This window comes from Rhizobium sp. AP16 (assembly GCF_000281735.1).
Lineage (GTDB): Bacteria > Pseudomonadota > Alphaproteobacteria > Rhizobiales > Rhizobiaceae > Rhizobium > Rhizobium rhizogenes.
On record NZ_AJVM01000067.1, the window covers coordinates 1 to 56,422 of the forward strand.

A 56,422-nucleotide genomic window follows, 5' to 3' on the forward strand; every position below is an offset into this window, starting at 1 on the left:
GCTGCGCCTGCCGGCGCGGATCTACACCGATATTTTCCGGGGCCTCCCGGCCATCGTGACGATCCTGATCATCGGTCAGGGCTTTGCCCGTATCGGCCGCGAACTGTTCGGGCCCTCGCCATTTCCGCTCGGCATCATCGCGCTCAGCCTGATCGCCGGCGCCTATATCGGAGAAATCTTCCGTTCCGGCATCCAAAGCGTCGAACGCGGTCAGATGGAGGCCTGTCGTGCACTCAGCATGAGCTACGGGCAGGGGATGCGGCTAATCGTTATCCCGCAAGGCGTACGGCGCGTTCTGCCGGCACTCGTCAATCAGTTCATCGGCAACGTGAAGGATTCGAGTCTCGTCTATTTCCTGGGACTGCTCGCGTCCGAGCGCGAGATCTTCCGCGTCGGCCAGGATCAGGCCGTGGTGACAGGCAACCTGTCGCCATTGCTGCTGGCCGGTGTGTTCTATCTCCTCATTACCGTGCCGCTCACCCATTTCGTCAACTACATCGATGCGCGGCTGCGGCTTGGAAGACAGGGGCGGGGTTCCGGCGCTGCCAGCGGTCTCGTCGAGGTCGGAGAATTACGAGCTGCTTCCAGCACGGCCGTTGGCAGCGAACCACGCTTCAAGGCCGGTGCGCTCAAGGTCCGCGATCTCAGCATGGCCTATGGTGATCTCGATGTGCTGAAGGGTGTCGATCTCGATATCGCGCCAGGCACGGTGACCTGTATCATCGGCCCATCGGGTTCCGGCAAGTCGACGCTTTTACGGTGCTTGAACCGGCTGGTGGAGCCGAAGCGCGGCGATATTCTGCTCGATGGCGAGAGCATTCTGGCGATGAAGCCGGAGAGCCTGCGTCGGCGCGTCGGCATGGTGTTCCAACACTTCAATCTGTTTCCGGACCATACCGCGCTCGAAAACGTCATGCTGTCGTTGACGAAGATCAAGAAGATGCCGAGGAGCGAGGCGCGTGGGATTGCTGAAGCACGCCTTACCGAGGTCGGTCTCGCCGAACGCAAGGATCATCGCCCGGCTGGCCTGTCGGGTGGACAACAGCAGCGCGTTGCGGTTGCCCGCGCTCTGGCAATGGATCCAGAGGTCATCCTGTTCGACGAGGTGACGAGCGCGCTCGATCCTGAGTTGGTCAAGGGCGTTCTCGACCTGATGGCAAACCTTGGCCGCCAGGGCATGACGATGGCTGTCGTGACCCACGAGATGGGGTTTGCCCGCAGGGTTGCCGATCAGGTCGTGTTCATGGACGAAGGCCGCATCATTGAAGCGGGTTCGCCGCAGCAAATTTTCGACAGTCCGCAAAGTGAGCGGTTGAAGCGTTTCCTCGCGGAAGTTCTTTGATGCCGCTCGACCATTACGGATTTTCACAACCAGACAACGTCAATAGATAAGGTTATCCAACATGCATGCTTCCACTCAGCCTTCGAAGGTCATCGTCGTTGGCGGCGGGATTTTCGGAGTTTCGACCGCACTTCATCTCGCGCGGCTCGGCGTTCGCACGGTGATCATCAATGACGGTCCGCTGGCGAACGGCGCCTCTGGCCGGTCGCTCGCCTGGCTCAATTCAGCGCGAAAGCGCTCAAACGCCTATCATCGGCTGCGCATGGCCGGCATCGACCGCTATCGGACACTCGCCGCCAAATATCCGGATGCGCGGTGGCTGCGTTTCGACGGCGGGCTGACTTGGGATGCGGATGGCCGGGGCAATGAGATCGGGGAAGTTTTCGAATACGAACGCAACCTCGGCTATCACGCTCTGCTGCTCGCCCCGTCGAAGGTTGCGGAGACGACGCCGGGCGTCGATGCCAGCATGGTGACGCCGCAGGGTGCCAAGTTCAATCCGGGTGAAGGCTGGGTCGATCTGCCGTCGCTGATCGGTGTTCTCGCGGAGGAGTTCAAGGCTATGCGTGGTGAGATCGTCACCGACGCCGGACGCGCGACCGTCAATGTCGAGGGGGGCCGGGTTCGTGGCGTGACGACATCGAATGGTGTCCGTTGGGACGCTGACGCCGTATTGCTCGCAGCTGGTGGTGCCGTTCCTAAAATCGTCGCCGAGGCTGGCCAGCACATTGGCGACGGAACGCCGATTGCGCTTCTCGTCAGGACAAAGCCGATTAAGCATCCATTGAAAGCGGTCCTGAACACACCACGCGTCGCCATTCGGCCGACGCCTGATGGTGGCTTTGCACTTGATTCCGCTTGGTCCGAGGAGGAAGTGGGCGTGAATGCGGACGGAACCTACGAGATCAAGTCCTCGACGCTCGAAGGGCTTCTTCGCGAGGCGTCGAAGGTGCTCGAGGGCAATCCGACGCTCGAACTAGCGGACTATGGCGTCGGACCGAAGCCCATTCCCGGCGACGGCGACCCGGTGTTCGGAGAATTGCAGTCCATCCCCGGCTACTTCGTCGCCTTCAGCCACAGCGGCGCCACGCTCGGCTTGATCGCCGGTGAACTGCTTGCCGATGAGATCGCCACAGGAAAGCGCCATCCGCTGCTGGCCAATTTCCGGCCAGAGCGTTTTTCCAAGTAGCTCGCACAGGGCGTTCAGGCCCCCTGCTGTTTCGGCGGGGGGCTTTGCTCAGTGGATCGAGCCGAGTAGCACGGGGCTTGAGGCGAGGTTGTCGACGAGCACCGTCATTGCATAGCAGGCGACAAGCAATTGAGCCGAAAAGGTCAGCACCGGCCTCCAGTCCTTGGCGGTCGGTGATCGATTGTAAGGCAAGGCGGAGCCGTTCCCGGTTTCAAGGGGGATGATCTCGAAGGTCTTTGCTCCGAACGCCAGCAAGCAGAGAATGTTGAAAATGATGAATTGGCGTGCCCCCGCGCCGATGGTGCAAAACATCGCGTTGCAGCCAAGACAGCTGGCCCAAAGATAGATGCGCCCCTGCTTGCCGAGATAGCGTCTTACGCCCAACAGCCCATTCAGCAATTGTTCCGGATCGCCTGATCCTGCATTGCGGGTTTGTTTCACATCCGGTCTCCTTGCCCGAATCCGGGCGGATACAAGGAAACCAGTTTTCGCCTGCCACATGTGTTGCATTGTATTGCGGCGTGTTTTTTTAGTTTGCTGCGGGTGCACTGCGGCGGCGGATAGTCAAGCGATCCGAGCGCATCTACAACCCTCGCCACATGAGCGATCCCGTCGCAACAAATTGTAACAACATATAACACTGCATTACATCGGAATCGCTATGGTAAGTCCGTATTCGAATATGAGGTCGCAAATGCTAGCTGAGTCCCTGCCATCCGATCGTCCGACGGACGTGCTGATCTGTCTCGACAATCCGCAGGCCGCCACGAGTATCGGGTCGGTCCTGTCGGCGCGCGGCCTCTCGGTTGCGGCAATCTCGATGTCGGGAATGCAGAGCGAGTTCGAGCCGAATGGCTGCCGGGTGGTGATAACGCATACGGCGATGATCGGACGAGTGCGGAACCGATTGAAGCTGCCGATCGTCAATGTCGAGGCTTTCATCTTCGAGCGTCAGGACGGTTCTGATGCCAGCTCGCCAAAGCAGTTTGACGGCGCCGCCTTCGTGAAGCGTGTTCTGACGGTGATGAGCGACGCCGAAAGACGCGCACCACGCTAATGCGTACCGGGCGTGAGAATCTGGGGGCATCCGAAGGCATTTCCGGTCAACCTCTTACGGAACTGCGAAACGCCCTGGTCTGGTTTCTGGAAGCCTCCATCGCCGTGGTCTTCGGCCTGTCGGGGTTTTTGAAGATATCGAAACCGATCGAATATCTCGGCAGTCTGGGTATGGATTCCGTGACGGTTCTTCCCGAATGGGCCGTTCGTATCGTGGGCACCGTCGAATTGCTGTCGGCAAGCGCCTTGTTGGTGCCGGCCATGCTTGGCGTGCTTGTCAGCCTCGCACCATCTGCCATCATCGTCCTTCTGGCCGTTGAAGGTTTTGCCATCATCCTTGAACTTGCGGTTGTTCACGGCGATTACGCGCTGACCATGAATATCGCCCTGCTCGGCTGTCTGGCGGTTGTCGCCTGGCACCGTCTCCAAGCCATCCGATAATGGCTTGGGTTTTTACAAGCGCTGCTGGGTGACCTTGTCGAAGAAGTGAACATTCGACGATTTGAAGGAAAGCTGCACCTTCTGGTTTGGCGCCAGCTCGGCGCGCTCCCGCATGACCCATGTCAGTTCCTTGCCCTCGACATCCAGCGCCACATGCGTCTCGGACCCCGTGGGCTCGATGAGAGTAACGGTTGCCGGCACGCCGCAGTCGGCCGCAAAGGAGATGTCTTCGGGTCGAATGCCGATGAGGACATCCTTGCCCTCCGCCTGAGCCGGCGCATCGAGGAGTTCGACCGGCGTGCCGCTCGGCAACAACAGGGTCGGCTTTGGGCCGCCGGTTAGCCTGCCTTCGAGGAAATTCATCGCGGGGGAACCGAGGAAGCCGGCGACGAAGACATTTCGAGGCCGGTCGTAAAGCTCGAGCGGTGTTCCGATCTGCTCGACTTTGCCGCCCTGCAACACCACGATCTTGTCGGCCATCGTCATCGCCTCGATCTGGTCGTGGGTGACGTAGACGATAGTCGTTTTCAGCCGCTGATGCAGCGCCTTGATCTCGGCCCGCATCTTGACGCGCAATTTGGCGTCGAGATTGGACAGCGGTTCATCGAAAAGGAAGACCTTCGGATCGCGCACGATAGCGCGGCCCATGGCGACGCGCTGGCGCTGGCCGCCGGAAAGCTGTGCGGGCTTGCGGCCGAGCAATGGCTGAAGCCCGAGGATCTGCGCGGCCTCGCCGACCTTCCGCTCGATTTCGGGACGCTTCGCGCCGGCAAGTTCCAGCGCGAAGCCCATGTTCTGGGCGACGGTCATCTGCGGATAGAGCGCATAGTTCTGGAAGACCATCGCGATGTCGCGATCCTTCGGCTGCAGATTGTTGACGACGCGCCCGCCGATGGAGATCTCGCCGTCGGTGATTTCCTCCAGTCCCGCGATCATTCGAAGAAGCGTTGACTTGCCGCAGCCCGATGGCCCGACGAGAATGACGAATTCTCCGTCCGATATGTCGACATCGACGCCATGGATGATATCCACCGCTCCATAGGACTTCTTGACGTTCTTGATGGTCAATCCAGACATGAAATTCCTCCCTGTGAGGCCCGATCAGTTCTTTTTACGGATGCGAAGGGCCTGGTATGGCTTGCCCGGCAATTCGACGCCAAAGGCGGCGTCCGGCTGGCCGCCGCGCACGATCGCACCGTGCCGTGTGGGGTGCGGGATCGGAGCGTCCACCTTCCTTGCGGGGGTAATGGTCATCTCCCAGGTATCGATGATGTCGACGTCGTAGTCGGTGCCATCCTTGGGCAGACCCGTCGACCAGATGACGGGCTGGTGTTCGCCGAGATAGATGTAGCTGAGATCACCGTCGCGGGCGCCGGAAACGCGCGTCCAGGGCCACTCGCCGGCTCCTGCCATCGGCTCTAAGCCGTTGACGACGTCCTGCTCCAGCAGCTCGCGCAGAAAGCCGATGCGCTTCCATGCCTCGCCGCGCAGTTCGCCACCCTTGGCCCACCAGATGAGGTCTTCCGGATGCGAATAGGTCTCCCCATGCCCGGCATAGCCGCCGCGAACCATGGTGATCCAGAAGCGATGCACTAGTTCCTGCGCGGTCAGATTGCCCCAGGACTGGATGATATTGCCTTCATATTCCGGCTCGTCGTTGACGACAGGCTTGCCATAGGCATCGCGCCATTCCTGCGTCCGCTTGACGTCCCAGTTCTGGATGCAGGTATGCGTGACCCAGGGCTTGCGATGATCGAAGTTCATCGTCTGCTCGCCATTGTGGATCGATTTCAGATGGCCGTAGGGATCGTTCTCCTCGAGGATATGGAAATAGCGGTCCCATTGCGCCATCGGCTTGGTGTCGAGGAGGAAGTCATATTCGTTGGCGAGCGCCCACCAGACGTTCCGATAGGCGGCAAGCCGTGCCGCGAGATATTCGACATAGCGGAAGTCCTGCTCGGCCGACATGTCGGCATAGCCCCAACGGTCATAGGGATGGAACATGATGATATCGGCTTCGATGCCAAGCGCGCAAAGGGCCGCAACCTGCTTTTCGAAATGCTGGAAGAGGACCGGGTTCGGACGGTCGACGTCCTCCTTGCCGTCTGCTCCCTTCTCGAAGCAGGGATAAAGCGGTTCGTTGACATTATAAGGGTAGTCCTTCGGAAACACCCCCATGCGGATCTTGTTGAAGCGTGCGTTCTTTAGCGTCTCGAGCGTTTGCGCCTGCATCTCCAGCGGCTGATGCGTCCAGGCATAGCAAGTCGTCCCGAAGGAGAGGAATGGCCTGCCGTCGGCATAGGCGAAATGGAATTTGTTGCGCACGCGCACCGGCCCGTGATTGCCCTCGGACGGCTTGGTGGCGACGAGCGAGCCGGACTTGCCGTCGAGTTCCGCAGTCTTGGAACGCGTCCTGAAGGACCATTCGCCTTCGTTGTCGGGCATGAAGCGAACGCGATAGATGCCGTCGCCATCGTAAAAGCCAGGCACGCGGACCTCGCGGCTGTTCTGGCTGAAAACGGCATCGAATGCCACGTCGAGATAGGGATTGCCGCCCGAAGGGCCGTTGAAGGCTGCCTCGAAGACGCCCCATTTTTCGACGGTTGCATTGGACATGATATTCTCCTCGAAAGACTTTGGAATTAGGGGCTCAGCCTTTGACGGCGCCAGAAGTGAGGCCGGAGACGAAGTATCGCTGGAAGATGAGGTAGACGAGCGTTGCCGGCAGCACGGTCATGACGATCGCGGCATTGAGCTGACCGTAATCGTTGGAAAACTGCCCCTGGAAGGACATCAGCCCCAGCGGCAGCGTCCACATATGCTGATCCTGGAGCAACACGAGCGCCATGGCGAACTCGTTCCAGGTGGAGACGAAATCCAGGATCAGGAGTGCGGCGAGCACCGGCAGGCAGACCGGCAGAAAGATCCGGCGGAAGATGGTGAAGTGGCTCGCACCGTCGATCAGGGCTGCTTCGGAGAGTTCCTTCGGAATGCCCTTGAAGAAGCCGTGCAGGATGAAGACCTGGTACGGCACGCCGAAGGCGATATAGGGCAGGATGACGCCGGAATAGGTGTCGATCAGCCCCAGCGAATTGACGAGCGTAAACAGCGGCGCCAGCATGACCTGAAACGGGATCATCGTGCCGAAGACGACGAGAAGCAGCAATGCCTTGCCAGTCTTCAACGGTATCTTGGCGAGCGCATAGGCCGCCATCGCCGAAAGCGCCAGCCCCAACGGAACCTTGATGACGGTGATGATGGCGCTGTTGAAGAATGCGTTGGCGAAGTTTCCGCGGCTCCAGGCGTTGCTATAATTCTCGAGGGCCAGATGGACGGGCGGCATGAAGGCGCCAGTGCTGGTAACATCGGCCTTCGTCTTCAGTGATGTGAAGACGATGAACACGAAGGGCGCGACCCAGATCAGTGCGACGACGATAAGTGCGATCCAGAGCCCGATCAGGATCGGATCCCGCCTTGGTTTTCCGACGGTGGCCGTATCGAAGGTGGCGGCCATGGATTCGGGTGACGTCGCGGTCATTGCTCGGCCTCCTCATGCTTCTGCGTCCACCGCAGGTAGGGGACGACAATGGCGATGGTGATCAGCAGCAGGACGACCGAGATTGCCGCGCCACGACCGAAATCGAATATCTGCATCGCCTGGGTGAAGGCCCAGAGCGCCAGCATCTGCGTGGATTGCGCCGGTCCGCCGCCGGTGAGGCCATAGACGATGTCGAAGGCCTTGAGCGACGAAATGATCGACAGCACGAGTACGATCGTGATGGTCGTGCGAAGGGCGGGGAAGGTGACGTGTTTGAAGACGGCCCAGCGTCCCGCGCCGTCGATGCGAGCGGCTTCGACCAGAGACTGCGAAACATTCTGCAGACCGGCCAGGAAGAGAACCATGGAAAAGCCGACAGACTGCCAGAGATAGGCGACGAAGACCGAATAAAGCGCGATGTTTCTATCGCCGAGCCAGTCCTTTATCCAGGTCTGGAGGCCCATGGATGTCAGTATTTCGCTGAAAAGGCCGAAGAACGGATCGTACATCCATTTCCACATCGTTGCGACGGCGATGGGGGCGATGATGACCGGAAGGTAAAAGATGGCGCGGAACGTGTTGCGGCCGAAGAGCTTCTGATTGAGGCTCAATGCCAGGAGCAGCCCCACCATTGGCGGGAACACCAAACACATGATGGTCCAGATGACCGTATTCTTGAAGGCGACCCAGAAGACGGGATCGCGCGTAAAGATGTATTGATAGTTCGCAAGGCCGACAAAGGGGCGCTGAGGATCGAGCCCGTTCCACTTCTGGAAGCTCAATATCGCGACATTGACCATCGGATACAGCGCGAAGATCGCGTAGATCGCCAGCGCCGGGGCGAGCAACAGGAACGCCTGCACGCGGGGATCATGTGTTCGGTTTCGCAATGACATTCTCATCTGCTCCGGGCGACAGGCGGCTGGCGCGTGGGCTTTTGGGACTCGGGCAATAGCCGGCCCCGATGGATGATCGGGACCGGTCAGCGTCCTGGGAGGACTTAGGTCCGGCCTGCGATGAAGGTCTGCAGCTGCTTGGCGGCATCCGCCGGTTCAATGTTTCCGGACGCAACGTCATTGATCACGCGGAAATATTCGGTCGTAACATCAAGCGGAAACGCCTGGTCGCCGTTCATGTAGACCTTGCCGTAGGTCTTGAAGATTTCCAGCCATTTGGCTTCAAGCGGCTTCTGGTCGGTGTATTGGACGTTCTTGTTGACCGAGATCGAGCTGATCTGCCCGACCAGATCCTGCTGGACCTTGGTCGACAGGAAATAATCCAGGAATTTCGCAGCAAGATCAGGATCTTTGCTCTTGGTGCTCACGTAGTTGTATTCGGCAAAGCCGTAGAGGCGGTTGGTGTTCGTCGGGAACGGGAAGATCCCGTAGTCGTCGAGGTTTGCGTCGCTGCCGCTCAGCTGGCCGACAAGCCAATCCCCTTCCAGCATCATTGCCGCGCGGCCCGCAACGAACAGGCTGTAGGATTGCTGATTGCTGATCCCCATGAAGGGCTGAAGCGTGTAGTTCTTGGTCCACTTTGCGAACTCGGTGAAGGCATCCGTCGCGCAAGGCTCTTTCGTCCAGTCAAGCTTCATCGCCATCAGCGCATCGTGCTTGTCGGCACCGCACTTCGTTTCAAGAATCACGTCCATCAGCCGCATGACGTGCCAATTGACCGAGCCGCCAAAGGTGAAGGCCGGAATTCCGGCAGTTTTCAGCTTCTCGGCATCCGCAAGCAGATCCTCGTAGGTTTTCGGCTCCTCGGTGATCCCGGCCTGCTGGAACAGTTTCTTGTTGTAGTAGACGGCCTCACCCTTGAAGGTGAAGGGGACGCCATGCTTGCCGCCCGGATAAAGGTCGGCGAAGGCGGCCGCCGAGGGGAGGAGCTCATCGCTCCACTTGTACTGGGTGTAATATTTGTCCAGCGGCAGCGACAGGCCGGCTTTAACATATTCGCCACCGAGACCAAGCCCGGCCCAGCTGAAATAGATATCGGGACCCTTGCTGGAACCCGCCGCCACGCGAAGAGCGGTCTTGTGTTCATCAACACCACGCTGAACGATTTCGATATGCGTTCCCGGGTTTGCCGCCTCGAAATCGGTCGCCACCTTCTTCAGCGCGGTATTGGCGCCGCCATTATCGAAATTGAGCGTCCACAGCGTCAGGTCCTGCGCTTTCGCACCGGTTGCCGCCAGGGCAGCCGCAGCAATCGCGACCGCGCCAAAACCTCTCGCATATTTGGAGTTGATCCGCATTTTTCCGTCCTCCTCTGAAGAATGCTGAGGGCGGTTTTGTCAAATCACCAGATACATGTCAACTGGTATGATGAGCTCATCATCATTGGGCCGAGAAGAAGGCGTGGAAGCATGCGACGACGACGGTTGTCGAGGCGGCACCAGGATCGATGTGACCCAGAGCGCGCTCGCCAAGCCTGGAGGAGCGCCCCTTCGTGGCTATCATATCCTTCGTTGCGTCCATGCCGGTTTGCGCCGCGACGAGCGCTGCGGAAAAGCATTCTCCGAGCGGCATTCCCTGGTCCCGCGCAGCCTGGCAGGCGGCGGCAGCCGGTGCCCAGGCGTCGATCATGGTCTTCTCACCGACTTCGGCCTTGCCGCGATCTTGGATCCCCTTGGCAATCGCCGCGAATGCACCGACCATGTCGTCGGCGGTGAGCGACGGCTTGCCCTTGACTGCGGCGCCTGCGCGCATCAGGCCGGTCGCGTAGAGCGGGCCTGAGGAGGCGCCGACCGCATTCAGGAAAGCCTTGGCTGCCGTGTTGAAGACAAGAGTGGGGTCGGCCGTTGCCGGATCGAGTTCGGCCGTCGCCTTGGCGGCTGCCGAAAAGCCCAACTCCATGGCGATCCCGTGATCGGCATCGCCGATCACGCCGTCAAGCTCGCAAAGCCGGTCCCTTTCGCGCGTCATCGCCTCGGCAATGAGGGCGATAAGAGATTTCAGATCGTCGGCTGTGATCGTCGTCATCAGAGCGCCTCGCCGGAACGGAACATCGCGCAATCGCAGGGGTGGTCGATCAGCCGCTGCAATTCATCGTCCAGATGCATCAGCGTGATCGAGGCGCCAGCCATTTCCAGCGACGTGCAGTAGTTGCCCACCAGCGACAGGTGGATCTCCACGCCCAGCGCATCGAGCGTCATCTTGACCTTGCGCATGATGATGTAGAGTTCCATCAGCGGCGTCGAGCCGAGCGAATTGATGAGCACCGCCACGCGGTCACCCCGCTTCGGCTTCATCTCGCCGAGGATCCTGTCGAGCAGTTCTGTGGTCACGTCATCGGCTGGCTTGAGCGGACCGCGGGCAACGCCGGGCTCACCGTGAATGCCCATGCCGATCTCCATCTCGTCGTCGCCGAGCTGGAAGTTCGGCTTCAGCGTCTGCGGCAGAGAGCAGGGTGAGAGCGCGACGCCCATCGTGTAGGCGCGGTCATTCGCCCATCGCGCGACCCGCTCTACCTCATCCAGACTGTACATCAGATCGCAGGCGGCACCAGCCGCCTTGAAGACGAAGACATTGCCAGCGACGCCGCGCCGGCGGTCCCGTTGGTCGATGGGGGCAGAGGCGACGTCGTCGGTCGTCAGCACGGTGCGGACCTCGATGTCATCCATGGTGAGCATCTCGGCCGCCATGTCGAAATTCATGACATCGCCGGCATAATTGCCATAGGCGAACAGGACGCCTGCACCATTGTTGACGGCCTTGGCACACTCGATGATCGGGTCCGGCGGCGGCGAGGCAAAGACATTTCCGACTGCTGCCGCATCGGCGAGCCCCTTGCCGACGAAACCCAGGAAGCTCGGTTCGTGTCCGGAACCGCCGCCAATGACGAGGCCGACCTTGCCCGGACGCGGGCCATGCTTTGCCACGATCGACCGCGGCGATCCGTCAATGGTGCGAAGGTGGTTGGGGTGGGCTGCCAGCACGCCGGCCAGCATTTCGTCCACGGCCGCCGCGCCGTCATTGATAAGCTTCTTTGTCTTCACGCCAGTCCTCCCGATCATTGCGATTCTGAAGACTAAGATGCGCGTCTCGCGGGCTAGGTCAATCCGCCAAAACGATCGAACCGACGGCGTAGGGTCCAATAGTGAGGCCATCGCCCGGAAGCTGGACAGCGGGGCGCAAGCGGCCAAGCTCGATCAACTGCGCCACGGGCGTCACGTTCACGAGCAGTAATTGTGGCGCGCCATGCGCTGGCTTGGCAATGAAGGCGAGGACTGCGGTCGGGTCGGAAGATATGCATTCCCGCCATGGACTGCCGGCGAGGCGGGCCAGCAGGGCAACCGTGTTAAAGATCGGGCGTCTGCCGCCGGCTGGAGACGGCTCATCCCTGCCGGCGATCAACCCGAAGGGGCCTGTCAGCGCTGAAAGCGTCAGGCATTCCAGACCGGCATCGAGCACCTTGGCTGCATAGCCAAGGGCGAAAGCTTCGGCGAAACGGCCATTGTGTCGGGGATCCGTATTCGCCATCGCAATACGGCGACCGTCGCGATTGTCCATGGTCCGGCTACCATAGGGGTTTTGCCGCATGGGAATGGTGGAGGGGCCGATGCGGTAGGGCTTGTCGCCGTAGATGGCGCGAACCGAGCGTGTGATGAATGGCAAGGCCTCCAGCGTCTGCATGATGCTCAGATCGTCGGCGGCATGCACGATCGGGTTCGTGCAATGGGAAATGAAGTCGAGCTGTTCGGAGGGAACGCGCTTGCGATTGAGTTCGGTGAAGTAGCTGAGCATACCGCCGCCGAGGCGAGTGCCCGGAAAGGCGGCGCGGGCTGCCGTATAGACCTCCTCAAGCGGGGGGCACGCCGGCCATTGGCTGCCCGGAGGTGTCGATTGCCTGTCCACGGAAGGGGAAATGACAATCGCGTCCGGCTTGAAACCCGCCGCGCTCATCCAGGTCGCGATTTCCGTCACCTCCGCGAGCGGTGATTGCTTGCACGGCAGAGCTATTTCCAGCGTCGAGGTGCCGCCATTGAGCCGAGCGATGGTGCTGAACGCCCTGAACGTATCCCCGCCATGACCAGCGTTCGGATCGAAATGAAAAAGCAGTTCCTGCGGCCCGATCTCCGCCAGGACATCGCGGGCCGCAAGCGTCGCTTGCGCCTCCTCAGGCGTGATCACGAGACCGATCGCCGGCATTGCCCCGCTCTTCGCTCCCTCCGTGATCGTGACGGCTCGGCTGCCCGGAGAGGCGGATTTTGGAGCGTTCAGTGTCTCTCGTTTATCCTCGATGCCGAGAACGACGCGTTGCCTAACGGATTGGCCCGCCGGGATTTGATAGGGCCAGGGCAAAGCGAGAGGACGCACATAAGTCTTGTAGGAGGCATCCGACCAGTTGCGCTGGTCTTCCATCTCGAAGGTGTCGCCTTCCATCCGGCACTCCGCTGCGACGTGCGGCATGACACTGTGCGTGATCGCGCGCATATCCTTGAAGGGCTGCCATGGCTCAATGAGATCGGGAAAATGGGTATCTTCGCGATGGCCGTCGACATGTTCCACCGAGACCATTGTGCCGGCAACGCCGACAATCGGATGGAGGATGCAGAAGCCGCAGCGATTGGTCTCGAAGCCGGTTTCGGATACCGCTTCCGCATCGAAGATCACAGCGCCTCCGGCGTCAGCAGAGATCTGCACGCGGATTTCAAGCGTTGTGCCGTCTGGTCCGGCGCAATGCGCGACGTAGCCCACGGAAAACGCACCATTGCGCTGATTGATCTTCAGGTCCAATATTTGGGGAGCATAAGTGCCCCAATCGCGGTCGCGCACCAGATAGGAGACGCCGCGCAGCACTTCGGTTCCGTCATAGGTGATCGTGCGGAGATTACCGTCCTTGAAATCAACTGCGAGCTGGCCAGCCGTAAGTCGCACCGGCGGGGCCTCGGTTTCATGCGTGCCATAAAGCTCAAAAGGGTCGATCTCAGTCGTCATGACAGCATCGCTCCGATGTCGACAGTCCTCCCATTGGCGGCGCTCTCATAAGCGGCTTCGACGAGAGCGAAGGTCTTCAGATTATCCGCGCCGGATGTCGAGGTATCGCCGCTCGACGAGAGACGGTCCGTCCAGTGCTGCTGGATGGCCAGCACGCTTTCCTGGATGTTGTGCCATGGGCGGGAAGCCCAGGGGAGTAACTGCGGCGAGGCATCGGAGATCGTCGTGCCGTTCGGGCCGGTCACCTCGAGACGATAGCCTTGCGAGAGCCGGATGGTTCCTTGCGTGCCGTCGATCTCGATCATTGTCTCTGGAAAGGGCTCCGTTCCGAGCTTGGTCGCATAGCTGACGTCGACGATCGATGTCGCGCCGTTCTGGTGGTCGAGCAGGATGGTCGCGACATCCTCGCCCTTGATCTTCGGATTGACCTGTTTGGTGCGCGCGGTGAGCGTCACAACGTCGCCGAGAATGAAGCGGGCGATGTCGAGTGTGTGGATGCCGAGATCCTCGATGATGAAGCGCTCGCCTTCGGCAAGATAGGGCTGGCCGGAGAAGACATCGAAGCCGGAGCGGAAGGAGAATCGGCCCCAGAAGGGTTCACCGATGGCGCCCGATTCCAAAACGGCCTTTACGGCCTGTATCGGTGTCTGCCAGCGGAAATTCTCATGCACCATCAGGGGGATGTCGGCGTTTTCGCAAGTGCGGACCATGGCCTTGGCATCGCTCAAGGTCTTCGCAAACGGCTTCTGGCAGATGGCAGGGACTTTGTGGGCCGCTGCCATTTCCACCAATGCACGGTGGCTCTGGACGGTTGTTGCGATATCGACGAAATCGAAGCCGCCGTCGGCAAAGAGAGCCGCCGCATCGCCGTAACGGCGCTCAATGCCGAACTGATCGCCGACCAGCTTCAGGCGCTCCGGGTCACGATCGCAGATTGCGACAATCCCAGCGCCTTTGACGTCTTTCCACGCATGCATCTGGTTGACCGCAAAGAAACCGCAGCCGATGAGCGCGCCCTTGAGTTCCGTCATGTTCAGCCTGCCTTTGCCATTTGCATGAGCGTCACGCGCTGTTGCAGACGGCGCTGCGCCTGGTCGACGACCACGGCGATGATGATGACCAGCCCCTTGATGACCATCTGCCAGAAGGACGAGACGCCCATCATCACCAGGCCATCGGAGAGGATACCGATGACGAAGGCGCCGATGATCGTACCGCCGATCGTTCCGCGTCCGCCCGACATCGAGGTGCCGCCGAGGACGGCCGCTGCGATGGCGTTGAGCTCGAAGCTCTCGCCGGTCGCCGGGTGTGCGGCCATCAACTCCGACGAAATGATGATGCCGACGATAGCCGCGCAGAGGCCCGAGAACATATAGACGAAGATCTTCACAACATCGACGCGGATACCCGACATGCGTGCCGCGCGCTCATTACCGCCGACGGCGAAGATGTGGCGGCCGATCGGCGTCGAGCGGGAGACATAGGCGGCGATCAGCGCGAGAAAGATGAGGATCCAGATGGAAACGGGAAGGCCGAGCAGCCTGCCGGCGCCGAAGACGTCGAAGCCGGTCGTGTCGAATTCCGGCCTGCCGACCAGGTTCGGAAAGGTCTGGCCGTCCGAGGACAACAGCGCGAGGCCGCGAGCAACGTAGAGCGTTCCGAGCGTTGCGATGAAGGGCGCGACGTTGAGCTTGGTGATGAGCAGTCCGTTGATGAGCCCGATCAGCAGCCCGACGGCGAGGGTGATCAGGATGATCTCGTATATGTTGAAATAGACGGTGTATCCGATCGGCAATGCGACACCGTTGAGAATGAGGGCACCTGCCACCATACCGCATAGGCCGACGATGGAGCCGACCGAGAGGTCGATGCCGCCGGTGATGATGACGAAGGTCATGCCCATCGCCAGGAAGGCGTTGAGCGCGACGTGCTTCGACATCAGGATCATGTTTGCCGTCGATGTGAAGTTCGGCGCGAAGATGGCGAAGAAGATGATGACGGCAAAGAGCGCGATGAAGGTTCTAAGCTTCATCAGCGTCAGCAGTGCAGAGCCGTTCGAGCGTTTGGCCGCAAAAGAAGTGGAAGTATCTGCCGTCATGACGCGAGTTCCCTTGTATGTCCGTGTCCCTTGGCCGAAGCGGCGATGATGGCTTCTTCCGTGGCTTCGTTCCTGTCGAAGACTGCGACCAGCTTGCCGTTGCTCAAGACGGCGATGCGGTCGGAAAGCGCCATGACCTCTTCAAGGTCCGAGGTTGAAAACAGGATTGCCAGACCCTTGCCGGCAAGCCTGCGCATGGTGCGGAAGACATCGGCCTTGGCGCCGACGTCGATGCCCCGGCTCGGTTCGTCCATCAGAAGAACCTTGGGGTCGGTCATCAGCGCCTTGCCGATGACGACTTTCTGCTGGTTGCCGCCGGACATCGATGTCACCTCGAAATCCGGGTTGGGCGCCTTGATGGAGAGATCACGGATCATGTCGTGCGTGGCCTGTTTTTCGGCGCCGGCATCGATGTGAAAGAAGCGGGCAAAACGCCCAAGGCTTGCGAGCGTCAGGTTGCTGGCGATGGACAGCACCTGCACCAGCCCCTCTCGCTGCCGGTCCTCCGGTATCAGCGCCAGGCCGCGCCGGATCCGCCGGGTGGTGTCGCGTTCGCGAACCTCCACGCCATCGATGAAGATCTTGCCGGTCGAATGCATATGCCGGCCCATCACGCATTCGAAGAATTCGCTGCGGCCGGCCCCCATCAAGCCGTAAATGCCGAGAATCTCGCCGGCGCGAACGGAGAGCGAGACATGGTCGACGGCAAGGCCGCCGGTCGAGCGCGGCAGGCTGATCTCCTCTGCGCGGAAGGCTTCCTTGCCGATCGCGTGCCCACCGTCCTTGGCAAAGTCCTTGGCGTCCGATCCGATCATCGACCGGACGATCCATTTCGTATCGATATCGCGAACCATCGCCTGGCCAGTGATCTGCCCGTCGCGCAGCACGGTGATGTAATCGCCGATCCGCATCAGCTCTTCCAGCCGGTGCGAGATGTAGACGATGGCGACACCTTGCGCCTTCAGCTCGGCGATCACCTTGAACAGAATGTCCACTTCCGCCGCAGACAACGCAGATGTCGGCTCGTCCATGATCAGGATGCGGGCGTTGAGCGAGATCGCCTTTGCGATTTCGACAAGCTGCTGCTGTCCGATCGGCAGATCCTCGATCATGGTCTCGGCATTGATGCCCGCGTCCAACCTCTTCAGGAATTCATTGGCCTTGGTAATTTGCGCCTTGTGGTCGATGCCGAAGATGCCGCGCTTGATTTCGCGCGTCGCAAAAATGTTTTCGGCAACCGACATGTTGGCGAACAGGTTGAGCTCCTGGAAAATCATGCCGATGCCGCGTGCTTGTGCGGCCGCCGGGCTGTCGAAATGAACGGCTTCGCCTTCGAGGACGATGCGGCCGAGGGTGGGGCGCTCGACGCCGGCGATGATCTTCATCAGCGTCGATTTGCCGGCGCCGTTTTCACCGACGAGCACGTTGACCGCGCCGCGCCGCAGCTCGAGATTGGCGCGCTTGACCGCGACGATGCCCGAATAGACCTTCGATACGTCTTCCAGGCGAAGGATGATGTCGTCCTCTGTCGTGTCGCCCATGCTCATTGCCCCAATGTCAGTGCCGAAGGGGTGATCAGGGGAAGCTGGCCGGATGCGGGCAGCGGATAAGCACCGGTCACCGTGACGGTCTTGCCCACGAGGCCATCGCGTGGCAAGGCTGCGAGGAAGGACGTGTTTGCCTTCTCGTTGAACGCCTTGCCGAACTGCGCCCATTCGATCTGGTTTCTGAATTCGTTGAAGTCGAGGAAACCCAGCGCGTCGCGTAAGGCTGTGCCGCGGATGGCAGGGCCGATCTGCACTTTTGCGTCCGCCTTGCCGTCGCCATCCACATCGACGTCGAGGGTCCCGGCGCGAGAGGCCGTATCCGCGGCGACGATCTTGCCGCTGAGCTTGACCGCATAGGTCCAGGGCGATGAAGTCTGCTTGCGCGGATTTCCATATTTTGCGCCGGCTTCGTCCGGATTGGATGCGACTGCCTGCAGCACCGTCTTGAAGTCGCCCGCGCGCTTCTCAAGGTCGGGAAGCACTTGCGACTGCCAGATCGCGTCGACCTTGGTCGCGGGATCGAAAGCGGTCTTTGCCGCCTCCGCCGCCTTTTCCTCAGCCGTCGGTGTTTTAATGATCTTGCAGCCAGGCAGCGCTGCGACCAGCATGACGGCCACGACCGCGCCTCTGATCCTCAACATGCAATGCACCTCTATCTCACAGGAAACATATCCGGAGAGCGTGGGTTTTCCACGCTCTCCGCGGTGCTCGGTCCGCCATCAGTTCTTCAGTGCGAAGGTCTCAAGCTTGTCGGCATTGTCAGCATTGATGAGGACGCAATCCATCAATTGCTTCTCGTCCTTCGGCACGGTCTTGTTCTTGATGTAGGCGTCTGCCTGCTGGACCGCGATCTGGGCCTGGGCATAGGCCGGCTGCATCACCGTGGCCTTGATGCCACCGGCCTTGATCGAGTCGCGCACATCGTTGGAGCCGTCGAAACCGACGACGATCACGTCCTTGCGGCCGGCAGCCTGAAGGGCAGCGATTGCGCCCATCGCCATGGTGTCGTTGCCGGAAATCACGCCCTTAATATCCGGGTTTGCCTGCAGGATGGTTTCCATCTTCGCATAGGCTTCGGTCTGGCTCCAGTTCGCCGATTGCTTGGCGACCAGCTTCAGATCCGGATAGTCGTCGATGACGTCGTGATAGCCCTGCGAGCGGATACCGGCATTGGTATCGGCTTCGCGACCGACGAGCTCGGCATAATTGCCCTTCTCGCCCATCAGCTTGACGAATTCCTGCGCGCCGAGTTGTGCGCCCTGGTAGTTGTTGGAGACGATCTGCGCGACGGCGATACCGGTGACGTTGATTTCGCGGTCGATGAGGAAGGAGGGGATGCCGGCATCCTTGGCCTTCTTGATGGCGGCAACCGTGGCATCGGCGCCGGCATTGTCGAGAATGATCGCCTTGGCACCACGGCCGATGGCCGTGTCGATCACTTCGGACTGCTTGTTGGCATCATCGTCATGCGACATGACGAGCGTGTCGTAACCCAGCTCCTTCGCCTTGGCTTCGGCACCGACGGCTTCGGCCTTGAAGAACGGGTTGTCGTGAGCGGGGGTGATGATGGCGATCAGATCCGCCGAGAAGGCAGGTGCGGCCGTGCTCAGGGCAAGAACGCTTGCAAAGGCCGCAAGTGTCAGTCTGCGTGTCAGTTTCATGGTTTCCTCCCAGTTATGAAACAAGCCCTGTTCCCAGCAGGGCAGAAAGGGGAGGGCAAGCCCTCCCCAGGATCTCCTCAGGTAATGCGCTGGATGCTGGCTGCGATTTCCTTCGGTTCGAAAACATTCTTCCAATCATCGCGCATCAGCGCGGGAATGCCGAATTCGATCGCCTTGTTGCAAGCGTCCGAAAACACGCCATCGACTTCCTTGAAGATGACGGCGCCGAGAACGTTCATGTGGCCGAGCAGGAAGTCGCGGGCGGCTTCTTCCGGAACGCCACGCGCAACGCATTCGTCCATGGCTTGGCGCATCACAACGAGCAGCGACGCGCAGACGGTTTCCGACAGGCCCGGCTCAAGCATCGCCATCTGCTCGACGGTGACCCGGTGCGACCGCATGACCGGCGCCCAGATGACCTTGGCGATCTCCTCGCCGAGCGCATAGGCGCTTTCCGGTCCCTGCATCAGTGCCGAAACGATATGCTGCTTGGCGAACAGACCACCGAAGTGATCCTTCTTCGCCTGCATGTCGGTTTCGTCATTAAAAATAGGCGGATGGCAGGGATGGGTAACAAAATAGGTGAGCTCATCGCGCTTCGGCAGATGGCCTGCGAAGGGGGCGGCCGCGTCGAGCGCAACGACCATCGTTCCCGGCTTCAGCTTGTCGACGATGCCGGCCGCCACCTTGCCGATGGCCGTGTCCGGGACGGCGAGAATGACGACTTCGGCGCCGTTGAGTGCCTCATCCACCGGCACGCAGGACAGATCGAGATCGTTCTTCAACCGCGCCTTGCCGGCGTCGCTGACCTCGACATGACGGACATCGAAGCGTGAACCTTTCAGGTTCTTGGCAAGCCGATATCCCATTTTTCCGCCAGCGCCGAAAAGAGCAATTACAGTCATGTTTTCTACCTCGTCCATTTTCAAATCGTGGTATCGTAAGTGGTATGATGAGTCAATGATCATCCCAATCGGTGGGCGGCGATATCCAGTGTTTTGCTAGGCTTTTCGTCCGTCTCGAATTTGGGAGAAATAATCGTCGGTGCCGACCTGCCCGCCCTTCAGCGCGATCTGCAACCCGTTGGTCGGCGTATAGCCGCCATGGGCAAGGCAAAGCGGTGACCCCGGCGTTTGCGGCAGGGGGAGCAGCGTCGTCAGTGCCTCCACGCGCAGCTCCTTCAATGCGTGGCTCGACGTGTCGCCGCCGGCGATGACCGCACGAGGAAGCCTTTCTTCCTCGACGATACGGCGCAGGATGATGCCGAGAGCCTGTCCAAGCCGATGCCGGGCGCCTGGAACGCGATCGATATCGCCGCCGCGATCGGCCGAGGGGCCGAGCGCCGTATGCAGGATGACGCTGCGGCCCGCCTTAAGGCTTGCGATGCCGGTGTTGATCGCATCCTCGATCGCGCGATCGGCGCTTTCGCCAACCAGCGCCAGGGGATCGACATCGATGCCGTTGAAGCCGTCGGCCATAGCGCGTTGTATCTGTCGTTCGGTTGTCGGGGAAACGCTGCCGGATACCACCGCGAGGCGTCCGACCTTTCCCGGCAAGGCAAATTCGGCCCGTTCGTCGATCAGACCTTTGTCGCGCCATGCGCCGAGCAGCGCATATTCCACGCCGGAGGAGCCGGCGATGAAGAAGCCGTTATTGGTCTTCAGGCGCCAAAGCTGCTTGCCCACCGCCGCCTGTGTTTCCGGACTGTCGACATCCATGAGCAGGATGCCTTTGGCCCCGGCGAGTGCGTCAAGCTGCTGGTCAGCACCATCAGCCGATAGCGTCACCAGATCGGCAAGGCTGACGGGCAGGGATGTCTGTTTGCCGAGGTGTAGCGCCAGATCAGCTTCATCCATCGGCGTGACCGGATGGCGGCTCATCACCGGATGGCGGTCGATGCGGAACACCTGGCCCTGATAGGCGGCAAAGAGATGGCCGAAGGCAGTGTAACGCTTGAGCTGCGGCGCCCCTACCACGACCGGCACGAAGGACTGGGCAAACAGCTCTTTGCCGATCTCGATCGCCTTGCCGATATTGCCGATCCGCGGGCTGGAATCGAAGGTAGAGCAGACCTTGTAATGGCATATCGCTGCCCCGAGGCCCTTCAGCCACTCGAATGTCGGCACGAGATACTGCTGCATCCATTCCGGGGTCTCGCTGCGGCTTGTTCCGGCAATGCCGATCGCCCGGCATTCCTTGAAGCGATCCAGCATCTCCGCGCTGGGAATGCCCAGGAAGAGCACGGTCGGAACGCCATTCGATGCCAAGGCTTCCATCACGTCGGTGGAGCCGGTGAAATCGTCGCCGTAATAGCTGAGAAGAAGATCGTCCATCGCCACTATGCGCCCTTACCGTCGCTGAATTTTGCGATTGAAGCGGCAAGCTCCGGATGGTCCTTGGCATAGTCCGCAAGCGGGATATCGGCGACTGCCGCCTCCCAGGCCTGCTGGACCGCGCGAACACCGGCGGCCGGCCCGGAGGGATGGCTGACGATACCGCCGCCGCAAAGATAGAGCAGATCCGTGGTCCTGCCGGTCCGTTGATAGGTTTCCGGCGCCTGACCGCCCCACTGGCCGGAGCCGGCGACGGGAAGGGGGCAATCGGATGGACCGAACAACGGAGTGCTGACGGCCTTGAAGGATTCGACGAAGCTTTCGTCCGGTTCCCAGTATTTGACGCGGATGCCGTTGATCTGGAACTGATCGACGCCGAGCAGCCGCCAGAATTGCTGGTAGACCTTGAAGTCCATGCCGGCGCCAGGGTCGCGCGTCAGCACGTCCCAGCCGTTGCGATGGGCATGCAGGACAAGGCCCGAGCGCTTGCGAAGGAAGCTCATGCCACCGAAGCCGATGGAATTGATATTGACGACGGCGCAATTGCCGCCGGCCTCCAGCACGAGATCATGGTTGCGCATCATCTCATCCGGGTCGGCATGCGAAATGCCGAAGGCATACATGACCTTCTTGCCGGTCTTCTGCTCGTGATCGAGGATTTTCGGCATGATCGCCGCGACACGCTCCTTGAGCGGCGAGTAGGCGGGGCTCATGAGCTTTTCGTCGTCCTTGATGAAATCGACGCCGGAGCTGATGAGTTCGCCGACCAGTTCGGCCGTCTCTACGGGGCGAAGACCGAGCGCGGGCTTGACGATCGTGCCGATGATCGGGCGTCCGTCGACCCCGGTCAGTCGCTTGCTGCCGGCAACGCCGAATTGCGGGCCGGGATGCGCGCCGCGAAAAGCGTCGGGCAGCTTCATGTCGACGATACGGATGCCGGTCATGCCCTTGATCGAAAAGACACCGCCGATCGCGATCGTCATCAGCGCCGAGAGATCGGTGCCGATCGCATCGAGCGGAAAGGCGATGTCGACGTCGGCGCGGCGAAGCGGGCCATGGCCCTCGGTGATCTCCGGCCAGGTCGGCCGTTTCGCGTCCTCAAGCTGGCGGATGCCCAGGACCCTTGCTGCCACCCGCGACTTCAGCTCTTCCGTCTCGCCGGGAACCGGCACGAAAGTGCCCGTCGACTGGTCGCTGGCGATCTTGTCGGCCATGACCTCGATGCTGCCAGGCGTTTCGATACGATAGGTGATAGTTATGCTCATGAAGTGCCGGCTGCTCCTCTCGCCAACGATTTTGTCGTGGCGTCAACTTGTGATCTGGTATAATGAGTATTCCAACTTGTGCAACGATTTTTTTGTTTAGGAGCGGTCTGCCGTTCTGAACGGGCTTTCTCGACTCCATTTGACATTGCATAAGGGAGGAAAGCTTTGAGCCAGCGAGATGTCATGAGCCAACCAATCGAACAGATCGTCCGTCGTAAGCTGTCTGACGAGGTATTCGACCGGCTAGAGCGGTTGATTACATCGGGAGAACTCAAGCCCGGCGATGAAATGCCATCCGAGCGGGTGCTGATGGAACGCTTCGGCGTCGGTCGCCCAGCGATCCGCGAGGCGATGCAGTCTCTCGCCAATATGGGATTGGTGAACATCTCGCATGGTGAACGGGCGAAGGTGCTTCAGCTCACCGCGAAATCGATTTTCCGGCAGGTGGATCTGACCGCGAAGATCATGCTGTCACAGTCTTCGGACTCTCTCGAGCACCTGAAAAGTGCGCGTATATTCTTCGAACGCGGCATGGCCCGTGAGGCCGCGCAGCGCGCGACCGAAAAAGACATCGCCGATCTCGGAGATATCATCGAACGGCAGCGCCAGTCCCTAGGGCGTGCCGAGGAGTTTATTTCGGCCGACATGCAGTTTCACACGCGCATCGCGCAGATTTCCGGAAACCCGATCTTCGCTGCCGTCAGCGAGGCAATGCTGGCCTGGCTCAAGACCTATCATACGGATCTGCTCATCTGGACGGGCAAGGAAAAGTTCACGCTCGCCGAACATGAAGAGATACTGGAACAGCTTTCCGTCCATGATGCCGATGGCGCCGAAGCGGCCGTGATGAAGCACCTGGAAAGGTCGCGGGCGCTCTACAGCAAATAGCGGATGCTTCTTCCCTTCGCGTTGCGCCCTGTCCGACGCTCGTTTTTCAGCGCCGGTTCATTTTCATATCATACCTCGTGAGTCCGGCTGCCCCAGCCTGTCCAAATTCGTCTGCAATTTGGCGGCTGCCCAGAGATCGGAGAAAGAGGTGCGTGATGGTTAAATTCATTCATCGGAACATGGCGCTCGTCGTGGCGCCGATCATGACGGCAATTGCCATAGTATCGTACAATGTGCTGAACCTTTTGGTGCGGCATCACCACACAGCTAGGCACGACGTCTACCACGTTGTCGGTGCGCTCCTTGTCTTCGGCGCCTTCTATGGCGTGATTCGTTACATGCAGGCTTTGCCTGACGAAGACGAATAGAATTCAAAAGATCACCGGAGCGGGGCCTCATCACGAACGGATATATATTGCGCCGTTCAAGCCGCACGGTTCGAACGAATAACCGAGGATGTTGATACGTGGCTGATGTTTGTACGCAGGGTGTGGATACGGGGTTCGTTGCCCTGGGTTATGCCAAAATCGCACTGCTTGGCGTGGTGCAAGGTCTGACCGAGCTACTGCCGGTTTCCTCCACTGCCCACATGCGGCTTGTGCCGGCTCTGCTCGGTTGGCAGGATCCGGGTTCGGCATTCTCGGCGGCGATGCAGCTTGCAGCACTCGCCGCGATTATCTCCTATTTCTGGAGTGACGTTCGCTATGTCGCTTTCGGATCGGTCGATGCGATCCGACAGAGGGATTGGCGGTCGCCCGCGATACGGCTCGCGATTGCCATTGTCATCGCGACGATCCCGATCGGCATCGCCGGCTTGCTGTTATCGTCGTCCCTGAATGCCTGCGGTACCTCCCTTCGCAGCCTCTGGGTCATCGGCATCGCCTGCCTCGTCATGGGTCTCCTTTTGGCGGCGGCCGAACTTTACAGCCGGCACAGGAAAGACATGGAGCAAATGACCTTGCTCGATGCGCTGTTTGTCGGCATCACACAGGTCGGCGCCCTTATCCCCGGCGTATCGCGGTCCGGCTCGACGCTGACCGGAGCGTTGTTTCTCGGCTTGAAGCGCGACGAGGCCGCCCGGTTCTCCTTTCTGCTCGGACTGCCGGCGATCGCCTTGGCCGGACTGAAAGAGCTGTTGACGCTTTATAAGGCGCATATTCCGATGGAGGCATGGTCGGTGCTGATCGTCGGGCTGATCGTCGGCTGTATCTCGTCCTTTGTGGCGATCTGGGGCCTGATGCGCTTCCTGGAGCGGTTCTCCACCTGGCCCTTCGTGATCTATCGCGTCGTGCTGGGCGTCGTCATCCTCTTTGGCGTGTTCGCCTTGGGCTGGAGCTAAGCGGTCTTTTTGCGCTATTCGACCGGTTCGCCGCCTGCTATGTGGCCCAGCAGTCAAGACATAGCGACGGGAGCAAGACGATGGATGTAAGAGATAGCAACGGAACAGTGCTCGCCGACGGCGACAACGTAACCCTGATCAAGGATCTGAAGGTCAAGGGGACATCCGTAACCCTGAAGCGCGGTACGCTGATCAAGGGCATCCGGTTGACCGGTAACGAAGACGAGATCGAATGCCGGGCTGAAAAAATCAAGGATCTTGTTCTCAGAACCGAGTTTCTGAAGAAGGCCTGATGTGGTGTCATTGTCATTTTCGTAAAAATGGCAATGACTTGCAGATGACGGTTACAGCGAAACCTTCATGAAAATGCCGGCTTGCAGCCGGCATTTTCGTTTGACGCTATCCGAAGACCAGCCCGCCATCTACAATGAGGTTCTGACCGGTCACCGCCCGCGCCCAGGGGCTTGCGAAGAAGAGGACGGCGTCCGCCGCTTCTTCCGGTGTCGTCACGCGACGAAGCGGCGTGTTTGCGGCAATGAGATCGAACACGGCTTCCGGCGTGGCGCTGCTGGCATCCGTGGTGCGGAGCAGGCCACCGGACACCATGTTGACCGTTATCCCCTGCGGCCCGAGTTCCGCGGCCGCCGTTCGCGTTAGCGAGAGCAGAGCGGCCTTGGCGGCCGTGTAATCATGGTAGGGCACGACCGGATTCTGAAAGAGGTTCGTGCCGATGGTCACGATCCGACCGAAGCCGGCTTTTGCCATCGAGGGCTGTGCCGCCTGAATGAGATTGAGCGCACCTAGCAGGGCAGTGTCGAGTTGCACGGCGATTGCCTTCCAGCTCAGCTCATCCAATTTCGGGCGGGCATCGCCGTTGAAGCTGAAATCGGCAAGCGCATTATGCACGATCGTCGTGGGTGCTCCGAAATGCGCCGTGACCTCCTCAACGAGCCTTTCTGTTTCGTCCTGGCTGCGGATATCGGCCTGGAACGCTTGGGCATGGTCCCCGAGCCGGGCGGCCAGCGCCTCGGCAGGCTCACGGCTGGCGCGATAATTGATGGCGACCTTCGCGCCTTCGCGGGCAAAGGCGGCCGCGATCGCCGCGCCGAATCCGCGGCCCGCGCCGGAGACGATGACGATTTGCTGGTTAAGAGGCAGGCTCATTTCGGTTGTCCTTCTGTAGCTGGCCATAGCGCGTGAAAATGCTGAACCGGCCCATGGCCGCTACCGACGGAAAGCGTTCCGGCTGCGGCAACCGCGCCGGCGAGATAATGCTTGGCGGTGGCGACGGCTTCCGTCAGCGTCGCCCCCTTGGCGATTTCGGCGGCGAGGGCACTGGACAGGGTGCAGCCGGTCCCATGCGTGTTCTTGGTCGGCACGCGGCTGGCTTCGAACCAGATAAGGCCCTCTGGGCTGGCGAGCACGTCGGGGCTCTCATCACTATCAAGGTGACCGCCCTTGATCAGGACAGCCAATGGTCCGAGTTTCGCCAATGCTTGTGCCTGCCGCGCCATCGTCTCGCGATTTTCGGCGACTGGTTCGTGCAGAAGGGCTGCTGCCTCCGGTAGGTTGGGCGTCAGTAGCGTGGCGAGCGGTAGAAGCCGTCTAGTCAGGACATCAACGGCGTCAGCTGCGAGCAGCGCGGCACCGCCCTTGGCGATCATCACCGGATCGAGGACGATCGGAATGTCTCGATGTGGGGCGAGCGCGTCGGCGACGGCCTCGGCAATGGCTGCATTTGCGATCATGCCGATCTTGATGGCGTCGACACGGACATCGGCAAAGATCGCCTCGATCTGATCGGCAACGAATTGCGGCGGGACGGGGTGGACGCCGGAAACACCTTGCGTGTTCTGTGCCGTCAGCGCAGTCAGCGCCGCCATTCCATAGACGCCGCGCGCTGAAAACGCTTTCAGGTCAGCCTGGATGCCGGCGCCGCCGGATGGGTCGGAGCCGGCGATGGAGAGTACGTTTCGGATCATGATCTCGCTTCTCTGATGGCTTTGGCGATCTCGGCTGCTGCAGTCCGTGGGTCCGGCGTGCCGCATATAGCCGAAACGACGGCGATACCATCGGCACCGGCCAAGAGGGCCTCGGCTGCATGTTCGGCTTTCAAACCGCCAATCGCAACGGATGGAACGGGGCAGAGATCGATCATACGGGCAAGGCCGGCGAAGCCGATCGGCCGTTTGTGGTCAGGCTTCGTCGGTGTCGCGAAAACTGGACCGATCCCGGCGTAGTCAACGACGGCAGGGTCAATGGCGGCAGCAAGTGTTTCGGTCTCCACCGAGAGGCCGAGGATCATGTCGGGACCGATCAGTCGGCGAGCAGTGAGGGCATCCATGTCATCCTGGCCGATATGCAATCCGTCGGCCCCGATCGCGATTGCTGCTTCGACATCGTCGTTGACGATAAGGCGTGCGCTCGTGTCCGCCAGCGCCTGCTTCAGCGCCAGACCGGTTTCGATCATGCTTGCGGTCGAGGCATGCTTGTCGCGCAGCTGCACGATGGTGGCGCCGCCAGCGACAGCAGCGCGTGTGGTTTCCACCATGCCGATACCGGCGCAGAGCACAGGATCGAGGACTAAGTAAAGGGAGAGATCGAAGTGCTTCATAGCGAGATGACCCTTGCTTCGCTGTCGATCGCCTTTTCATCGAGCGCGGCCAGCGCATCGAGGAAGCGCCATGAAAACGAACCGGGTCCGTCGACTTGACGGCCTGCCCGTTCGCCTGCCACGGCGAAAGCGGCCAGCGCCGCGACCGTCGCATCGAGCGGATGATCCGGTCTTGTCGCAGCGAAGGCGCCGACGAGGCAGGTGAGAGAGCAACCGAGCGCGGTCACCTGCGGCATGAGCGGCGAGCCACCCTCTATGCGGCTGGCTTTGTTTCCGTCGGTGACGAAATCCGTGGCGCCGGTGACCGCAACGATCGTGCGATGCTTTTGGGCAAGCTGGACGGCGGCTTCCTCTGCCAGTTCGACCGGATCGCGGCTATCGACGCCCTGGCCACGACTGGTGCCTCCGGCAAGCGCAATGATTTCCGAGGCATTGCCGCGGATTATCGTCGGCTGCAGTTCCAGCAACTGCGCGACCGATCGGCGCCTGAAGGATGTGGCGTAATGTGCCACGGGGTCCAGAACCCAGGGCTTGGCCGCCTTGTTTGCCGCCTGTGCCGCTGATGTCATGCCGGCCAGCCAGCCTGTGGAAAGCGTGCCGATATTGATCGTCAACGCGCCGGAGATCGCGGCGAACTCGCCGGCCTCCTCCTCGGCATGCACCATGGCGGGCGATGCGCCGGCGGCGAGCATCACATTGGCCGCGATGTTCATTGCGACGAAGTTGGTGATGCATTGTACCAGCGGCGGGTTTGCCCGCATTGCGGTCAACAGGCTGCCTGGAGTGGTGGTCGGGTTTTGCATATCGCGCCTTTCGGGCGGGGCGAGACGCAAAGGGCAGGCGACGCAACATGCCGAGACCCCGAGCGACTCCCTCCGCCAGCATGATCTGGTTCAGGTTCAAAGGGTGCTTCTCAGCCCGTCATCGACGGACGCCCCTGTCTCTCAATCGGTATCTTTTTCGCAGAGAAAGATTGTCCTGTCATCAGCAAATCGCAGATCGATCCGCAGTCGAGGGGAGGCGGAGCGGACGGACCGTCTGTCGTATGCAGTATGACCCATGCGTCATTCGCATGGGTGCACTGAAGTCTTGTCTATACAATCAACGAGGGTTTCGCACTATATCTCTCTCATCGAAGCGGATGGAGCGCCAAACACGGCAGCTCAGCTTCGAATACCCTAGGAAAGGGGATCATCATGAACGTAGCACGCTCTTTTAATAACTGGCTCAAGTATCGTCAGACGGTCGCCGAACTGGGCCGTATGTCCACCCGCGAACTGCATGACCTCGGCATCGGCCGCAGCGAAATCCGCAACGTCGCCCGTGCGGCCGTTGTTCGCTAACAGCATAAAACGCTGATCTACAGTCAAAATTCTGCTGGCGCCTGCTTCTTCCCGAGCGGGCGCTTTTGTTTTGCGTGCATGCCAGGAGAAACTCGGCCTTTCGGTTGAGGGATCTGTCGCCCAGAAGCCTCCTGCTTTTCGCATAACGCATAGCTGCCCTGCAAATAAATGCCTATGAAGTAAGCAGGTCTAGTGTATAGTCATATTTATCGAAGCGATGCACCTCCTCCCGCGTCCCTTCGATGATGCAGGCGCTCTTATCCTCCTCCCAAGGTCGCCTGCGGGAACAGCAGCACTCCTCCTCCCAGCTGCTGTTCGGTTCTTTTCGAAAAGCCTGCCGCACCTCCTCCCGCGGCAGGCTTTTTCGTTTTGGGCTGAGGCGAATTCCTCTAGCGGCCCGGCTGCGAAGCCAGTCAGGTCCTCACGCGCAATTCCTGACGCCAATGTGATCCTGCCCTCTCGTAAAAATTGATCGTGCCCCCTATGTGCGTAATGGAGAACGCGCTAGATCGGTCGATACATCGCAATTGTATCCGCCGAAAATCAGGAGTTTGAGCATGACCGATTCTGCCGAATACACGCCGCCGAAGATCTGGGTCTGGAACAAGGCGAACGGAGGCCAATTCGCCAACATCAACCGTCCGATCGCCGGACCGACGCATGAGAAGGAATTGCCGGTCGGCCGCCATCCCCTCCAGCTCTATTCGCTGGGAACGCCGAACGGCGTGAAGGTCACGATCATGCTCGAGGAGCTGCTGGCTCTCGGCCATAGCGGCGCTGAATACGACGCCTGGCTGATCAAGATCGGCGAAGGTGATCAGTTCGGAAGCGGTTTCGTCGATGTCAATCCGAACTCCAAGATCCCGGCGCTGCTGGATCGCAGCGGCCCGACCCCGATCCGGGTCTTCGAATCCGGCTCGATCCTGACCTATCTCGCTGAGAAGTTCGGCGCCTTCCTGCCGACCGAGCAACCGGCTCGCGCCGAATGCCTGTCCTGGCTGTTCTGGCAGATGGGAAGCGCCCCATATCTCGGCGGCGGTTTCGGCCATTTCTATGCCTATGCGCCGACAAAGATCGAATATGCGATCAACCGCTTCGCCATGGAGGTGAAGCGCGAGCTTGACGTGCTCGATCGCCGTCTCGCCGAAAGCGAATATCTTGGAGGTAAGGACTATACGATTGCCGATATCGCCGTTTGGCCCTGGTATGGTGCTCTTGCGAAGGGTTGGCAGTATGGTGCGGCTGAGTTCCTTCAGGTGCAGGATTATAAGAACGTCCAACGCTGGGCTGAGCAGATCTTCGCACGGCCGGCCGCGAAGCGTGGGCGCAAGGTCAATCGCCTGCACGGCGATCCCGCCGACCAATTGCATGAGCGCCATGACGCCAGCGATTTCGACACCAAGACCCAGGACAAGCTTACGGCCGCCGGCTAAGCAACCTGCCAAATCGTCGTTGAGCCCGTCGCCACCATGGCGGCGGGTTTTTCATATCTGCGATTGCCTGGACCTATCCGATCGGCACGTCAGCCTCGCTCCATCTTGTTTGGCCTAATGTCTCATAGACATCGATGCGCGCATTCGAAGTGCGTCGATAAAGGACAGCAACAGGAATGCCGCGCATGCAAAAGAGCTTTGACGACCGTGTCTCTGGCCTCACTTCGAGCAGCCAGTTGGATAACGATTGTGACACGCTCCTTGCTTGCCTAGTTTCCGGCGGAGACGAAAGGCTGGATTGCGAACCGGTGACGGGCCTCAACATGTATGGCCACGGTCCATCGCCTCGGCCGCTCGACCTTGCCTTCGGCTCCTCCACCGCATCGACCATTTCTACGCCCGCCTTCGCGGCAGTCGGTGCCTATCATTCGAAACTTCTGCGGGAGATGGAAACGCATCCCGCCGCTGACATCTACGCGCAGGAGATCGCGAAGGTCCGGACGGAACTGCTGCACCTGCTCGGCCTTGATGGCAGCTCGGAGCAAGTGGATGCTGTCGTGGCGACATCGGGCACCGATCTCCATCTTTTCGTCGCCGCGCTGCTGGCGCGCGAGGATGACCGGACATTGATGACCATAACGCTGATGGGCAACGAGACCGGGAGCGGGGTCATGGCCGCCGCTGCCGGCCGGCACTTCATGAGCCGCGTCAGCAGCGATCGCCCCGTTGCCAAGGGCGAGGAGCTCAGCCCCGGACAGATGACGCGCAATACCGCAATCGCGGTGCGGAACGCCGATGGTACCTTGCGCAGCGACGAAGAAATCGAGAGCGAGCTGAGGGGGCTGATCGAACTCGCCCGCGCCGCCGGTCTCAGATGCCTTCTGATCGTGACGGACGTCTCCAAGACCAGCTTGCTGGCGCCGAGCCTCGTGACGGTTTTCCGCCTGAAGGCGCGTTTCGGCGCCATGCTCGACATCATGATCGATGCCTGCCAGTTTCGCGTTTCCGCCGCAACGATCCGCGCCTATCTCGCCCATGACTTCCTGGTGGCGCTGACGGGGTCGAAGTTCCTGGCCGGGCCGATCTTCAGCGGGGCGCTATTGTGCCCGCCGCGATTGTCGGCTCGCCTGAAGCTGCAGGCTTTGCCGGCAGCGCTTGCCGATTATTGCGCGCGAGCGGATTGGCCGGAGGACTGGGCGGCGGCGGATGGGTTGCCGCATCGCGCCAATTTCGGGCTCCTATTGCGATGGAAGGCGGCTCTGTTTGAGCTGGAACGTTTCCTTAAATTGCCCGAAGAAAAGGTAACCGCTGTCCTGTCCGCTTTTGCCGGGGCGGTGCAGCATCGGCTGGAGCGCGACAACGCCTTCGAACCGCTCGATACGCGCGCCATAGATCGAAAACGCTTGGGGGACCGTCCCCGCGGATCGCGTTGGGACGAAATCCCGTCGATCTTTTCATTCTACCTCAGGAATCCCTATCACGGAGGCCTCCTGCCGGCGACGGAGACCGCTGCAGTTTATAAGGAACTGGCAATCGAAAAGGGTGGCCTTGCGCCGGTGCGCCTTGGCCAGCCGGTTCGTTGCGCCGATTTTGGCGATATGCCGGCGAGTGCCTTGCGAATATGCCTGAGCGCGCCGTTGATCGCGCAGGCATGCGAGAGCGCGCAGGCGCTGGAAAGCCTGGTTGAGCAAGCCATGGCAGTGCTGGACCGCACGGCCTTCGTGGCGGCGCAATTGGCACCCCAAACAGACGCAATTCGCGCATCGGGCACTTAAGCGGCCGCCCTTTGTTCGTCTCTTGCCGTCATCCAGACCTCGCGCGCCGCATCTGCATTCATCGCAGCGATGGCTATGCCGACAATAAGATCCGGCCAGGCGGAATGCCACAGGAACGCCGTCACGATACCGGCCGCGACGATAGCGATATTGGCAAGTGCATCGTTGCGGGCAGATAGAAAGGCAGCGCGGGTCAGGCTGCCGCTATGGTCGCGAAAGCGAACCAGCATCATGGCGCAGGAGAGATTAACAACCAGCGCTCCAAGGCCGGTCAGGGACAACGGCAGCGGCTCCGGGGCCACCGGAACCATGAATTTATGCCAGGCGGTCCAGATGGTTGCCAGTCCCGGGATGAGCAAGATCCCCGCCAGCCCCATGCCGACACGGGCACGATTGCGTATGCTCCAGCCGAGCGCCATCAGGATCAGAAGACTGACTGAGGCGTCTTCAAGGAAATCGATGCTGTCGGCGAAAAGCGATACAGAGCCGATGGATAGGGCTACGGCAAATTCGACACCGAAATAGCCAAGATTCAACAGCGCAACACGTTTGACCGCGTTGCGGAGACCAATGTCCGTCATATCTCCTCCATTCTCCTCACCGCCCGGCCGGCAAAAGCAGCCGGGCGTCCCTTACGTCTATCTAACGCCCGATATCCGCTTGAACAGATGGGCATGTCGAAGATTATTGCCGGCTATCTTTTAGTCTGGTGTTGCTAGTCCTCGCCATCAAAACCCGCAAATTCGCTACGGACAATGCCATGGCGCTGAAGCTTGTCGTAAAAGGTCTTGCGCGGGATGCCGAGCGCCTCGATCGTCCGGCGGACATCGCCGCCATTTTGGGCAAGCGTTTCGCGGATCAGGTCCGCCTCATAGCGCTCGACGCGGGCGGGCAGGGGCAACACTGTGTCGGTGGAAGGGGTTTCGCCCGGCTTCGAGCCTGCCGCAGATTCCAGGCCCAGGACGAAACGTTCGGCGAAGTGCGACAGCTCGCGAACATTGCCCGGCCAGTCATGGTGCTGCAAGTGGCGGCGAATGGCGGTGGACATGGTCGGCACGTCGCGCTTGAAGCGGCTGGCGGCACGCTCCGCGAAGTAGCCGAAGAGAAGCGGAATATCGTCACGCCGGTCGCGCAGCGGCGGGATGGAGATGGTGACGACGTTGAGGCGGTAATAAAGGTCTTCGCGAAAATCGCCGCGCTGGCGCGGATCGCCAAGATCGACCTTGGCGGCCGCCACGACACGAAGGTCGACGGGGCGTACCTCGTTGGTGCCGAGCGGCGTGACTTCCCGCATTTCCAGCACGCGCAGCAGCTGCACCTGCACAGCGGGTGGCATGCTCTCGATTTCGTCGAGAAACAGCGTGCCGGCGCTTGCATGCTCGATGCGGCCGATGCGCTTTTTCTGTGCGCCGGTGAAAGCGCCGGGCTCGTGGCCGAAGAGCTCGCTTTCGATGACGGTTTCCGGCAGAGCGCCGCAATTGAGCGCGACGAAATTGCCATTTGCCCGCCGGCTCCAGCGATGCAGCAGGCTTGCGACCACTTCCTTGCCGCTGCCGGTTTCGCCGGTCACCAGCACGTCGACGTCGGTATCGGCGATCTGCCGCAATGTGTGGCGCAGCCGCTCCATCGCCGCCGTCTGGCCGATCAGCGGCAGATCGCCTTGCGCCTGCTCAGCGGCAATGCGCAGCGCACGGTTTTCCAGAACGAGCCGGCGCTTTTCGGCCGCGCGCCGTACGCTTTGCACCAGCCGGTCGGTGGCGAAGGGTTTGGCGATGAAGTCATAGGCGCCGTCCTGGATCGCCTTCACCGCCATCGGGATATCGCCGTGACCGGTGACCAGGATGACCGGAAGATCCGCGTCCCGCGCCTTGACGTGATCGAACAGCTGCTGCCCATCCATCTGTGGCATGCGGATGTCGGAAACGACGACGCCGGGGAAATCCGCTTCCAATGCACCGAGCGCATCCGCCGCAGCCGAAAAGGCGGAGACAGAAAAGCCGGCGAGTTCAAGCGTCTGCTTCGTCGCCTTCAACAGATCCTTGTCGTCGTCGATGAGAAAGACCGGGGATGCGTCGTTCATGAACTTGCCTTGCGCAGATGAATGATGAAACGGGTGCCGCTCCCACTGCTTTCAACCTCGATGCGACCGCCATAGTCGGTGACGATGTCCTTGGAGATGACGAGGCCAAGGCCAAGGCCCTGTTCTTTCGAGGTGTTGAACGGCGTGAACAGTGAATCAAGGATCGCTGAGGGAATGCCGGGGCCATTGTCGGAGACCGTGACCTCGACGCCATCGGCTGTTTCCCGGGCAGAGACCTCGACCCTGGGCCGGTCTCGCCCTTCCAGCGCTTCAAGCGCGTTCTGAAAGAGGTTGATCAGAACCTGCTCGAGCCGGATGCGCGTGCCGACGACGGTAAGACCAGCCGGAGGGAGGTCGATCTCCAGAGCGTCGAGCCGGCCGGCAAAGCGGCTTCTGAGCAGGACCACGGCACCTTCGATAACGCTTCTGAGTTCCACCGGTTTCGGCGCGCTCCGCCCCTTGCGGGCAAATGCCTTCAGCTCCTCGGTGATCGTGCCGATCCGCTCGGTGAGGGCTGCGATGGAGGTCAGGTTTTCCTTTACCGGCGCGATCTGCTTTCGATCCAGGAAAATATGGGCATTGTCCGCATAGGCGCGGATGGTGGCGACCGGCTGGTTGATCTCGTGGGCGACGCCGGCGGCGACCTGGCCGAGAATGGCGAGACGGTTGGCCTGCACGAGTTCCTGCTGCACGATCTGCAGCTTGGTTTCCGTTGTCCGATGGTCGGAAATTTCCGCCTCCAGACGGTCTCGGGCCTGGCTCAGATCTTCCGTGCGCTCCAGCACGCGCCGTTCCAGCTCTTCGCGCGCCACTCTTCCGACCGCGATCTGCATCGCCGAGACGTGACGGCGCCTTAGCAGAAAGGCGGCGATCGCCAGGATCGGCACCAGCACGGTCAACGCCAGGAAGCGCGTCTCTCGGACGGCGGATGCAATCGCCTGATCCGTCGGGATGAGATAGTCCAGCCTCCAGGGCGTTGAGGGGACCGGTATCGTCAGCCGCAGATATTCCGCGGCACTGCTGCCCGGCAGGACTGCGCGGACGATCGAAGACTCTGGGCCAATGGGTTCCGGGCGGGAAATCGGCAGGGGTGTCAGGGGGGCGCCGCCGAACTGGAGGCTCTTGCGAATGGCGGCGAGACTGTCGGGCGGCAGCGGCGACGTCGTCATGAACCGCCAGGAGGGAATGCTGGTGATCAGCACGACGCCATGTTCGTCGGTGACATAGGCCGGGCGGACGGCTTCGCGCCAATCTTCTTCGAGTTGGTCGAACTCCATCTTGACGACCACGACGCCCAACGCCGCACCCTCTTCGCCGACGCGACGGGATATATAGAGGCCGGGGCGATTGCTGACTGTGCCGAGCGCGAAATGTTCGGCCGTCCCCGTCTCCATCGCCCGGCGGAAGTAGTCACGGAAGGAATAGTCGTTTCCGACGAAGCTCAGCGGCTCGCGCCAGTTGCTCGAAGCAATCGCTATGCCGTCCTTGCCGGTGACATAAAGCACCGCGGCACTGGTGCCGGACACGAGGGTTTCCAGTTTGCGGTCAAGCGTGATGACGGCGTCGTCCTTGCCACTCGCGAGCGCATCGCGCACCTGCTGATCTTCCGCCAGGAGAAGCGGCAGGGCGCGTGGCCGTTCGAGCACCGCGCGCAACAGCGCGACCTTCAGATTGGCATCGGTGTGGCCCTGGCCCTGCAGTGCCTCGATCGCGGTCATGCGACCGTAGAAGCTTGCGCCGTAGAGGGCAGCCGCAATGACGGCCGCGCAGAACACCACAAAGACCATCCAGACACGACGGGAACGTCTTCCGAGTTGTTCCGGCGTTGAAAATCGTTCCGTGGTTGGTCGTTGTAACATCCGCATATTGTGCATGATTTCGCGCGCCCTGCAAATCATCTTGTGCGGATTTACGCACATTTCCGAAAGTTCACTTGGTGTTGCCCAGGAAAAGCCATCTTTAAATCAAGGCGTTGCCCAGTTTCCTGCCATTTGGCACGCTCGTTGCAACTGAATACGAAACAGTCGGAGGCTGTTGAGTTTTAGTCTTTGCCCGGAGGGCCGAGGGATCGGTTGGGCACAACGGAGGACATCATGATTGCTCCCATCGCTGCCGACGCCGAAACGCGCGTCAAACTACCCTTCTACCGGCACCTCTACGTGCAGGTTCTCACTGCCATCGCCGCCGGCATCCTGCTCGGCCATTACTATCCGCAGCTTGGCACGTCGCTGCAGCCGCTCGGCGACGCTTTCATCAAGCTGGTCCGCATGGTCATCGCGCCGGTTATCTTCCTGACGGTGACGACCGGTATCGCCGGCATGTCGGACTTGAAGAAGTTCGGTCGCGTCGTCGGCAAGGCGTTCATCTACTTCCTGACCTTCTCGACGCTGGCGCTGATCGTCGGTCTCATCGTCTCGAACGTCGTGCAGCCGGGCGCCGGCATGCATATCAATCCGGCAACGCTGGACACGAAGGCGGTCAGTAACTATGCCGCGCAGGCGCATGACGCCTCGGTTGTCGGCTTCCTGATGAACATCATTCCGGACACCATCGTCGGCGCCTTCGCCAAGGGCGATATTCTCCAGGTGCTGTTCTTCTCGGTGGTCTTCGGCATCGCACTTGGCGCCGTCGGCGACCGCGGTCGCCCGGTTGTTGACTTCCTGCAGGCGTTGACCACTCCGATCTTCCGCATGGTCTCGATCCTGATGAAGTTCGCACCGATTGGTGCCTTCGGCGCCATGGCCTTCACCATCGGCAAATACGGTATCGGCACGATCGCCAACCTGGCGTTCCTGATCGGCACCTTCTATCTGACGTCCATCTTCTTCGTGCTCGTCGTCCTCGGCGCCGTCGCCCGCTACAACGGCTTCTCGATCCTGGCGCTGATCCGCTACATCAAGGAAGAGCTGCTGCTGGTTCTCGGCACCTCGTCTTCGGAAGCCGCACTGCCCGGCCTGATGAACAAGATGGAACGTGCCGGCTGCAAGCGCTCCGTCGTCGGCCTCGTCATTCCGACGGGCTATTCCTTCAATCTTGACGGTACCAACATCTACATGACGCTGGCGGCTCTCTTCATCGCTCAGGCGACCGATACGTCGCTGTCCTTCGGCGATCAGATCCTCTTGCTGCTCGTGGCCATGTTGAGCTCCAAGGGTGCTGCTGGCATCACGGGCGCCGGCTTCATTACACTGGCCGCAACGCTCGCCGTCGTGCCTTCGGTTCCGATTGCCGGCATGGCGCTGATCCTCGGCATCGACCGCTTCATGTCGGAATGCCGCGCGCTCACCAACTTCGTCGGCAACGCTGTTGCCACTATCGTTGTTGCACGCTGGGAAAACGAACTCGACCAGACGAAGTTCGCGGCCGCCATGGCCGGGAAATTGACCGGAGATCTCGAGACGCCTGCGCTGCAGGCCGCTGAATAACGGTATCATCGACAATCTGCGAAAATGCGAAACGGCCTCCCATCGGGAGGCCGTTTCAGTTTCGGGATATGCCGCCATCTCTTTGCCGGGAGGACGACGAGCTCGAAATGTGATTGCAAATATCCGCAACAAGGCCGGAACCGATCGCCCCTTCATCTGTTGTGGTAGCAGGCCCTTGGGAGAGGGCGCTGCGATCAGCAGGGAAGCGGGCGCCGCCCGATGCTGATCCCGTCAACGACCAGAATACGGCGTCCGATGATGGAGGAACCGATGAAAGTCCGTGACGCAATGACGCGCGATGTACGCATCACCAACCTTGATGAGACGATTCTGAGCGCAGCGCAGACGATGGCGGATCTCGATGCCGGCGTTCTGCCGGTTGCCGATCATGACCGTTTGGTCGGCATGATCACCGATCGCGACATCGCCATCCGTGGCATTGCCATGGGCATGGGTCCGGATGCGAAGGTCCGCGATGTGATGACGTCAGACGTCAAATATTGCTTCGACGATCAGGAGATTGACGACGTCTGCCGCAACATGGGCGATATTCAGGTGCGCCGCCTGCCGGTGCTGGATCACGACAAACGGCTGGTCGGTATTCTTTCGCTTGGCGATATAGCCGTGGCCCACAAGAACGGTTTCGCCGCCGAGGCCCTAAGCGGCATTTCGCGCCGTGGCGGGGAACATAGTCAGACGGCGTGAACGAGGCGCATGTTTCCGGTTGTTCGACAGCCGCTCATGTGCAGACGTCATTGTCCGATGAATAGGCATATCGCCGGGCGCGGCTTATGCGGCCCGGCGATAAGATCATCATGAGCCTGTTCCGAACTCGTACTCTTCCAATTTGCACGCGCGCATGAATCTGCTTGCTCGTTAGCCAGCCTGTGGCCGCCCGCTCATTGCCAGTCTGAGCGGAATGCGCGTTGCGGCCAGTGCCGGCAATGCGCCGCCGATGGCACCGATAATCAAGGACAGCCAGACCGCCTTAATCACCAGCGGAAGAGACAGCACCAGCTGAAATCCGATCTGCGTGCGGTCGGGGCTCACGGTCGACGCCGTCCAGCCGTTGAGGACGAGATAGGAAAAGCCGACGCCGGCCAGGCAGCCGAGGCAGGTCAGAGCCATCGCCTCGATCCATGTACCGGCAAAGGCCGCCCGCCGGCTGAAGCCGATGGCTCGGACCGTGGCGATCTCGGTGCTGCGATCCGACACGGAACTGAACATGGTCGTCATGGCGCCAACCACGGCGCCGGCAGCCATGGTGATCGCCAGCGGCCAGCCGAGGAGAAGGATCAGCTTCGACGTCCGTTCGGCAAGTCCCGCGAAATAATCCTGTTCCGATCGCAGCGTCAGCCCGATCTGCGGCGTAGCGGCAGCCATGGATTGCAGGGCCGGCAGCGCCTCCGGTGTGGTCAGTTTGATTCTGACGCTCTGGATCAGGTTGGGCCGGTTAAACAGCGTCCGCACCACGCCGATATCCGCCAGCATCTCGGATTCGAAGACGGAGCCGTCAGCATCGAAGATACCGACGATGGTCCATTTCGATGTGCCGAACGTCAGCTGTTCGCCGATCTCCAGCCCCTTGTAATCAAGGCTCAGCCGGCGACCGACGACGATTTCGCTGGCGCCGGGATTGAACATCCGGCCGCGAGTGATCCTGACATTCGGACGCACGCTGAGGCCGAAGGGACCAATGCCGCGTAGCGACAGCGTCGAAAGCAGTTCGCCGGTCTTTTCCGGAACTTCTACCGGCACGACCATTTCGGGCGACAAGACGGAAGCGCCGGCCGCGTCGACAGCGATGCCGGTGATACCATCGAGATAATGAAGCTGGGAGGGTTCGATCCGGCTGCCGAGTTCCGTCCCGGCTCCCTTGCCAAGGGCAATGGCGATGTCCTTGGAACCAGCTTGTAGCAGCGATGTCTGGAAGCCGTTCGACATCGCCAGAAAGCCGAGTAAAACCGTGACGACCATCGCCACGGAAAATATCAGCGACAGGGAAATCCATATCCGGCGGCGGAGCGACTTCAGATTGGATAGGGTGAGGGCCAGGGATTGGCGGACAATCGTGCTCATGGTCTCATCTTTCTCTCAAAGCGGCACTGGGCGGCACGCGCATGGCGTTGAAGGCTGGCGCGACGCCGGTTGCCAGCGCCAGCAAGGCGGCGAGGACGATCGCCTCGGCAATGATCGAGGGTGTGAGCGTCAGGTCCGGCACGATGGTGCGCAGCGGTTCTCGCAGCAGCAGGATGACGGTAAAGGCAAGGCCGAGAGCAAGGCCGAGTCCCGCGGCAAACAGGGCGGATGTCTCCGCCAGAACATTGCCGAGAACGAAGAGCCGGGAGAAGCCGAGGACCTTCAGTACGCCGATTTCCTTCGTCCGCTCGCGGATGGCGAAGAACATGGTATTGGCGACGATCATCAGGATGGTGATGAAGGCGACGCCAACCACCAGACGGACGATGGTTGCGACATCGGCGAATTGCGCGATGAAGGCCTTCATGAACTCGGCCTCCGTGCGTGTCCGGGTTTCGTAGGCGGAATTGGCAAAGAGGGTGTCGACGGACTTGATGATATCGTCGGTGCGAACATCCTTCTTCGGCACGATGCCAAAGCCGGTCACGGTGTCGCGGTCCATGCCGCGCTCCGCATTGATGTAGTCGTATCGCGCCATCACGAAATGCGTGTCGGCGGATTTCTTGCCGTCCAATATGCCGACGATCTCGAATTGGAAGTCCGAGTTGCCATCGGTCTTGACGAAACTCGACGTGTTCAGCGTGATCGTCTGCCCGAACGTCCAGCCCTCCTGGGAAGCAATGCTGCGGCCGACAATGGCACCGTTGCGAACCTCTCCGAAACGGGCAAGGGCGTCCGTGGGAATATCGTATTGATCACCGATGAAGGTGGCGAAGCTTAACGGCTCCACCGCCGTCAGGCCCAGGAAATTCGTCGGCGTCCGGTAGGTCGCGCGACTGCGCGCCATGTAGGTCGCTCCGGCAATATCGGGCAGCGCATGGATCTTGTCGTAATAGCTGATCGGCAAGGGCAGGGTATCGCCGACCTTGTTGGTCACAATCAGCCGCTCCGATTCCACCGCTCCGCCGAGAAAGCCATGTTCGAAGCTTGTCAGGACGAGATAGATGAAGAAGGCGATGGCGATACTTGTGATCAGCAGCAGGCTGCGCGTGGGTTTGCGTGCGATGGTGCGGCGAAGGAGAGTGAAGCGGTTCATGGTGCTCACGCGACCTCTCGTTCGACGAACTGGCCCTTGTCCAGGCGCAGCACGCGCTTGGCGGAGCGTGCCGCCATATCGTCGTGCGTAACCATGACGATGGTCTTGCCGAGCTCGGCGTTGAGGATGCGCAGCATGGCAAGCACCTCTGCGGCGGAAGAACGATCGAGATCGCCTGTCGGCTCGTCGCAGAGCAACAGCTTTGGATCGCTCGCCAGCGCCCTTGCGATCCCCACGCGCTGCTGCTGTCCGCCGGAAAGCTCCGACGGCAGATGCTTGCGCCGATCGGTGAGATCGACAAGCGACAGGATCGTCTCGACACGCTCCCGACGCTGGTGTGCGGTCAGGCTGGTCAGCAGCAGAGGAAGCTCGATATTCTGCTCCGCCGTCAGCATCGGCATCAGATTGTAGAACTGGAACACGAAGCCGACATTGGCGCCGCGCCATTTGGTGAGCGCGCTTTCGCTCATCCGGCTGATGCGCGCATGCCCGAAATTGATGTCGCCGCCATCGGGGCGGTCGATGCCGCCGATGAGGTTCAGAAGCGTTGATTTGCCGGAGCCGGACGGGCCGACGATCGCGACGAAATCACCGGAGCCGATGCTCATTGTCAGATCCGAAAAGATCGTCACGGCGTTCTTGCCGATCCGGTAATCCTTGCGCACATTATTGATCACAATCCCGTCGTCTGGCGCAGATGTGCTGTTGTCCATCTCAAAGTCCTCTTTCATTTGCGTTTGCTTGAAGTTCCGGAGCATCCAGGGTGACCTTCGCCGCCATGTTCGGCAGTACGCGCGCGGGCGGCGTCAGGAATTCAAGCCGGGCGGTCATCGTGCCCTTCTGCAACGAAGCTGCCGGCACGATTGTCCGCACCCGCATTTTGAACGTTCGGTCGGGAAAAGCGTCGAGAACCGCGACCGCCGTCTGGCCGGGCTCTATGCGTGCGGCATTGGACTGGGCGATATCGACGTCGATGGTGAGCGAGTTTGGGTCGAGAAGGATTGCGATCCCGTCTCGCGGCCCACCGCCATCCGTGCCGGAGGCGACAATATCGCCAAGGCCGACCAGCCGGGTGACGATCACGCCATCGAATGGAGCGACAATCCGGTGGAGCACCAGGTTTCTTTCCTGTTTCTCTACCTGTAGTCGAGCGGTTTCCGCTGCCTGCCGCGCAACATCGAGGTCGCTGGTCAATTGCACGACGGAGAGGCTGTCTTCATCAAGGCTGCTCAGCGCCTTGACACCGCGCTCGACAAGCAATTTGGTGCGCTCCAGGGTCCTGCGCGCCTGTGCCAGCGAGACCTCGACACGGTGCACCGCCGCATCCGCACTTGCGGCTTCCGATCTGGCGATCCTGAGCTCGATCTCGTCCGTTGTCGTATCCAGCTGCGCGATAACTTGTCCGGCGGTAAAGTGGTCGCCGACGTCCAGTGGCAGTTCGGCGACCTTGCCGCCGATTTCTGGCCGCAAGGTAATCATCTTTTCGGCGACGACATAGCCGGAGCCGATCACGGATTGAGGTGGCGGCGTTTGCGGCAATCGAGCGGGCAGCTTGTCTTGCACTATCGCGTCAGTTTCGTTTGTCGGCTGGGAGATGGCTTCCGCTACCGGATGTCTCCACAAACTCTCTGCAAGCGGAAGCGATATGTAAGCCGCTGCCGCGAGCGCAGTGGCCAAGCCGGTTAGAGCCACGCCACGCATTGGGAATCGACGGCTCGCGGCTGCATCAGCGGGCGGTGTTCCTTCGCGTTCGATCGACAGCGATCGAAGTCGGTTCGCGATATTCGCTTCTGCATTCATTAGGGGTCTCCAGACGTTGACGGCATGATTTTCCGCTGCCGGCACATCTAGTGCGACCTCGATCGCGATTTAGGACGTTGCAGAACGCGATCTAGATCGCCGGAAGCTGCGAGTCAGGCCATAGTGGCGACAAATATTCTTACCCCGGGGAAGGGTCTTATGCTGTTCGTGCCGCTACCGTTCGTCGTTGCTCTCCTGCTGCTTCTGCTGTTTCTGGCGGTGGTGCGGCGGGACGACGAGCTTGCTGCGAACCGGCCCTTTCTCCTCCTGCTATTGCTCTGTGCCGTGCAATCGGTTCTGGTCGGACTACGCTTGGGCTACGGCCTGCAGTGGGTCGGCTATCTGGCGATGGTGCTCCCAACGGTTATGCCGCCGCTGGTTTATGCCGGCGTGCGCAGGCTGGGTGTGGATAGTCCCAGAAGCGGACCTGTCCTCCTGGGATTCTACAGTTTTCCCGCTGTCATTATCGCCGTGCTGGCCATTCTCCGGCCTGAGGCCATCGATATCGCGATGATCCTCATTCAAATCGCCTATGCCTTGGCCTTGCTCTGGCTTGTCCGGCCGGGTCCCGACGCGCTGCGTCTGGCGTCATTCGAGGCGGCACGGCCGGCCCATCGCGCACTTGTCTTTGCCGCCACTGCTTTGTGTTTCTCGGCCCTGATCGACGCGCTGGTACTGTTTGATTTCGGGTGGACCCATGGCGCGCATGTCGGTCTGATCGTCAGCATCGCCAATCTTGTCGGCCTGCTTGTTCTCGGCGCCGCGGCAGCCGCCGCCAGCCGGAATTCCACGGACGCCGAGATGGTGGAAATCCTGCCAATATCGGATGCCGCCGAAGACAAAGACACTGTCGACCGGATTCATGCGTTGATGCAGGAGAAGAAGCTTTACCGCGACGCCAATCTCAATCTCGAACGGTTGGCCCGCAAGGCCGGGATACCGTCGCGCCGCATCTCGGGGGCCATCAACCGGACCACGGCAAAGAATGTCTCGCAATATGTCAACGACTACCGGATTGCCGAAGCCTGCCGGCTACTGGCCGAGACGGATCAATCAGTGACCGAAATCATGCTTGAAGCCGGTTTCCAGACCAAATCGAATTTCAATCGCGAGTTCCGCCGGGTCGCCGACATGACGCCCGTCGCGTGGCGTGAGAAATGTGCCTATTCCACACATCCGGCCTAACGCGACGGCGCTTAAGGTTTCATCCTGTATCCAAGGCTGCGGCTAATATCGGCGGATGCCTTGCGCAGCATCGATAGAAGCGCCTCGTGCCGCTCGATGTAACGGCTGGTCAGCGTCCCCAGATTGAGCGCGGCGGCGACATTGCCGGTGGCGTCGAAAACGGGCGTGGCGACGCCGGTCGAGCCGGTGACGAATTCCTGGTCGTTGACCGCGTATCCGTCCCGCCGCACTTTGACGAGGATATACCGGATCTCCTCCACATTGGTGATCGTATAAGGCGTATAGGACAGGAACTGAACGCGGGAGAGATAATCTTCCAACGCCTGCTGCGGCGCGTGGGCGAGAAGGACGCGGCCCATGGCCGTGCAATAGGCGACGATGGCCGCGTCCAGGTTGACGTCATAGCGTATGGGCTGGCGGCTTACGCTTTTTGCCAGCCGGCGGATATCGCAATGGGCGTTCATGGCGCTGAGCAGCACGGTCTCGCCAGATTCGTCCCGCAGGCGCTCCATGAACGGCATGGCCTTGACCACCAGCGGCTCTTCGTGGCGACGGAAGGGGAAACCATGCCGGCCTGCCTCGATCAGCATGTAGCGCCCGGCGGAATCCTGTACGAGATGACCGCGCGCGGCGAGAGTTTGGAGCAACCCATGCGCGCTGCTTTTCGGCAAGGTCAGATCCCGGACAATCTGCGACAAGGCAACGGCTTCCCGTCGCCCCGCCATATATTCAAGAATATCGAGGACACGTCCGGCGCTCTTCACTTCCGAGTTCATATATGTGAACGACCTTCCCGTTGTTGACCTGGCGATCGGCCTGTAACAGTTGTGCCGAGAAAAGCGACAACCGGCAAGGCGGGTGTGACGATGAGCGGGACGCAAAAGCAGGCGGAGATTGCCGAACCCTGGCTCTGGCCGGACGAAACCTGGCGGAGCCGCGTCGACAAGGTGCGCGCCGGGCGGTCGTTGCGGCCCGCCAAGTGGAAGAATGGCGCCCGCATGGCGGTCGCCTTGTCCTTCGACGCCGACCATGAGACGTTTGAATTGCGCAATGGCGGTGTTTCGATCGGCCGGATGAGCCAGGGGCAGTATGGGCCTCGTTCGGGCATGCCGCGCATTCTCAAGCTGCTGGAGAAATACGCCGTTCCGGCCTCGGTCTTCATGCCGGCGGTGTCGGCGATGATCAATGCTGATGAAGCGCGCGCCGTCGCAGCCTCGGGCCATGAACTTGGCATGCATAGTTGGATACACGAATTCAACTCGCGCCTGGACGAGGCGAGCGAGCGCGACCTTGCCCTGCGCGCCGCCGATGTGCTGGAGCACATTTCCGGTGTTCGACCGGTCGGCATGCGAACTGCTTCCTGGGATTTCAGTCCGCACACGCTGAAGATCGCCCGCGAGATGAAGCTACTTTACGATTCATCGCTGATGGCGGACGACGAGCCCTATGAGCTACTCGAAGACGGAGAGCCGACGGGCATCGTCGAAATCCCCGTGGAGTGGATCCGCGACGACGCTCCCTATGTAGCGATGGACCGCATGACCGGAGCGCGGCCCTATGGCGGCCCGTCAATGGTTCTCGATATTTTCCAGCGCGAGCTGGAGGTGGCCTATGAGGAGGGTGGGCTTTTCCAGCTTACGCTTCATCCTCATCACATCGGCCATCGCTCGCGTATCTTCATTCTGGAAGAGATCATTCGCCAGGCGCAGGCCAAGAGGGACGTATGGTTTGCCACCCATGCGGAGCTTGCTGCCTATTGCGCTTCGGAAGCCGGCCTGAAGACATTGCACCAATAAATAATGAGCGTCCGGCGGGGCGCAACGGCGTTTTTGAATTTCAAAGGGGGTAGTAGACTATGCATTTCAAGTTCTTATCCGCAGCGGCCCTTGCCGTGAGCCTTCTGGCGTCGGCAGCCTATGCGCAATCGGCCAAGGATACGCTGACGATCGACCTGCCGAATGATGCGGCCACGCTCGATCCGCATCTTCAATGGGACACGGACAGCTATAGCGTCTATCGCAATATCTTCGACAATCTCACCACCCGCGATACAGCCGGCGCGATCGTGCCGCAGATCGCGACGTCCTGGAAATATCTCGACGACAAGACCCTCGAATTCCAGATCCGCGATGATGTGACCTTCCAGGATGGCAGCAAGCTGACTGCCGACGATGTTGCCTATAGCGTCAACCGTATCATCGATCCGGCTCTGAAGAGCCCGCAATTGTCGCAGTTCAACCAGATCATCAAGGCCGAGGCCACCAGTCCGACCGTGGTGAAGATGATGACGAAGTCGCCCTATCCTGCGCTGATTGCCCAACTCGTCAAACTGTCGATCGTGCCGAAGGCCTATGTCGAGAAGGTGGGCGCCCAGGAGTTCAATCTGAAGCCGATGGGCAGCGGTCCTTACAGGCTGGTGCAGTGGCAGAAGGGCGTACAGACCGAGCTTCAAGCGAACGACCATTACTGGCGCGCAAAGCCGCCCTTCGAACATGTCGTCTTCCGCGCCGTGCCCGACGTCTCCACTCGCATCGCCGACCTGAAGACCGGCAAGGCCGATCTCGTTCGCGATCTTCCGTCCGATCAGGCGATTGCGCTGAAGAGCGGCGAGGAGGTGCAGGTGCTCTCGGTTCCGACCGAGCGCGTCGGCTATATCTATATCAACGCCCAGGCTGGCGCGACGCAGGATGTCCGCGTGCGCCAGGCGATCGCCTACGCCATCGATAGGCAGACCTTGGTCGATGCGCTATTGCAGGGCTTCGGCTCCCCGGTCAACGTCGTCGGCGCCAAACCGATCTTTGGTTACACCGAGAGGGTCGAAGGCTACCCCTTCGATCCGGACAAAGCGCGCGCCTTGATAAAGGACGCGGGCGCGGAAGGGGCGAAAATCGAGTTTCTGACCTCGCCCTCCTATGATCGTTCGATGGTGGAAGCCATCCAGCAGATGCTGAATGATGTGGGTCTCGATACGACGATCACCTCGCTCGATCAGGCGACCTTCCTGAAACGTCGTCAGGGCGATGCCAGGGACGCCGGCAGCATGGCTTTCGGTCGTTGGTCCTGCGCCTGCCAGGATGCCGACGGCATCATCTTTCCGCTGTTTCGCACCGGCAGCAGTTGGGCGAAATACAGCAACCCGCAGTTCGACGGTCTCGTCGACGATGCCAGGTCGACGCTCGACAACGACAAGCGGCTGGAGGACTATCGGAAGGCCTATGAAATCCTGAAGCAGGATGTGCCGGGCATCGGGCTCTACCAGGGCGATGCCGTCTATGGCGCCAGCAAGAAGCTCAAGTGGCAGCCGAGCCCCAACGAAGCCATGTTCGTCATGGACATGAGTTGGCAGCACTAGACCGGGCAGATTGTGGATTTGGCCGGTGACTGGGGCCTGCCTTTCTGTATCAATAGGTTAGACGTGTCCGGCGATTCTGATCCGCCGGACACCATATCCTCCCGCCTTTGCCCCTTTGTTCGGATGGCTTTCATGACCCTTGCTATTTCCCCCGATGATATCGACCAGGCCGCACTGCTTTCGGAATTGCGGCGCTGGGTGGAGATCGAAACCCATACGCCGGACGCTGATGCCGTGAACCGGCTGGCCGATCGCGTCGAGGCGATAGCCAAGCAAGCCGGCCTCGTGACCGAGCGGACGCCTGGAACGATGGGCTTCGGCGACATTCTGGCGGTGCGTTCGCCTCGTCCCGCTGGCAGCAACCAGAAGAGCGTGCTCATCCTTGCTCATCTGGATACGGTTCATGCAGCCGGCACGATCAAGAACCAGCTGCCCTGGCGACAGGAGGACGATCGTCTCTATGGACCGGGCATCTACGATATGAAGTCCGGTGCCCTGATGGCGCTGGAGGCAATGAAGATTGCGGTCCGCCATGGCCCCGGCCCGAAGCTTCCCGTCGATCTGCTGTTCATGCCGGATGAGGAGATGGGCAGCCTTAGTTCTCGCGCGTTGATCGAGGCCTATAGTCGCAATGCCGGCTATGCTCTGGTGGTCGAGCCTGCCCGTGATGGCGGCAAGATTGTCGTCGCGCGCAAGGGTGTGGCCATGTACGACATCGTCGTTCGCGGCCGCGCCTCTCATGCCGGCACCCGTCCGCAGGATGGCCGTAGCGCCGTCCGCGCGGCCGCACGGCTGGTGCTCGAACTCGAATCCCTTAACGACCCCGCACGCGGCGTGACGGTGACCGTCGGCACCATTCACGGCGGAACCGGACGCAACACCGTGCCGGCAGAATGCCAGATGCAGGTCGACGTGCGTGTGCCCGACGAAGGGACAGCTACGGAAATCCTCGGCAGGATCGAGGCCCTGAAGCCGGTCGACCCGGATATCGCGCTCGAAATCAGTGGCGGTCTCAACAGGCCGCCATTCCCGCAATCCGAAGGCGGCAAGCGGCTTTTCGCTCATACAGCGGGGATTGCCGCCGAACTCGGAATCACGCTGGAAGGCGTCAGCACCGGCGGCGGTTCGGACGGCAATTTCACCGCGGCCCTCGGCGTCGCCACGCTTGACGGGTTAGGCGCGGACGGCGCCGGTGCCCATACGTTCGACGAGTACATCTTCGTCAGCAGCGTCGCGCCGAGGACGGCCTTGCTTGCCAATCTCATGCTGACGCTTGACGGCAAGGAATGATGCCGGACGGCGGGTGAGGTTTGCTTTGCCAGCAGGAGCCCTCATTGCTGACCAGGCGAAGCCTGATGGAGTGAGGAAGCGGGCGTCCGCGACCCGCCCGTCAAACCCAGGATCACGGGTCGAAACGGCTAACTTCGATCCCCATACCGACAGGTAGCAGCACGCTGGTGATTCCGGCCTTGGCCCGGACGGCTCGGCCATAGGCCTGCACATCCTCGTTTCCGGGGCGTATCATATTGTCGGCGATGATGATCGCGCCCGGATTGAGCTTGGGATAGAAAGCCTCCAGGCAGGGCACGTAGAGATCCTTCCAGAGATCGACCAGCACGAGATCCACGCCGATCGTCAGCTCGGAGATCATCTGCACGGCGTCACCGACCTTGAAGTCGATATGGTCGGCAAGTCCGGCCTTCGTCGCCTTGTCGCGGGCATAGGCCGACTTGTAGTCATGCAATTCCATCGTGATCAGCCGGCCGCCGGTCGCACGGGCGGCTTCCGCCAGCCAGATGCCGGAATAGCCGAAGGAAGTGCCGAGCTCGAGAATGTTCGGCGTCTTCAAGCTCTTGGCGACGATGTTGAGCAGACGGCCGGTTTCCGGCCCGACTGCGCGCATCCGGCGATCCTGGCCGCCATCGCGGCCGCCCGGCGGCATGTCGCGCGGCTTGCTCTGCTCTTCCCGGATGAGCTCGTGATATTCATCGAGCACTGCCAAAATTCTGTCGTCCATATCCGATCCTCTATCCAACTGCGGACTGTGGCGCGCACGATAGGAGCGAATTTTGCGGTCGTCGAGGCTGCCGGGCCGAGTGCGTGGCTTGTGTCACTCTAACGTGATCGGGCATCCCTGGGCGAAAACCCATGCTGCCGTTTGAAGGCGGTCGCGAAGTTCGCCGGGCTGGTGTAGCCGGCGAGGTAGGCGGCCTGGGCAATCGTCACCCCTTCATTCTCAAGCGCTGTCCTTGCCTGTTCGAGTTTCAGCTTCCGTATGTAGTGGAAGACAGTCGTGCGGTGTGCCGTATGAAATAGCCGCTGCAACGTATTGACGCTGACGCTGATTTCGGTCGCCAGCTCCTCGACGGATGGAGCAACGCGGCTATTGTTCAGCAATTCCTCGGCGCGGCGGAGGCGCTTATTCTCGGCGGCGCTCAATCTTGCCCTGCGTGCGGGCGTGGAGGGCGTGCCCGCCAGCAGCGAAAAGGCTTCGGCGACGATGCCAAGCGTGCGGCTCTCCATGTATAGGCGCGCCAGATAGGGTTCGAAGCCAGACGGCTTGATCGCCTGCGTGGCCAATGCCACCAGCGACGCGCTCGGGCTCCAGGATCGTGCCGCAAGCCGTGTCGCGGTGAAGCGCTTCAGGCCCTGCGCGCTTGCATCCGCAAAGACATCGCCCGACTCCAGCCATTCCGGGAATATCTTGATCGTCAGCTTACGCACGCGGTCCCCAACGGCCGCGCGGCGGCGGAAGAGTTCCCGTTCCTGCTGGTGGAACAGTGTGGCTGACGGGATCCAGCGGTCGGAATTTTCGGCCCGATGCGGCATCGGAATGTCCTGATCACCGATGCTGGCGCTCACACCCCCCTGGAAGAACAGCTTGATGCCCAGGTGTGGTGCGGATTCGGCTTCCGTATGGAGATCGCAAAGGTTGGTCACATCGGAATAATGGACCGTCAGACCATTTCTCACGGTCGTCTTGCTGAACGTGCCGCGCAGGACCGTGTCGTCCGCGCCGATATTGGAGTTGAGCAGGCGGAAGGTGCGATCTTCCCTTTGCATTTGACCGAAGAATTCGTGCGCTTTGACCAGAGAGCTCATCCGGTAGCTATTCCTATCGCCTGTTGCTGAGCGACGAGGTGCAATTGCGCAAACAAGAATGGCGTTTTCTCAAACAAGTTCGCAATGGCCTTCCGCTCGCAAATGCGTATAACGCCAAAACATGACTAATTCCATCATATTTTAGTCGACGAGCCGCTCGATCACGGCGGGCACCGACACAAAAGTTTAGCACCCGGTGCGATCAAGGGGGACGAATGCTCTATAGACAGGCCTTTGCAGGAATATTGGCGGGAACGGCGAGCCTGCTTGCGACGACGGCGATCGTGGTGGCCGACGATCAGACCCCGACAACCCTGGAAAAAATCACGATCACCTCCAATGGCATGCAGGACAAGGGGCCGGTTGCCAAGCGCGCCCGTGCCGGCACCAAGACCGATACGCCCATTGTGGAAACACCGCAGTCGGTATCGGTCGTGACAAGCGATCAGATCAAGAAGCAGGGCTCCACCAGCGTTTCTTCTGCGCTACGCTACGAGCCCGGCATCACCACCGGTTCGCGGCCGGGCGAGCGCTTTGACAGCATCTACATCCGTGGTTTCGGCGGTTTCGGCGCGAACGCCAACTACATCCAATACTGGAACGGATTGAAGCTGCCGACCGGCATCAATTACAACATACCCTCCGTGGATCCATTTTTCATCGATCGTATCGAAATCACGCGCGGCCCGGCCTCTGTTCTCTATGGCGCCGGCAATCCTGGTGGCTTGGTCAATCTTGTCAGTAAGAAGCCGGAGGCAGAAGCAAGCTACGAGGTGTTCACGCGCTTCGGCAACAATGGGCGCGCCGAGACCGGTTTCGATTTCACCGGCCCGCTCGATGAAGAAGGACAGCTCCTCTATCGCCTGACTGGCGTCGGTCGTCTTTATGATCTCGGCGTCGACAACTCCGACAGCCAACGCGTGGCGATCGCCCCTTCCGTGACCTGGTCACCGGATGCCGATACGACATTGACGGTGAACGCGAGCTATACGCGTGACCCGAATGCCGCCATCTCCAACTGGCTGCCTGCCGTCGGGACCCTGCAGAAAAACCCGAATGGCCAGTTTTCGAGCAGCTTTTTCAGCGGCAATCCGAACTACAATTCCTTCTCGCGCAAGCAAGCCACGGCGGGCTATGAGTTCGAACACCATTTGGACGACGTCTGGACGGTGCGGCAGAATTTGCGGTTCATGCACAGCAGTACCGATTTCAAGGGCTACTCCGTGACGGGATGGGCCTCCGCCTCAAGCTGCGGTGGCGTATCCTATCTATGCCTCGGCCGGCGAGCGACACACTACATCGAGCAGTTCAATGCCCTTCAGGTGGACAATCAAGCCGAGGCCGATTTCAACACGGGTCAGCTCGAACACAAGCTGCTGATGGGGCTGGACTACCAGCAGGTCGATGCCACCTCGACCTATGGCAACGGCTCGGTCAGCTATATCAACTATCTCCACTATCTCCACCCATCCTACGAAAGCTCAACGAATGTGGCCTTGACCGGGCGTCAGAACCAGGTGCGCCATCAGACGGGTGTTTATGTTCAGGATCAGATGAAGCTGGACAATTGGGCATTCGTCCTCGCCGGTCGTCACGACTGGTCATCGATCGACAGCACGACGACGACCCTCTCTTCGGGTTCGTCCACCAGTTACAGCACGCAGGATAGCGCCTTCACTTGGAAGGCAGGGCTTCTCTACCAATTCGACAATGGCGTCGCGCCCTATGCAAGTTACAGCACGTCCTTCGATCCGAACATGGGCACTGGCTATGGTGGCAAGACCTTTAAGCCGACGACGGGTCAGCAATATGAAGTCGGCGTGAAGTATCAGCCGACAAATTACGACGCGCTTTTCACCGTCGCTCTCTACAATCTTACGCAGCAGAATGTCCTGACGACTGACACGGAGCACACAAGCACGAACACGACGGTGACCGGCTGCAGCTCATCCACCTGCCAGACGCAGGCCGGCGAGGTTCGTTCGCGGGGCGTCGAGCTCGGCGCCAAATTCGCGATTACCGACAATTTCAGCATGAACGCCGCCTATACCTTTGCAGATGTCGAAGTGACCGAGAGCACGGTGGCCAGCACGGTTGGGAAGACACCGGTCGGGGCGCCCAGACACATGGTAAGCCTCTGGGGCGACTATACTTTGGACTCCGAGCAATTTGCGGGGCTCGGTTTTGGAGCAGGCGTCCGCTACATGGGCTCGACCTATGGTGATGCCACCAACACGAAGGCCATGAAGGTGCCAGACTATACGCTCGTCGATGCCGCTATCCACTACGACTTCGGCGCCCGCAATCCCAAGCTCAAGGGTCTCGACTTGGCCGTCAACGCCACAAACCTGTTCAACAAGAAATATGTCGCGGCCTGCGCATCGGAAACCCAATGCTTCCTCGGAACGGGCCGGACAATCATGGCGACCGTGTCCTACAAGTGGTGACGATGGGTGCGCAACGCAGGGATCGGACATGAGATACATGACTGACACCGGGACACAGCAATATGCTCTCGAATGCGGTATGTGCCGGACGACGCGTCCTGTCGCACTTAAGCCGATTGCCATGATCGCAGCGCTCCTGATCGCCTTGATGATACCGGCGCTAGCGCGCGCCGACATCATTCTCAATGATCTCAAGGGCAGGACGGTTACGCTGGCAAAGCCGGCGAGCCGCGTGCTCGTGGATGACGGCCGTTCGATCCTGGCGCTTTCATTTCTCACCGATGATCCGGTCAGCCTCATCGCGGCCTGGCCGCACGATATCGACCGCTTTGGTCGCGAGCTCTATGCCGCCTATCGGCAGAAGTTTCCGGCAATCGACACTCTACCGAAATCGACGAGCAGCGCCCAGGACATGGTCGCTGAGCAGGTCATCGCCGCAAAACCCGATCTCGTGGTGTTGTCTCTCTATTCGCATCCCGCAGAGTGGCAGCTTGAACAGCTCCGCCAAGTCGGAATTCCGGTTATTTTCATCGATTTCGTCGCCGATCCCTTCGCCAATTCAGACCGAAGCCTCGAAGTTTTGGGGAAGGCCGTCGGCCACGAGGCGGAGGCCGGCAGAGTTATCGCCTTCCGCAAACAGCAGAAGGCTCTGATTGCCGAGCGGGTCGCCAACGCGGATCCGTCCGAGAGGCCCTTAGTCTTCATGGAGACGCATGCCTCGACGCAAGAGGCGTGTTGCAATTCGCCGGGCACCGGCAATGTCGGCAAATTCATCGACTTTGTGGGTGCGCGCAATATCGGCGATATCCTCGCCGGCAAGCCGTTCGGGCAGATCAGCCTCGAATATGCGCTTGCCTCGAAGCCCGATATCTATATCGCCAGCGGCGGTGAATATATGGAAAAGCGTGGTGGGCTTCTGATCGGTCCACATTACAGCACAGAAGAAACGCGAGATGCAATGGCACGGCTTCTCGCCCGCCCGGGCTTTGCCGCCATCCCTGCCGTCGCGACAGGAGCAGTGCACGGCCTGTCGCAGCAAATCTTCAACTCGCCTCTCGATGTGCTGGCGCTGGAGCTCATCGCCAAATGGACCCAGCCGAAGCTGTTTGAGGATCTCGACGTCGAGGCGACGCGGCGGACGCTGAATGCCTTCATGGCCGTACCGCTTACAGGGACCTATTGGACCGACTGACGGGCGGAGCACATCACGATGACCGATACACATATAGACGGAGGCGCGACGCTGCATGCGTGACAAAGCCATGGGGAAGACGCTACCGAGCTCTCAAATGCGCAGCAACATGCCGCAGGACATTGCGGGCATGTCGCCTCAGCAGCCGCTCGTCATGCCGGGCTGCGGACGGTTTACGCTGCGCTCGTCGGAAACGGGTCTGGATTACGAGATCTTCGTCTATGTACCGGAGGCCGAGCCGCCAGCTTCGGGTTTTCCGGTCATCTATGTTCTCGACGCCAATTCGGATTTTATCACCGTTGCCGAGACGGTACGCCGCGTCTCTCGCCGCCCGAAGGCGACCGGCATCGCTCCTGCGATCGTGGTCGGGATCGGTTATCCCAATACGAACGGATACAACATCGACCGCCGCCACCTGGACTTTACACGCGGTCCCGCGGATACAAGCGTATTTCCCGACAAGGCAGGGGACGGCTGTGGCGGGCAGGCGGCCTATATCCGCTTCCTTGGCAATCAATTGATGCCTTATATCCAATCATGGCTTGGCAGCGATCCGGACAGTCGCATTCTGCTCGGCCATTCGCTTGCCGGTTATTTCGTGCTTGATTTGCTGGCCCAGCATCCGGACATGTTCAGCGGCTATGTCAGCTTCAGTCCCTCGGTCTGGTGGGACCGGCCAGGCTTGTCGCGAGCTTTGGCGGCGGTGTGTCCCATCACGCGGCCGATCCGCCTCTATACGTCGGTCGGACGCTGGGAGCAGGAGCTTGCGCCCTGGCAAGCCAGGGAGAGTTTCAGCAATCAATATCACCGGATTCGCAAGGTTCGCCGCATGATCGACAATGCGCGCGAGATCTCGTGCGAGGTCGGCGCGAGCTATGGGGAGAAGGCGACCGTTCAGTTCGAACTCGGCGATGACGAGGACCATGCGACGGTCGTCACGGCGTTACTCTGCCGATCGCTACGCTTCATGGGCGCTGGATTTTCTGCCTGACACGGATCTCGTAGATTCGCGTTCAGATGTTTCTAAGTGACCGATCAGATCGCTCCGTCGACGATCACCATGGGGCTGCCGCGGGAACACGTCTCGACGCGGGCATCGATCTTGTAGATATCGCGCAGCATCCCGGTAGTGATGACGTCGGATGTCGCGCCGCTGGCCGCCATCTTGCCGTGCGCGATGACGATGGTGTTTTCGCAGTAGCGGAGCGCGTGGTTGAGGTCGTGGAGCGCGATCAGGACGATCATGCCGTCTCGCTTGGCGAGATCGGTAATGAAGCTCAGCACCTCGATCTGCCGGTGAAGGTCGAGTGCCGATGTCGGTTCGTCCATCAACAGGATTTCGGGGCGGCGAATAAGCGCTTGTGCCAGCGAAACGAGCTGGCGCTGGCCGCCGGAAAGCTCCCCGAGGCCGCGAAACGCCAGATTTTCGATATGCAACGCCTTCAGGATGGCATCGATTTCGGCCAGTTCGTCGTCGGCAACCCGCCAGCCGCTGCCTTGCTTTGCCGAAAGCAGGACCGACTCGTAGACGGTGAGGACCGCATTGGCGCCTGTGTCCTGCGGCATGTAGCAGATCGAGCGTGGTCCTCGCGCCGTATCGGAGAGTTCGACCAGCCCCGGCCCCTTGATCAGGCCGGCGATCCGCTTGAACAGAGTCGACTTGCCGGCGGCGTTCGGGCCAATGATCGCCGTGACGCTGCCGCCCTTGAGGTCGCTGAGGGTGACATCGGACAGCACTTTTACCTTGCCGTAAGAGGCGCCGACCTGATCGAGTGCCAAACCTACCATGAACGCCTCCTGCTGCCGAAAATCAGGATGAAGAAGAAGGGAACGCCCACCAGCGCGGTGATCACCCCGATCGGCAGGATCGCGCCGGGAATGATGATCTTGCTGAGGACGGAGGTTGCCGACAGGAGAAGAGCGCCGCAGACGACCGATGCGGGCAGGAAGAAGCGCTGGTCCTCGCCGACGATCATGCGCGCCATATGCGGCCCGACGAGACCGACGAAGCCGATCGTGCCGACGAAGGATACCGGGATGGCGGCGAGCAGGCTGACGAGCATCATCGTCCGCAGGCGCAGCGCCCGCACGTTGACACCCATGCTCGCGGCCTTGTCGTCGCCGAGGCGAAGCGCCGTCAGTGCCCATGCGTCCCGCATGAACAACGGCAGGATGACGACTAGCATGCCGGCGATGATCGCAACCTTGGGCCAGGTTGCCTTGGTGAAGCTACCCATTGTCCAGAACACGATTGCCGAAAGCGCCTGTTCGGATGCCAGATATTCGAGCAGCGACAGAGCAGCATTAAAGGTGAAGACCAGGGCGATGCCGAGCAGGACGATGGTCTCGACGCTGACGCCGCGCATGGTCGAGGCAAAGTGGATGAACATTGCTGCCGCCATCGCCATGATGAAGGCATTGATCGGCACCATATAGGCGACCGCGCCGGGATAGAGCGCGACGCCACCAACAAGGGCGAGGGCCGCGCCGAAGCTTGCCGCCGCCGAAATTCCGAGCGTGAACGGGCTTGCCAGCGGATTGGCGAGGATCGTCTGCATCTCCGCGCCGGAAACCGATAGAGAGGCGCCGACGACGACCGCCATCAGCGCGATCGGCATGCGGATATCCCAGATGACGACGCGCAATTGAATAGCTGCATTGGCAGGATCGAAGATCGCGGAGAGAACCTGCTGCAGGGTATAGTTGGCCGGCCCAAGCGCCATGTCGAGCGCTATGCTCATACAGAGCGCGACGCCGAGAAGCGCCAGGATGATCAGGCGGCGGAAGACCCGGAAGCGATATT

The 56,422-nt window shown here is 60.6% G+C and carries 53 protein-coding genes and 1 riboswitch (1 of these 54 cut by a window edge); of the genes, 20 read left to right on the forward strand and 33 right to left on the reverse strand.

Annotated features, from left to right (window positions below):
* Positions 1–1,342, forward strand: a 1,342-nt coding sequence (locus PMI03_RS21145; protein WP_039974470.1) for an amino acid ABC transporter permease/ATP-binding protein, incomplete at its 5' end; no start/stop codon positions are given.
* 61 nt (positions 1,343–1,403) lie between these two features.
* Positions 1,404–2,531, forward strand: a complete 1,128-nt coding sequence (locus PMI03_RS21150; protein WP_007697664.1) for an FAD-binding oxidoreductase — start codon at positions 1,404–1,406, stop codon at positions 2,529–2,531.
* 48 nt (positions 2,532–2,579) lie between these two features.
* On the opposite strand, the gene PMI03_RS21155 is transcribed toward PMI03_RS21150, so the two are convergent.
* Complete coding sequence (locus PMI03_RS21155) at positions 2,580–3,032, reverse strand: hypothetical protein (protein WP_150192192.1); 453 nt, start codon at positions 3,030–3,032, stop codon at positions 2,580–2,582.
* A 193-nt stretch (positions 3,033–3,225) separates the two neighbouring features.
* Between PMI03_RS21155 and PMI03_RS21160 the strand changes: the two genes are divergently transcribed.
* Together PMI03_RS21160 and PMI03_RS21165 are read left to right on the forward strand one after the other, a co-directional pair.
* Positions 3,226–3,588 carry a hypothetical protein gene (locus tag PMI03_RS21160; RefSeq protein ID WP_007697669.1) on the forward strand — a complete coding sequence of 121 codons (363 nt, stop codon included), beginning with the start codon at positions 3,226–3,228 and terminating at the stop codon, positions 3,586–3,588.
* Positions 3,588–4,028, forward strand: coding sequence for a DoxX family protein (locus PMI03_RS21165; protein ID WP_007697673.1), 441 nt, complete (start codon positions 3,588–3,590; stop codon positions 4,026–4,028). The genes PMI03_RS21160 and PMI03_RS21165 overlap by 1 nt, the downstream gene beginning before the upstream one ends.
* A gap of 12 nt (positions 4,029–4,040) precedes the next feature.
* Here PMI03_RS21165 and PMI03_RS21170 read toward each other — a convergent pair whose 3' ends face one another.
* The 16 genes from PMI03_RS21170 to oiaX form a co-directional block, all read right to left on the reverse strand.
* Complete coding sequence (locus tag PMI03_RS21170) at positions 4,041–5,105, reverse strand: ABC transporter ATP-binding protein (protein WP_007697676.1); 1,065 nt, start codon at positions 5,103–5,105, stop codon at positions 4,041–4,043.
* A gap of 24 nt (positions 5,106–5,129) precedes the next feature.
* Positions 5,130–6,644 (reverse strand): DUF5060 domain-containing protein, encoded by a 1,515-nt coding sequence (locus PMI03_RS21175; RefSeq protein ID WP_007697679.1) that lies wholly within the window; start codon positions 6,642–6,644, stop codon positions 5,130–5,132.
* 34 nt (positions 6,645–6,678) lie between these two features.
* Complete coding sequence (locus PMI03_RS21180; RefSeq protein WP_309574460.1) at positions 6,679–7,542, reverse strand: carbohydrate ABC transporter permease; 864 nt, start codon at positions 7,540–7,542, stop codon at positions 6,679–6,681.
* Positions 7,543–7,562: 20 nt separating this feature from the next.
* Complete coding sequence (locus PMI03_RS21185) at positions 7,563–8,462, reverse strand: carbohydrate ABC transporter permease (protein WP_007697684.1); 900 nt, start codon at positions 8,460–8,462, stop codon at positions 7,563–7,565.
* Between the two features lie 104 nt (positions 8,463–8,566).
* Positions 8,567–9,820, reverse strand: coding sequence for an ABC transporter substrate-binding protein (locus tag PMI03_RS21190; protein ID WP_007697686.1), 1,254 nt, complete (start codon positions 9,818–9,820; stop codon positions 8,567–8,569).
* An 82-nt stretch (positions 9,821–9,902) separates the two neighbouring features.
* Positions 9,903–10,547 (reverse strand): dihydroxyacetone kinase subunit DhaL, encoded by a 645-nt coding sequence (gene dhaL, locus PMI03_RS21195; protein ID WP_007697688.1) that lies wholly within the window; start codon positions 10,545–10,547, stop codon positions 9,903–9,905.
* Complete coding sequence (locus PMI03_RS21200) at positions 10,547–11,563, reverse strand: dihydroxyacetone kinase subunit DhaK (RefSeq protein WP_007697692.1); 1,017 nt, start codon at positions 11,561–11,563, stop codon at positions 10,547–10,549. The genes dhaL and PMI03_RS21200 overlap by 1 nt, the downstream gene beginning before the upstream one ends.
* Before the next feature lie 58 nt (positions 11,564–11,621).
* On the reverse strand, positions 11,622–13,505 hold the full coding sequence (locus PMI03_RS21205; RefSeq protein ID WP_007697695.1) for a hypothetical protein: 1,884 nt from the start codon (positions 13,503–13,505) through the stop codon (positions 11,622–11,624).
* Entirely contained in the window at positions 13,502–14,536 is a 1,035-nt protein-coding gene (locus PMI03_RS21210) for a Gfo/Idh/MocA family protein (RefSeq protein ID WP_007697698.1), read from the reverse strand. Before PMI03_RS21210 ends, PMI03_RS21205 begins: the two co-directional genes overlap by 4 nt.
* Before the next feature lie 2 nt (positions 14,537–14,538).
* Positions 14,539–15,603, reverse strand: a complete 1,065-nt coding sequence (locus PMI03_RS21215) for an ABC transporter permease (RefSeq protein ID WP_007697701.1) — start codon at positions 15,601–15,603, stop codon at positions 14,539–14,541.
* On the reverse strand, positions 15,600–17,150 hold the full coding sequence (locus PMI03_RS21220; RefSeq protein WP_007697704.1) for a sugar ABC transporter ATP-binding protein: 1,551 nt from the start codon (positions 17,148–17,150) through the stop codon (positions 15,600–15,602). The genes PMI03_RS21215 and PMI03_RS21220 overlap by 4 nt, the downstream gene beginning before the upstream one ends.
* Positions 17,147–17,791, reverse strand: coding sequence for a DUF2291 family protein (locus PMI03_RS21225; protein WP_007697707.1), 645 nt, complete (start codon positions 17,789–17,791; stop codon positions 17,147–17,149). Before PMI03_RS21225 ends, PMI03_RS21220 begins: the two co-directional genes overlap by 4 nt.
* Before the next feature lie 78 nt (positions 17,792–17,869).
* Positions 17,870–18,811 (reverse strand): D-ribose ABC transporter substrate-binding protein, encoded by a 942-nt coding sequence (locus tag PMI03_RS21230; RefSeq protein WP_007697710.1) that lies wholly within the window; start codon positions 18,809–18,811, stop codon positions 17,870–17,872.
* A 77-nt stretch (positions 18,812–18,888) separates the two neighbouring features.
* Positions 18,889–19,716 (reverse strand): phosphogluconate dehydrogenase C-terminal domain-containing protein, encoded by an 828-nt coding sequence (locus PMI03_RS21235; protein WP_007697714.1) that lies wholly within the window; start codon positions 19,714–19,716, stop codon positions 18,889–18,891.
* A 96-nt stretch (positions 19,717–19,812) separates the two neighbouring features.
* Entirely contained in the window at positions 19,813–21,144 is a 1,332-nt protein-coding gene (locus PMI03_RS21240) for a four-carbon acid sugar kinase family protein (RefSeq protein ID WP_007697716.1), read from the reverse strand.
* Between the two features lie 5 nt (positions 21,145–21,149).
* Positions 21,150–22,409 carry a 3-oxo-isoapionate-4-phosphate decarboxylase OiaX gene (gene oiaX / locus PMI03_RS21245; RefSeq protein WP_007697719.1) on the reverse strand — a complete coding sequence of 420 codons (1,260 nt, stop codon included), beginning with the start codon at positions 22,407–22,409 and terminating at the stop codon, positions 21,150–21,152.
* Between the two features lie 183 nt (positions 22,410–22,592).
* Between oiaX and PMI03_RS21250 the strand changes: the two genes are divergently transcribed.
* From PMI03_RS21250 to PMI03_RS21265, 4 genes are all read left to right on the forward strand, one after another.
* Positions 22,593–23,297: a transcriptional regulator NanR gene (locus tag PMI03_RS21250; RefSeq protein ID WP_007697722.1), complete on the forward strand. Its 705-nt coding sequence runs from the start codon at positions 22,593–22,595 to the stop codon at positions 23,295–23,297.
* A gap of 155 nt (positions 23,298–23,452) precedes the next feature.
* On the forward strand, positions 23,453–23,665 hold the full coding sequence (locus PMI03_RS21255) for a hypothetical protein (RefSeq protein WP_007697724.1): 213 nt from the start codon (positions 23,453–23,455) through the stop codon (positions 23,663–23,665).
* 98 nt (positions 23,666–23,763) lie between these two features.
* A complete protein-coding gene (locus PMI03_RS21260; RefSeq protein WP_007697728.1) occupies positions 23,764–24,636 on the forward strand; it encodes an undecaprenyl-diphosphate phosphatase in 873 nt (290 codons plus the stop codon).
* A gap of 80 nt (positions 24,637–24,716) precedes the next feature.
* Positions 24,717–24,929 carry an alkylphosphonate utilization protein gene (locus PMI03_RS21265; RefSeq protein ID WP_007697731.1) on the forward strand — a complete coding sequence of 71 codons (213 nt, stop codon included), beginning with the start codon at positions 24,717–24,719 and terminating at the stop codon, positions 24,927–24,929.
* A 106-nt stretch (positions 24,930–25,035) separates the two neighbouring features.
* Here the strand turns inward: PMI03_RS21265 and PMI03_RS21270 are convergent, their stop codons facing one another.
* The 4 genes from PMI03_RS21270 to thiM are packed head-to-tail and all read right to left on the reverse strand — an operon-like array spanning position 25,036 to position 28,053.
* Positions 25,036–25,800 carry a 3-oxoacyl-ACP reductase gene (locus tag PMI03_RS21270; RefSeq protein ID WP_007697734.1) on the reverse strand — a complete coding sequence of 255 codons (765 nt, stop codon included), beginning with the start codon at positions 25,798–25,800 and terminating at the stop codon, positions 25,036–25,038.
* Positions 25,797–26,618: a bifunctional hydroxymethylpyrimidine kinase/phosphomethylpyrimidine kinase gene (thiD, locus tag PMI03_RS21275; protein WP_007697737.1), complete on the reverse strand. Its 822-nt coding sequence runs from the start codon at positions 26,616–26,618 to the stop codon at positions 25,797–25,799. Before thiD ends, PMI03_RS21270 begins: the two co-directional genes overlap by 4 nt.
* Entirely contained in the window at positions 26,615–27,250 is a 636-nt protein-coding gene (thiE, locus tag PMI03_RS21280) for a thiamine phosphate synthase (protein ID WP_007697739.1), read from the reverse strand. The genes thiD and thiE overlap by 4 nt, the downstream gene beginning before the upstream one ends.
* Positions 27,247–28,053 (reverse strand): hydroxyethylthiazole kinase, encoded by an 807-nt coding sequence (thiM, locus tag PMI03_RS21285; protein ID WP_007697741.1) that lies wholly within the window; start codon positions 28,051–28,053, stop codon positions 27,247–27,249. The genes thiE and thiM overlap by 4 nt, the downstream gene beginning before the upstream one ends.
* Before the next feature lie 50 nt (positions 28,054–28,103).
* Positions 28,104–28,199, reverse strand: a riboswitch (TPP riboswitch).
* A gap of 247 nt (positions 28,200–28,446) precedes the next feature.
* Here thiM and PMI03_RS31160 point away from each other — a divergent pair.
* The 3 genes from PMI03_RS31160 (at position 28,447) to PMI03_RS21295 (ending at position 31,801) form a co-directional block, all read left to right on the forward strand.
* Positions 28,447–28,593, forward strand: coding sequence for a DUF1127 domain-containing protein (locus PMI03_RS31160; protein WP_007697761.1), 147 nt, complete (start codon positions 28,447–28,449; stop codon positions 28,591–28,593).
* Between the two features lie 557 nt (positions 28,594–29,150).
* On the forward strand, positions 29,151–30,026 hold the full coding sequence (yghU, locus tag PMI03_RS21290; RefSeq protein WP_007697762.1) for a glutathione-dependent disulfide-bond oxidoreductase: 876 nt from the start codon (positions 29,151–29,153) through the stop codon (positions 30,024–30,026).
* A 185-nt stretch (positions 30,027–30,211) separates the two neighbouring features.
* Positions 30,212–31,801 carry a hypothetical protein gene (locus PMI03_RS21295; protein ID WP_007697765.1) on the forward strand — a complete coding sequence of 530 codons (1,590 nt, stop codon included), beginning with the start codon at positions 30,212–30,214 and terminating at the stop codon, positions 31,799–31,801.
* Here the strand turns inward: PMI03_RS21295 and PMI03_RS21300 are convergent.
* The 3 genes from PMI03_RS21300 to PMI03_RS21310 all read right to left on the reverse strand — a co-directional run bounded on the left by PMI03_RS21300 (position 31,798) and on the right by PMI03_RS21310 (position 35,740).
* The gene (locus tag PMI03_RS21300; RefSeq protein WP_007697767.1) at positions 31,798–32,382 is read right to left on the reverse strand and encodes a cation transporter; all 585 of its coding nucleotides are present in this window, start codon (positions 32,380–32,382) and stop codon (positions 31,798–31,800) included. The two genes, PMI03_RS21295 and PMI03_RS21300, sit on opposite strands and share 4 nt — an antisense overlap.
* 134 nt (positions 32,383–32,516) lie before the next feature.
* On the reverse strand, positions 32,517–33,881 hold the full coding sequence (locus PMI03_RS21305; protein ID WP_007697770.1) for a sigma-54 dependent transcriptional regulator: 1,365 nt from the start codon (positions 33,879–33,881) through the stop codon (positions 32,517–32,519).
* Positions 33,878–35,740: a sensor histidine kinase gene (locus tag PMI03_RS21310; protein ID WP_085997457.1), complete on the reverse strand. Its 1,863-nt coding sequence runs from the start codon at positions 35,738–35,740 to the stop codon at positions 33,878–33,880. The genes PMI03_RS21305 and PMI03_RS21310 overlap by 4 nt, the downstream gene beginning before the upstream one ends.
* A gap of 234 nt (positions 35,741–35,974) precedes the next feature.
* Between PMI03_RS21310 and PMI03_RS21315 the strand changes: the two genes are divergently transcribed.
* Both PMI03_RS21315 and PMI03_RS21320 read left to right on the forward strand, forming a co-directional pair.
* Complete coding sequence (locus tag PMI03_RS21315) at positions 35,975–37,306, forward strand: dicarboxylate/amino acid:cation symporter (protein ID WP_007697777.1); 1,332 nt, start codon at positions 35,975–35,977, stop codon at positions 37,304–37,306.
* 270 nt (positions 37,307–37,576) lie between these two features.
* Positions 37,577–38,011: a CBS domain-containing protein gene (locus PMI03_RS21320; protein ID WP_007697780.1), complete on the forward strand. Its 435-nt coding sequence runs from the start codon at positions 37,577–37,579 to the stop codon at positions 38,009–38,011.
* A gap of 171 nt (positions 38,012–38,182) precedes the next feature.
* Here PMI03_RS21320 and PMI03_RS21325 read toward each other — a convergent pair whose 3' ends face one another.
* Genes PMI03_RS21325 through PMI03_RS21340 form a run of 4 tightly spaced genes read right to left on the reverse strand, consistent with a single transcriptional unit; the run spans position 38,183 to position 42,104 of the window.
* Entirely contained in the window at positions 38,183–39,385 is a 1,203-nt protein-coding gene (locus PMI03_RS21325) for an ABC transporter permease (RefSeq protein ID WP_007697783.1), read from the reverse strand.
* A gap of 4 nt (positions 39,386–39,389) precedes the next feature.
* Positions 39,390–40,541, reverse strand: a complete 1,152-nt coding sequence (locus tag PMI03_RS21330; protein ID WP_007697785.1) for an ABC transporter permease — start codon at positions 40,539–40,541, stop codon at positions 39,390–39,392.
* A gap of 5 nt (positions 40,542–40,546) precedes the next feature.
* The gene (locus PMI03_RS21335; RefSeq protein ID WP_007697787.1) at positions 40,547–41,254 is read right to left on the reverse strand and encodes an ABC transporter ATP-binding protein; all 708 of its coding nucleotides are present in this window, start codon (positions 41,252–41,254) and stop codon (positions 40,547–40,549) included.
* 1 nt (position 41,255) lies between these two features.
* A complete protein-coding gene (locus tag PMI03_RS21340; RefSeq protein ID WP_309574450.1) occupies positions 41,256–42,104 on the reverse strand; it encodes an efflux RND transporter periplasmic adaptor subunit in 849 nt (282 codons plus the stop codon).
* Positions 42,105–42,500: 396 nt separating this feature from the next.
* Here PMI03_RS21340 and PMI03_RS21345 point away from each other — a divergent pair, with 396 nt between their 5' ends.
* Positions 42,501–43,526 carry an AraC family transcriptional regulator gene (locus PMI03_RS21345; RefSeq protein WP_007697797.1) on the forward strand — a complete coding sequence of 342 codons (1,026 nt, stop codon included), beginning with the start codon at positions 42,501–42,503 and terminating at the stop codon, positions 43,524–43,526.
* An 11-nt stretch (positions 43,527–43,537) separates the two neighbouring features.
* Here the strand turns inward: PMI03_RS21345 and PMI03_RS21350 are convergent, their stop codons facing one another.
* The gene (locus PMI03_RS21350) at positions 43,538–44,302 is read right to left on the reverse strand and encodes an IclR family transcriptional regulator (RefSeq protein WP_007697799.1); all 765 of its coding nucleotides are present in this window, start codon (positions 44,300–44,302) and stop codon (positions 43,538–43,540) included.
* Positions 44,303–44,392: 90 nt separating this feature from the next.
* Here PMI03_RS21350 and PMI03_RS21355 point away from each other — a divergent pair, with 90 nt between their 5' ends.
* The 3 genes from PMI03_RS21355 to PMI03_RS21365 all read left to right on the forward strand — a co-directional run bounded on the left by PMI03_RS21355 (position 44,393) and on the right by PMI03_RS21365 (position 48,168).
* Entirely contained in the window at positions 44,393–45,322 is a 930-nt protein-coding gene (locus tag PMI03_RS21355) for a polysaccharide deacetylase (protein ID WP_007697801.1), read from the forward strand.
* A gap of 59 nt (positions 45,323–45,381) precedes the next feature.
* Entirely contained in the window at positions 45,382–46,878 is a 1,497-nt protein-coding gene (locus tag PMI03_RS21360) for an ABC transporter substrate-binding protein (protein WP_007697804.1), read from the forward strand.
* Between the two features lie 132 nt (positions 46,879–47,010).
* Positions 47,011–48,168 (forward strand): M20 family metallopeptidase, encoded by a 1,158-nt coding sequence (locus tag PMI03_RS21365; RefSeq protein ID WP_007697805.1) that lies wholly within the window; start codon positions 47,011–47,013, stop codon positions 48,166–48,168.
* Positions 48,169–48,280: 112 nt separating this feature from the next.
* On the opposite strand, the gene PMI03_RS21370 is transcribed toward PMI03_RS21365, so the two are convergent.
* Both PMI03_RS21370 and PMI03_RS21375 read right to left on the reverse strand, forming a co-directional pair.
* The gene (locus tag PMI03_RS21370) at positions 48,281–48,895 is read right to left on the reverse strand and encodes an O-methyltransferase (RefSeq protein ID WP_007697806.1); all 615 of its coding nucleotides are present in this window, start codon (positions 48,893–48,895) and stop codon (positions 48,281–48,283) included.
* 98 nt (positions 48,896–48,993) lie between these two features.
* Complete coding sequence (locus PMI03_RS21375) at positions 48,994–49,980, reverse strand: AraC family transcriptional regulator (RefSeq protein WP_007697809.1); 987 nt, start codon at positions 49,978–49,980, stop codon at positions 48,994–48,996.
* 215 nt (positions 49,981–50,195) lie between these two features.
* Between PMI03_RS21375 and PMI03_RS21380 the strand changes: the two genes are divergently transcribed.
* From PMI03_RS21380 to PMI03_RS21390, 3 genes are read left to right on the forward strand one after another with little or no spacing between them, the layout of a single operon-like run.
* Positions 50,196–52,427, forward strand: a complete 2,232-nt coding sequence (locus tag PMI03_RS21380) for a TonB-dependent siderophore receptor (protein ID WP_007697812.1) — start codon at positions 50,196–50,198, stop codon at positions 52,425–52,427.
* 28 nt (positions 52,428–52,455) lie between these two features.
* The gene (locus PMI03_RS21385) at positions 52,456–53,619 is read left to right on the forward strand and encodes an ABC transporter substrate-binding protein (protein ID WP_007697814.1); all 1,164 of its coding nucleotides are present in this window, start codon (positions 52,456–52,458) and stop codon (positions 53,617–53,619) included.
* Positions 53,620–53,674: 55 nt separating this feature from the next.
* Positions 53,675–54,610, forward strand: coding sequence for an alpha/beta hydrolase (locus PMI03_RS21390; RefSeq protein ID WP_007697816.1), 936 nt, complete (start codon positions 53,675–53,677; stop codon positions 54,608–54,610).
* Positions 54,611–54,654: 44 nt separating this feature from the next.
* On the opposite strand, the gene PMI03_RS21395 is transcribed toward PMI03_RS21390, so the two are convergent.
* Together PMI03_RS21395 and PMI03_RS21400 are read right to left on the reverse strand one after the other, a co-directional pair.
* Positions 54,655–55,407: an ABC transporter ATP-binding protein gene (locus PMI03_RS21395; RefSeq protein ID WP_007697819.1), complete on the reverse strand. Its 753-nt coding sequence runs from the start codon at positions 55,405–55,407 to the stop codon at positions 54,655–54,657.
* Positions 55,401–56,422: the 3' portion of an iron ABC transporter permease gene (locus PMI03_RS21400; protein ID WP_007697822.1), read on the reverse strand. 43 nt of this gene lie beyond the right edge of the window; 1,022 of the gene's 1,065 nt are visible here — the last part of the coding sequence; the start codon falls outside the window, past its right edge; the stop codon is at positions 55,401–55,403. Before PMI03_RS21400 ends, PMI03_RS21395 begins: the two co-directional genes overlap by 7 nt.

What these genes read in the sequence shown, in the direction of transcription:
- PMI03_RS21210 (WP_007697698.1), bottom strand. Translation starts at nt 14,536, where the DNA reads ATGACGGAACTCAAGGGCGCGCTCATCGGCTGCGGTTTCTTTGCGGTC.
- PMI03_RS21360 (WP_007697804.1), top strand. Translation starts at nt 45,382, where the DNA reads ATGCATTTCAAGTTCTTATCCGCAGCGGCCCTTGCCGTGAGCCTTCTG.
- yghU (WP_007697762.1), top strand. Translation starts at nt 29,151, where the DNA reads ATGACCGATTCTGCCGAATACACGCCGCCGAAGATCTGGGTCTGGAAC.
- PMI03_RS21205 (WP_007697695.1), bottom strand. Translation starts at nt 13,505, where the DNA reads ATGACGACTGAGATCGACCCTTTTGAGCTTTATGGCACGCATGAAACC.
- PMI03_RS21350 (WP_007697799.1), bottom strand. Translation starts at nt 44,302, where the DNA reads ATGAACTCGGAAGTGAAGAGCGCCGGACGTGTCCTCGATATTCTTGAA.
- PMI03_RS21370 (WP_007697806.1), bottom strand. Translation starts at nt 48,895, where the DNA reads ATGGACGACAGAATTTTGGCAGTGCTCGATGAATATCACGAGCTCATC.
- PMI03_RS21220 (WP_007697704.1), bottom strand. Translation starts at nt 17,150, where the DNA reads ATGAGCATGGGCGACACGACAGAGGACGACATCATCCTTCGCCTGGAA.
- PMI03_RS21230 (WP_007697710.1), bottom strand. Translation starts at nt 18,811, where the DNA reads ATGAAACTGACACGCAGACTGACACTTGCGGCCTTTGCAAGCGTTCTT.
- PMI03_RS21215 (WP_007697701.1), bottom strand. Translation starts at nt 15,603, where the DNA reads ATGACGGCAGATACTTCCACTTCTTTTGCGGCCAAACGCTCGAACGGC.
- PMI03_RS21375 (WP_007697809.1), bottom strand. Translation starts at nt 49,980, where the DNA reads ATGAGCTCTCTGGTCAAAGCGCACGAATTCTTCGGTCAAATGCAAAGG.
- PMI03_RS21300 (WP_007697767.1), bottom strand. Translation starts at nt 32,382, where the DNA reads ATGACGGACATTGGTCTCCGCAACGCGGTCAAACGTGTTGCGCTGTTG.
- PMI03_RS21180 (WP_309574460.1), bottom strand. Translation starts at nt 7,542, where the DNA reads ATGGCCGCCACCTTCGATACGGCCACCGTCGGAAAACCAAGGCGGGAT.
- PMI03_RS21160 (WP_007697669.1), top strand. Translation starts at nt 3,226, where the DNA reads ATGCTAGCTGAGTCCCTGCCATCCGATCGTCCGACGGACGTGCTGATC.
- PMI03_RS21270 (WP_007697734.1), bottom strand. Translation starts at nt 25,800, where the DNA reads ATGAGCCTGCCTCTTAACCAGCAAATCGTCATCGTCTCCGGCGCGGGC.
- PMI03_RS21325 (WP_007697783.1), bottom strand. Translation starts at nt 39,385, where the DNA reads ATGAGCACGATTGTCCGCCAATCCCTGGCCCTCACCCTATCCAATCTG.
- PMI03_RS21335 (WP_007697787.1), bottom strand. Translation starts at nt 41,254, where the DNA reads ATGGACAACAGCACATCTGCGCCAGACGACGGGATTGTGATCAATAAT.
- PMI03_RS21165 (WP_007697673.1), top strand. Translation starts at nt 3,588, where the DNA reads ATGCGTACCGGGCGTGAGAATCTGGGGGCATCCGAAGGCATTTCCGGT.
- PMI03_RS21305 (WP_007697770.1), bottom strand. Translation starts at nt 33,881, where the DNA reads ATGAACGACGCATCCCCGGTCTTTCTCATCGACGACGACAAGGATCTG.
- PMI03_RS21385 (WP_007697814.1), top strand. Translation starts at nt 52,456, where the DNA reads ATGAGATACATGACTGACACCGGGACACAGCAATATGCTCTCGAATGC.
- PMI03_RS21150 (WP_007697664.1), top strand. Translation starts at nt 1,404, where the DNA reads ATGCATGCTTCCACTCAGCCTTCGAAGGTCATCGTCGTTGGCGGCGGG.
- PMI03_RS21345 (WP_007697797.1), top strand. Translation starts at nt 42,501, where the DNA reads ATGCTGTTCGTGCCGCTACCGTTCGTCGTTGCTCTCCTGCTGCTTCTG.
- PMI03_RS21330 (WP_007697785.1), bottom strand. Translation starts at nt 40,541, where the DNA reads ATGAACCGCTTCACTCTCCTTCGCCGCACCATCGCACGCAAACCCACG.
- PMI03_RS21265 (WP_007697731.1), top strand. Translation starts at nt 24,717, where the DNA reads ATGGATGTAAGAGATAGCAACGGAACAGTGCTCGCCGACGGCGACAAC.
- PMI03_RS21310 (WP_085997457.1), bottom strand. Translation starts at nt 35,740, where the DNA reads ATGTTACAACGACCAACCACGGAACGATTTTCAACGCCGGAACAACTC.
- PMI03_RS21295 (WP_007697765.1), top strand. Translation starts at nt 30,212, where the DNA reads ATGCAAAAGAGCTTTGACGACCGTGTCTCTGGCCTCACTTCGAGCAGC.
- PMI03_RS21315 (WP_007697777.1), top strand. Translation starts at nt 35,975, where the DNA reads ATGATTGCTCCCATCGCTGCCGACGCCGAAACGCGCGTCAAACTACCC.
- PMI03_RS21170 (WP_007697676.1), bottom strand. Translation starts at nt 5,105, where the DNA reads ATGTCTGGATTGACCATCAAGAACGTCAAGAAGTCCTATGGAGCGGTG.
- oiaX (WP_007697719.1), bottom strand. Translation starts at nt 22,409, where the DNA reads ATGAGCATAACTATCACCTATCGTATCGAAACGCCTGGCAGCATCGAG.
- PMI03_RS21355 (WP_007697801.1), top strand. Translation starts at nt 44,393, where the DNA reads ATGAGCGGGACGCAAAAGCAGGCGGAGATTGCCGAACCCTGGCTCTGG.
- PMI03_RS21365 (WP_007697805.1), top strand. Translation starts at nt 47,011, where the DNA reads ATGACCCTTGCTATTTCCCCCGATGATATCGACCAGGCCGCACTGCTT.
- PMI03_RS21250 (WP_007697722.1), top strand. Translation starts at nt 22,593, where the DNA reads ATGAGCCAACCAATCGAACAGATCGTCCGTCGTAAGCTGTCTGACGAG.
- PMI03_RS21190 (WP_007697686.1), bottom strand. Translation starts at nt 9,820, where the DNA reads ATGCGGATCAACTCCAAATATGCGAGAGGTTTTGGCGCGGTCGCGATT.
- PMI03_RS21255 (WP_007697724.1), top strand. Translation starts at nt 23,453, where the DNA reads ATGGTTAAATTCATTCATCGGAACATGGCGCTCGTCGTGGCGCCGATC.
- PMI03_RS21185 (WP_007697684.1), bottom strand. Translation starts at nt 8,462, where the DNA reads ATGTCATTGCGAAACCGAACACATGATCCCCGCGTGCAGGCGTTCCTG.
- PMI03_RS21390 (WP_007697816.1), top strand. Translation starts at nt 53,675, where the DNA reads ATGCGTGACAAAGCCATGGGGAAGACGCTACCGAGCTCTCAAATGCGC.
- PMI03_RS21155 (WP_150192192.1), bottom strand. Translation starts at nt 3,032, where the DNA reads ATGTGGCAGGCGAAAACTGGTTTCCTTGTATCCGCCCGGATTCGGGCA.
- thiE (WP_007697739.1), bottom strand. Translation starts at nt 27,250, where the DNA reads ATGAAGCACTTCGATCTCTCCCTTTACTTAGTCCTCGATCCTGTGCTC.
- thiM (WP_007697741.1), bottom strand. Translation starts at nt 28,053, where the DNA reads ATGCAAAACCCGACCACCACTCCAGGCAGCCTGTTGACCGCAATGCGG.
- PMI03_RS21175 (WP_007697679.1), bottom strand. Translation starts at nt 6,644, where the DNA reads ATGTCCAATGCAACCGTCGAAAAATGGGGCGTCTTCGAGGCAGCCTTC.
- PMI03_RS21240 (WP_007697716.1), bottom strand. Translation starts at nt 21,144, where the DNA reads ATGGACGATCTTCTTCTCAGCTATTACGGCGACGATTTCACCGGCTCC.
- thiD (WP_007697737.1), bottom strand. Translation starts at nt 26,618, where the DNA reads ATGATCCGAAACGTACTCTCCATCGCCGGCTCCGACCCATCCGGCGGC.
- PMI03_RS21320 (WP_007697780.1), top strand. Translation starts at nt 37,577, where the DNA reads ATGAAAGTCCGTGACGCAATGACGCGCGATGTACGCATCACCAACCTT.
- PMI03_RS21235 (WP_007697714.1), bottom strand. Translation starts at nt 19,716, where the DNA reads ATGACTGTAATTGCTCTTTTCGGCGCTGGCGGAAAAATGGGATATCGG.
- PMI03_RS21395 (WP_007697819.1), bottom strand. Translation starts at nt 55,407, where the DNA reads ATGGTAGGTTTGGCACTCGATCAGGTCGGCGCCTCTTACGGCAAGGTA.
- dhaL (WP_007697688.1), bottom strand. Translation starts at nt 10,547, where the DNA reads ATGACGACGATCACAGCCGACGATCTGAAATCTCTTATCGCCCTCATT.
- PMI03_RS21380 (WP_007697812.1), top strand. Translation starts at nt 50,196, where the DNA reads ATGCTCTATAGACAGGCCTTTGCAGGAATATTGGCGGGAACGGCGAGC.
- PMI03_RS21225 (WP_007697707.1), bottom strand. Translation starts at nt 17,791, where the DNA reads ATGTTGAGGATCAGAGGCGCGGTCGTGGCCGTCATGCTGGTCGCAGCG.
- PMI03_RS31160 (WP_007697761.1), top strand. Translation starts at nt 28,447, where the DNA reads ATGAACGTAGCACGCTCTTTTAATAACTGGCTCAAGTATCGTCAGACG.